The 55464-nt window shown below is 67.4% G+C and carries 63 protein-coding genes and 1 pseudogene (1 of these 64 only partly in view); 25 read left to right on the forward strand and 39 right to left on the reverse strand.

Going from position 1 to position 55464, the window contains the following annotated elements; all coding sequences use genetic code 11:
- Positions 1-18: 18 nt before the first annotated feature.
- The 16 genes and pseudogenes from H4W81_RS35755 to H4W81_RS35815 all read right to left on the reverse strand — a co-directional run bounded on the left by H4W81_RS35755 (position 19) and on the right by H4W81_RS35815 (position 11691).
- On the reverse strand, positions 19-846 hold the full coding sequence (locus H4W81_RS35755; RefSeq protein WP_225958953.1) for a protein phosphatase 2C domain-containing protein: 828 nt from the start codon (positions 844-846) through the stop codon (positions 19-21).
- Positions 839-1681 carry a sigma factor-like helix-turn-helix DNA-binding protein gene (locus H4W81_RS35760; RefSeq protein WP_192778833.1) on the reverse strand — a complete coding sequence of 281 codons (843 nt, stop codon included), beginning with the start codon at positions 1679-1681 and terminating at the stop codon, positions 839-841. The genes H4W81_RS35755 and H4W81_RS35760 overlap by 8 nt, the downstream gene beginning before the upstream one ends.
- 406 nt (positions 1682-2087) lie before the next feature.
- The gene (locus H4W81_RS35765) at positions 2088-2495 is read right to left on the reverse strand and encodes an ATP-binding protein (RefSeq protein ID WP_192778834.1); all 408 of its coding nucleotides are present in this window, start codon (positions 2493-2495) and stop codon (positions 2088-2090) included.
- 90 nt (positions 2496-2585) lie between these two features.
- Complete coding sequence (locus tag H4W81_RS35770) at positions 2586-3425, reverse strand: helix-turn-helix domain-containing protein (protein ID WP_192778835.1); 840 nt, start codon at positions 3423-3425, stop codon at positions 2586-2588.
- A 179-nt stretch (positions 3426-3604) separates the two neighbouring features.
- On the reverse strand, positions 3605-4822 hold the full coding sequence (locus tag H4W81_RS35775; protein ID WP_192778836.1) for a DUF4238 domain-containing protein: 1218 nt from the start codon (positions 4820-4822) through the stop codon (positions 3605-3607).
- Positions 4812-5048 carry a hypothetical protein gene (locus tag H4W81_RS35780; protein WP_192778837.1) on the reverse strand — a complete coding sequence of 79 codons (237 nt, stop codon included), beginning with the start codon at positions 5046-5048 and terminating at the stop codon, positions 4812-4814. The genes H4W81_RS35775 and H4W81_RS35780 overlap by 11 nt, the downstream gene beginning before the upstream one ends.
- A gap of 561 nt (positions 5049-5609) precedes the next feature.
- Positions 5610-6965: a leucine-rich repeat domain-containing protein gene (locus H4W81_RS35785; RefSeq protein WP_192778838.1), complete on the reverse strand. Its 1356-nt coding sequence runs from the start codon at positions 6963-6965 to the stop codon at positions 5610-5612.
- 80 nt (positions 6966-7045) lie between these two features.
- A complete protein-coding gene (locus H4W81_RS48945; protein ID WP_264083211.1) occupies positions 7046-7174 on the reverse strand; it encodes a hypothetical protein in 129 nt (42 codons plus the stop codon).
- Between the two features lie 34 nt (positions 7175-7208).
- Entirely contained in the window at positions 7209-7433 is a 225-nt protein-coding gene (locus H4W81_RS47955) for a tyrosine-type recombinase/integrase (protein WP_225958954.1), read from the reverse strand.
- Positions 7434-7533: 100 nt separating this feature from the next.
- Positions 7534-8151 (reverse strand): N-terminal phage integrase SAM-like domain-containing protein, encoded by a 618-nt coding sequence (locus tag H4W81_RS49600; RefSeq protein ID WP_318782213.1) that lies wholly within the window; start codon positions 8149-8151, stop codon positions 7534-7536.
- Positions 8148-8372 (reverse strand): helix-turn-helix domain-containing protein, encoded by a 225-nt coding sequence (locus H4W81_RS35795; protein WP_192778839.1) that lies wholly within the window; start codon positions 8370-8372, stop codon positions 8148-8150. The genes H4W81_RS49600 and H4W81_RS35795 overlap by 4 nt, the downstream gene beginning before the upstream one ends.
- Positions 8369-8731, reverse strand: coding sequence for a replication initiator (locus H4W81_RS49605; RefSeq protein ID WP_192778840.1), 363 nt, complete (start codon positions 8729-8731; stop codon positions 8369-8371). Before H4W81_RS49605 ends, H4W81_RS35795 begins: the two co-directional genes overlap by 4 nt.
- Before the next feature lie 64 nt (positions 8732-8795).
- Positions 8796-9143 (reverse strand): annotated as a pseudogene (locus H4W81_RS49610) (replication initiator); the annotation flags it as partial.
- 360 nt (positions 9144-9503) lie between these two features.
- Complete coding sequence (locus H4W81_RS35805; protein WP_192778841.1) at positions 9504-10016, reverse strand: DUF6461 domain-containing protein; 513 nt, start codon at positions 10014-10016, stop codon at positions 9504-9506.
- A 363-nt stretch (positions 10017-10379) separates the two neighbouring features.
- The gene (locus H4W81_RS35810; protein WP_192778842.1) at positions 10380-10808 is read right to left on the reverse strand and encodes a hypothetical protein; all 429 of its coding nucleotides are present in this window, start codon (positions 10806-10808) and stop codon (positions 10380-10382) included.
- A gap of 193 nt (positions 10809-11001) precedes the next feature.
- Positions 11002-11691: a TetR/AcrR family transcriptional regulator C-terminal domain-containing protein gene (locus tag H4W81_RS35815; protein ID WP_192778843.1), complete on the reverse strand. Its 690-nt coding sequence runs from the start codon at positions 11689-11691 to the stop codon at positions 11002-11004.
- Between the two features lie 131 nt (positions 11692-11822).
- Between H4W81_RS35815 and H4W81_RS35820 the strand changes: the two genes are divergently transcribed.
- On the forward strand, positions 11823-12539 hold the full coding sequence (locus H4W81_RS35820; RefSeq protein ID WP_192778844.1) for a DUF4386 domain-containing protein: 717 nt from the start codon (positions 11823-11825) through the stop codon (positions 12537-12539).
- Between the two features lie 149 nt (positions 12540-12688).
- On the opposite strand, the gene H4W81_RS35825 is transcribed toward H4W81_RS35820, so the two are convergent.
- The 4 genes from H4W81_RS35825 to H4W81_RS35835 form a co-directional block, all read right to left on the reverse strand.
- Positions 12689-13012: a hypothetical protein gene (locus tag H4W81_RS35825; protein WP_225958955.1), complete on the reverse strand. Its 324-nt coding sequence runs from the start codon at positions 13010-13012 to the stop codon at positions 12689-12691.
- Positions 13013-13087: 75 nt separating this feature from the next.
- Positions 13088-13300: a hypothetical protein gene (locus H4W81_RS47970; RefSeq protein ID WP_225958956.1), complete on the reverse strand. Its 213-nt coding sequence runs from the start codon at positions 13298-13300 to the stop codon at positions 13088-13090.
- A gap of 44 nt (positions 13301-13344) precedes the next feature.
- Complete coding sequence (locus tag H4W81_RS35830; protein WP_192778845.1) at positions 13345-13977, reverse strand: cysteine hydrolase family protein; 633 nt, start codon at positions 13975-13977, stop codon at positions 13345-13347.
- A gap of 150 nt (positions 13978-14127) precedes the next feature.
- On the reverse strand, positions 14128-15372 hold the full coding sequence (locus H4W81_RS35835) for an MFS transporter (RefSeq protein WP_192778846.1): 1245 nt from the start codon (positions 15370-15372) through the stop codon (positions 14128-14130).
- A gap of 135 nt (positions 15373-15507) precedes the next feature.
- Here H4W81_RS35835 and H4W81_RS35840 point away from each other — a divergent pair, with 135 nt between their 5' ends.
- Positions 15508-16443, forward strand: coding sequence for a LysR family transcriptional regulator (locus H4W81_RS35840; RefSeq protein WP_192778847.1), 936 nt, complete (start codon positions 15508-15510; stop codon positions 16441-16443).
- 325 nt (positions 16444-16768) lie between these two features.
- Here the strand turns inward: H4W81_RS35840 and H4W81_RS35845 are convergent, their stop codons facing one another.
- A complete protein-coding gene (locus H4W81_RS35845) occupies positions 16769-17647 on the reverse strand; it encodes a LysR family transcriptional regulator (protein WP_192778848.1) in 879 nt (292 codons plus the stop codon).
- Between the two features lie 83 nt (positions 17648-17730).
- Between H4W81_RS35845 and H4W81_RS35850 the strand changes: the two genes are divergently transcribed.
- The 4 genes from H4W81_RS35850 to H4W81_RS35865 all read left to right on the forward strand — a co-directional run bounded on the left by H4W81_RS35850 (position 17731) and on the right by H4W81_RS35865 (position 20536).
- Positions 17731-18102 (forward strand): DoxX family protein, encoded by a 372-nt coding sequence (locus tag H4W81_RS35850; RefSeq protein ID WP_192778849.1) that lies wholly within the window; start codon positions 17731-17733, stop codon positions 18100-18102.
- A gap of 211 nt (positions 18103-18313) precedes the next feature.
- On the forward strand, positions 18314-18892 hold the full coding sequence (locus H4W81_RS48950; protein WP_192778850.1) for a hypothetical protein: 579 nt from the start codon (positions 18314-18316) through the stop codon (positions 18890-18892).
- A gap of 251 nt (positions 18893-19143) precedes the next feature.
- Positions 19144-19509 carry a DUF2809 domain-containing protein gene (locus H4W81_RS35860; RefSeq protein ID WP_225958957.1) on the forward strand — a complete coding sequence of 122 codons (366 nt, stop codon included), beginning with the start codon at positions 19144-19146 and terminating at the stop codon, positions 19507-19509.
- 424 nt (positions 19510-19933) lie between these two features.
- A complete protein-coding gene (locus H4W81_RS35865; protein ID WP_192781246.1) occupies positions 19934-20536 on the forward strand; it encodes a GNAT family N-acetyltransferase in 603 nt (200 codons plus the stop codon).
- A 236-nt stretch (positions 20537-20772) separates the two neighbouring features.
- Here H4W81_RS35865 and H4W81_RS35870 read toward each other — a convergent pair whose 3' ends face one another.
- The 5 genes from H4W81_RS35870 to H4W81_RS35890 form a co-directional block, all read right to left on the reverse strand.
- Positions 20773-21063, reverse strand: a complete 291-nt coding sequence (locus H4W81_RS35870; protein ID WP_192778852.1) for a hypothetical protein — start codon at positions 21061-21063, stop codon at positions 20773-20775.
- Between the two features lie 24 nt (positions 21064-21087).
- Positions 21088-22191: a methyltransferase domain-containing protein gene (locus tag H4W81_RS35875; protein ID WP_192778853.1), complete on the reverse strand. Its 1104-nt coding sequence runs from the start codon at positions 22189-22191 to the stop codon at positions 21088-21090.
- 357 nt (positions 22192-22548) lie between these two features.
- The gene (locus H4W81_RS48955; protein WP_264083212.1) at positions 22549-22671 is read right to left on the reverse strand and encodes a helix-turn-helix transcriptional regulator; all 123 of its coding nucleotides are present in this window, start codon (positions 22669-22671) and stop codon (positions 22549-22551) included.
- 1023 nt (positions 22672-23694) lie between these two features.
- The gene (locus tag H4W81_RS35885) at positions 23695-23934 is read right to left on the reverse strand and encodes a hypothetical protein (RefSeq protein WP_192778854.1); all 240 of its coding nucleotides are present in this window, start codon (positions 23932-23934) and stop codon (positions 23695-23697) included.
- Between the two features lie 58 nt (positions 23935-23992).
- The gene (locus H4W81_RS35890) at positions 23993-24538 is read right to left on the reverse strand and encodes a hypothetical protein (RefSeq protein WP_192778855.1); all 546 of its coding nucleotides are present in this window, start codon (positions 24536-24538) and stop codon (positions 23993-23995) included.
- Positions 24539-24907: 369 nt separating this feature from the next.
- Between H4W81_RS35890 and H4W81_RS35895 the strand changes: the two genes are divergently transcribed.
- From H4W81_RS35895 to H4W81_RS35920, 6 genes are all read left to right on the forward strand, one after another.
- A complete protein-coding gene (locus H4W81_RS35895) occupies positions 24908-25642 on the forward strand; it encodes a dienelactone hydrolase family protein (RefSeq protein ID WP_192778856.1) in 735 nt (244 codons plus the stop codon).
- Between the two features lie 219 nt (positions 25643-25861).
- Positions 25862-27076, forward strand: a complete 1215-nt coding sequence (locus H4W81_RS35900) for a cytochrome P450 (protein ID WP_192778857.1) — start codon at positions 25862-25864, stop codon at positions 27074-27076.
- Positions 27077-27202: 126 nt separating this feature from the next.
- Positions 27203-30151, forward strand: coding sequence for a sensor histidine kinase (locus tag H4W81_RS35905; protein WP_225958958.1), 2949 nt, complete (start codon positions 27203-27205; stop codon positions 30149-30151).
- Positions 30152-30153: 2 nt separating this feature from the next.
- A complete protein-coding gene (locus H4W81_RS35910) occupies positions 30154-30585 on the forward strand; it encodes a roadblock/LC7 domain-containing protein (RefSeq protein WP_192778858.1) in 432 nt (143 codons plus the stop codon).
- Positions 30582-30980: a DUF742 domain-containing protein gene (locus tag H4W81_RS35915; protein ID WP_192778859.1), complete on the forward strand. Its 399-nt coding sequence runs from the start codon at positions 30582-30584 to the stop codon at positions 30978-30980. Before H4W81_RS35910 ends, H4W81_RS35915 begins: the two co-directional genes overlap by 4 nt.
- Complete coding sequence (locus H4W81_RS35920) at positions 30961-31560, forward strand: GTP-binding protein (protein WP_192778860.1); 600 nt, start codon at positions 30961-30963, stop codon at positions 31558-31560. The genes H4W81_RS35915 and H4W81_RS35920 overlap by 20 nt, the downstream gene beginning before the upstream one ends.
- Positions 31561-31704: 144 nt before the next feature.
- Here H4W81_RS35920 and H4W81_RS35925 read toward each other — a convergent pair whose 3' ends face one another.
- Positions 31705-32274 (reverse strand): hypothetical protein, encoded by a 570-nt coding sequence (locus H4W81_RS35925; protein ID WP_192778861.1) that lies wholly within the window; start codon positions 32272-32274, stop codon positions 31705-31707.
- Between the two features lie 677 nt (positions 32275-32951).
- The gene (locus tag H4W81_RS35930) at positions 32952-33683 is read right to left on the reverse strand and encodes a hypothetical protein (RefSeq protein WP_192778862.1); all 732 of its coding nucleotides are present in this window, start codon (positions 33681-33683) and stop codon (positions 32952-32954) included.
- 924 nt (positions 33684-34607) lie between these two features.
- On the opposite strand from H4W81_RS35930, the gene fusA reads away from it, so the two are divergent.
- Both fusA and H4W81_RS35940 read left to right on the forward strand, forming a co-directional pair.
- Complete coding sequence (gene fusA, locus H4W81_RS35935) at positions 34608-36641, forward strand: elongation factor G (protein ID WP_192778863.1); 2034 nt, start codon at positions 34608-34610, stop codon at positions 36639-36641.
- Between the two features lie 144 nt (positions 36642-36785).
- Positions 36786-37190 (forward strand): hypothetical protein, encoded by a 405-nt coding sequence (locus H4W81_RS35940; RefSeq protein WP_225958959.1) that lies wholly within the window; start codon positions 36786-36788, stop codon positions 37188-37190.
- Here H4W81_RS35940 and H4W81_RS35945 read toward each other — a convergent pair.
- Positions 37170-38360 carry an ISAs1 family transposase gene (locus H4W81_RS35945; protein ID WP_192778864.1) on the reverse strand — a complete coding sequence of 397 codons (1191 nt, stop codon included), beginning with the start codon at positions 38358-38360 and terminating at the stop codon, positions 37170-37172. The two genes, H4W81_RS35940 and H4W81_RS35945, sit on opposite strands and share 21 nt — an antisense overlap.
- Positions 38361-38837: 477 nt before the next feature.
- Positions 38838-39194 (reverse strand): hypothetical protein, encoded by a 357-nt coding sequence (locus H4W81_RS35950; RefSeq protein ID WP_192778865.1) that lies wholly within the window; start codon positions 39192-39194, stop codon positions 38838-38840.
- Between the two features lie 577 nt (positions 39195-39771).
- Between H4W81_RS35950 and H4W81_RS35955 the strand changes: the two genes are divergently transcribed.
- The 3 genes from H4W81_RS35955 (at position 39772) to H4W81_RS35965 (ending at position 42090) form a co-directional block, all read left to right on the forward strand.
- Positions 39772-40065, forward strand: coding sequence for a putative quinol monooxygenase (locus H4W81_RS35955; RefSeq protein WP_192778866.1), 294 nt, complete (start codon positions 39772-39774; stop codon positions 40063-40065).
- A gap of 750 nt (positions 40066-40815) precedes the next feature.
- The gene (locus H4W81_RS35960) at positions 40816-40974 is read left to right on the forward strand and encodes a hypothetical protein (RefSeq protein WP_192778867.1); all 159 of its coding nucleotides are present in this window, start codon (positions 40816-40818) and stop codon (positions 40972-40974) included.
- A 597-nt stretch (positions 40975-41571) separates the two neighbouring features.
- Entirely contained in the window at positions 41572-42090 is a 519-nt protein-coding gene (locus tag H4W81_RS35965) for a hypothetical protein (protein ID WP_192778868.1), read from the forward strand.
- A 559-nt stretch (positions 42091-42649) separates the two neighbouring features.
- Here H4W81_RS35965 and H4W81_RS49615 read toward each other — a convergent pair.
- Both H4W81_RS49615 and H4W81_RS35975 read right to left on the reverse strand, forming a co-directional pair.
- On the reverse strand, positions 42650-43120 hold the full coding sequence (locus tag H4W81_RS49615) for a YcxB family protein (protein ID WP_192778869.1): 471 nt from the start codon (positions 43118-43120) through the stop codon (positions 42650-42652).
- A gap of 35 nt (positions 43121-43155) precedes the next feature.
- A complete protein-coding gene (locus H4W81_RS35975; RefSeq protein WP_318782217.1) occupies positions 43156-44133 on the reverse strand; it encodes a DUF3800 domain-containing protein in 978 nt (325 codons plus the stop codon).
- Positions 44134-44355: 222 nt separating this feature from the next.
- Here H4W81_RS35975 and H4W81_RS35980 point away from each other — a divergent pair, with 222 nt between their 5' ends.
- On the forward strand, positions 44356-44658 hold the full coding sequence (locus H4W81_RS35980; RefSeq protein WP_192778871.1) for a hypothetical protein: 303 nt from the start codon (positions 44356-44358) through the stop codon (positions 44656-44658).
- Positions 44634-45410, forward strand: coding sequence for an MBL fold metallo-hydrolase (locus H4W81_RS35985; protein WP_192778872.1), 777 nt, complete (start codon positions 44634-44636; stop codon positions 45408-45410). The genes H4W81_RS35980 and H4W81_RS35985 overlap by 25 nt, the downstream gene beginning before the upstream one ends.
- A gap of 235 nt (positions 45411-45645) precedes the next feature.
- Here H4W81_RS35985 and H4W81_RS35990 read toward each other — a convergent pair whose 3' ends face one another.
- From H4W81_RS35990 to H4W81_RS36000, 3 genes are read right to left on the reverse strand one after another with little or no spacing between them, the layout of a single operon-like run.
- A complete protein-coding gene (locus tag H4W81_RS35990; protein ID WP_192778873.1) occupies positions 45646-46020 on the reverse strand; it encodes a Rieske (2Fe-2S) protein in 375 nt (124 codons plus the stop codon).
- A 10-nt stretch (positions 46021-46030) separates the two neighbouring features.
- Entirely contained in the window at positions 46031-47269 is a 1239-nt protein-coding gene (locus H4W81_RS35995) for a sensor histidine kinase (RefSeq protein ID WP_192778874.1), read from the reverse strand.
- Complete coding sequence (locus H4W81_RS36000; protein ID WP_192778875.1) at positions 47266-47937, reverse strand: response regulator transcription factor; 672 nt, start codon at positions 47935-47937, stop codon at positions 47266-47268. The genes H4W81_RS35995 and H4W81_RS36000 overlap by 4 nt, the downstream gene beginning before the upstream one ends.
- 169 nt (positions 47938-48106) lie before the next feature.
- Here H4W81_RS36000 and H4W81_RS36005 point away from each other — a divergent pair, with 169 nt between their 5' ends.
- On the forward strand, positions 48107-48601 hold the full coding sequence (locus H4W81_RS36005) for a hypothetical protein (protein WP_192778876.1): 495 nt from the start codon (positions 48107-48109) through the stop codon (positions 48599-48601).
- A 33-nt stretch (positions 48602-48634) separates the two neighbouring features.
- Here the strand turns inward: H4W81_RS36005 and H4W81_RS36010 are convergent, their stop codons facing one another.
- Complete coding sequence (locus H4W81_RS36010; RefSeq protein ID WP_192778877.1) at positions 48635-49687, reverse strand: Rv3169 family protein; 1053 nt, start codon at positions 49685-49687, stop codon at positions 48635-48637.
- Positions 49688-49756: 69 nt separating this feature from the next.
- On the reverse strand, positions 49757-50257 hold the full coding sequence (locus tag H4W81_RS36015) for a YtxH domain-containing protein (protein WP_192778878.1): 501 nt from the start codon (positions 50255-50257) through the stop codon (positions 49757-49759).
- A gap of 159 nt (positions 50258-50416) precedes the next feature.
- Here H4W81_RS36015 and H4W81_RS36020 point away from each other — a divergent pair, with 159 nt between their 5' ends.
- Positions 50417-50953 (forward strand): peptidylprolyl isomerase, encoded by a 537-nt coding sequence (locus tag H4W81_RS36020; protein ID WP_425574698.1) that lies wholly within the window; start codon positions 50417-50419, stop codon positions 50951-50953.
- Positions 50954-51063: 110 nt separating this feature from the next.
- Complete coding sequence (locus tag H4W81_RS36025) at positions 51064-51915, forward strand: rhomboid family intramembrane serine protease (protein ID WP_192778880.1); 852 nt, start codon at positions 51064-51066, stop codon at positions 51913-51915.
- 34 nt (positions 51916-51949) lie between these two features.
- Here H4W81_RS36025 and H4W81_RS36030 read toward each other — a convergent pair whose 3' ends face one another.
- Complete coding sequence (locus H4W81_RS36030) at positions 51950-52195, reverse strand: cell division protein CrgA (RefSeq protein ID WP_192778881.1); 246 nt, start codon at positions 52193-52195, stop codon at positions 51950-51952.
- A gap of 131 nt (positions 52196-52326) precedes the next feature.
- Here H4W81_RS36030 and H4W81_RS36035 point away from each other — a divergent pair, with 131 nt between their 5' ends.
- From H4W81_RS36035 to H4W81_RS36045, 3 genes are read left to right on the forward strand one after another with little or no spacing between them, the layout of a single operon-like run.
- Complete coding sequence (locus H4W81_RS36035) at positions 52327-52947, forward strand: class E sortase (RefSeq protein ID WP_192778882.1); 621 nt, start codon at positions 52327-52329, stop codon at positions 52945-52947.
- Between the two features lies 1 nt (position 52948).
- Positions 52949-53107 (forward strand): hypothetical protein, encoded by a 159-nt coding sequence (locus H4W81_RS36040; RefSeq protein WP_192778883.1) that lies wholly within the window; start codon positions 52949-52951, stop codon positions 53105-53107.
- Positions 53104-53670: an anthranilate synthase component II gene (locus H4W81_RS36045; RefSeq protein WP_192778884.1), complete on the forward strand. Its 567-nt coding sequence runs from the start codon at positions 53104-53106 to the stop codon at positions 53668-53670. The genes H4W81_RS36040 and H4W81_RS36045 overlap by 4 nt, the downstream gene beginning before the upstream one ends.
- 384 nt (positions 53671-54054) lie before the next feature.
- Here the strand turns inward: H4W81_RS36045 and pknB are convergent, their stop codons facing one another.
- On the reverse strand, positions 54055-55464 hold the 3' portion of the coding sequence (gene pknB / locus H4W81_RS36050) for a Stk1 family PASTA domain-containing Ser/Thr kinase (RefSeq protein ID WP_192778885.1). The gene runs 438 nt beyond the window's last position; only the last 1410 of its 1848 coding nucleotides appear in the window; its start codon lies beyond the right edge, outside the window; the stop codon is at positions 54055-54057.

Consider the following 55464-nt stretch of genomic DNA (forward strand, 5'->3'; position numbering starts at 1 on the left):
GGGGGGTGGACGATTTACTTAGGCGAATGTCCAGTAAGCCGCGGTGGCGTCATCGAAGATCTTGCCGCGCCTCCAGCGGCTGCCATCTAGGTCGGACCGTTCGGCGGCGCGGACCTGGCGGATGAGCTCGTCGGGACCATCGTGTTCGAGAAGGTCGAGGCACTGTCGCCACGTGGCCAGGTGAAAGCGATCGACCAGCCGCGAGGCGCCGTCGCTCAAGATGGCAGCGGCCTGGATCTGGTCGACGGGCGCGGAGCCGGTCAACGCCTGCTCAGCCGCGTGCGGGTTGGTGGCGGCGACCCAGAAACCGCCATCGATGTTGCGGTGTCCGCGCATGGTGCTCATGTAGACGCTGAGTGCGTCGCTGTGCTGCGGTGTGCCGCCGATCGCCTCGTTCATCGGCCCGCGGTACTGCTTGCCAACGATGGACTCGCGCTCATCGCAGATCACCATGGGTTCGGCGCCGACGATGTCGAGGACGAGAACAGAGTCGGCCAGGATCAGCCAGTCCAGGGTGTCTCCGGTACGGCGCAGCATCACCACGGTCGCCGAGGGCGTGCCGGGATGATCGAGGTCGCATGTGTCGTGCTGCGCGGCGGTTTCCTTGATTCCGACAGCCAGGATCTCGGTCAGCGGACCAGTGTTCTGCGTGATCCCCGCGACCAGGGCGGAACCCAGCGTGTGGGAGAACCAAGCCACGCCGTGCGCGCACCCGGATTCCAGGTCGGACGGGGTGCCGGCGCCGTCCAGGAGGACGACAGCGTTCGGGGTGGCGCCGATGAAATCCTCATTGGGACGGTCCGGATAAGCGGGTTCGGTCGCGAGGGTTAGGCGCACGTCAGTCATCCTCGTGTCGGTAGAGGGGGCTGGCCAGGGCGGTGCGAACGGGCTCGTCTGTCTCGGGGTCGTACTCGACGCTGACGACGGTGGAGAACCGCTTGTCGCCGACCTGGCCCCAGAAGGTGGCGATCTCGGAGGTCAAGAGATCGACGACGCCGAGCGAGCCGTTGGTCCTGATGCCCGCGATGGCGAGGAAGGTCCCGTTGCCGTCAGGGCGGGGGAGTCGTCCGAAGTACGCCGAGTCGGTGGGCTGCTCGGGGTCGAACTGGGTGCCGGTGCGGTAGATGGCGCCGGTCCTCGTGTCCCGGAGCAGCCAGCCGAGGTCGTCACGCTCCCAGCGGATGACGGGGTCGGTGTCGTAAGCCGTGTGCATCGCCTCGGACATGCGGGGGCCGCAGACGACGATCAGGTTCGGCCGGTTGAGATCGATGATGCCGTCAATGGTGACCTTGTCGGTCTCGACTGCCAAGCCGAACGACTTGGCCAGGTCTTCCAGACGCTGACCCGACCGCATGTCGTCAAGGGCCAGGACGGGCCGCTTCTTCTCCGGGTCAAGCCGGAGCGGGGTGACCACGGTGACCGTACCGGTGCCAAGGAACCCGCCCTCAGGCGCGGGGCCAGTGTGCTTGATCTGGTGGATACGCCCGCGCGAGAGGCCGGCTTGCTGCGCGATCTGCGCGTAGGAGATGCCTTGCGCGTGAAGCTCCTGGATCACCCGGCGGCGCAGCCTGGCCAGCTCGGTCACTTCCTGCTGCGCCGCGCTCAGTCGCTCGGTGGCCTGGCGGATCAGAAGGTACGGGTCCTCAATCGCGGCGATCCGCTCAAGGTCACTCGGTGGCACGGTGGTTCCCTTTCCATGGTGCTCCGCCGAGTCTAGGCCCCTAGACGAAATGCCGTCTATCCCCCTCGACAAGACGGATTTGAGCGTTTCGCCGGTAATTCGACTTACTGCCCGGATCGCTGACCGCCGTTTGGGGACGCCCCGCGTCAACGTGCCCGACCGGTCAAGAGGGCTATCCACAGCCTGTGGGTTTCCGCCCAGACGGCCCGCCTGGACTCTGCGGCCCGTTCTCCTTGGGCGGTTCTGCGGAGATAGTACAGACCGCCCGAGCCGCACAGTTCGTACACGGGCCGCCTACAGTCACAGGTCCACTCGACCACGCGAACCCGCCCGTCTCGCCGGGGAGTCTGCCAGTCGATCTCTCGGTACTCGGGCCGCAGGGGCGCCGGGTGTGGAGCGAAGCACATCAGGACCGCACCATGGCGAAGGGCACCGCTTCCAGGACGGCCCACACGGTTCGTCCGTTCTCGTCGCCGACCACGCCCCACTTCGTGGACAGGCCCGAGACCAGCGCCAGGCCCCGCCCGCCCATCTCGGTCGGAGACAGCGGGAGCAGCCGAGGGGAGCGCAGGCCGCCCTCATCCTGTACGGCCAGACCCAAGGTCGAGCCGATGACTTCGAGGGAGACGATGAAGCGGCCCCCAGGGCGACCGCTGTTGGTGTGCCGTACGGCGTTGGTCGCCAGCTCGCTCACGATGAGGACGGCGTCATCGAGGTCTGGCCAGGTCGGGAGGAAGGCGGTGACGAAGCGGCGAGCTTCGAGCACCGAGATGGCCGAGCCGAGGAACACTCGGGTCACGCGCCAGGAGGACATGGACGGCTCCGATGTCTAGGGGGCTATACATCCTGCCGTCAGCGTATGAGCCACCATGCGAGGACTCAAGTTATTCCACTTATAAATAAGTCACTTCGGCTGAGTGTCGAGTTGCCGGAACTCCGCGGCGACGCGACCAAGCAGCGACCGGAGCTCCTCCCCGTAGACCGCGACCCCAGCAAACGCCTCGAAGGTCTCAACATGAACGCGCACGTCCTCGACGTCGGTCAAGGTGTGCTCAGCGGTCAGGCTCTCCACCATGCTGGCCGAGCCATCGAAGATCGTGAACCCGTGGAGAGGGAAGCGCGGCACCTGCACCGACCAAGGAACGACACCGACCCGCACGTGCGGCAGCGTGGACGCTTGACCCAGTCGATCAAGCTGCGCCTGCATCAGGGAGGCCGGCCCTGGCCAAGTCCTCACAGCCCCCTCCGTGAGAACGAACGAGAACTCCCGCCCTGGCTGGAAGAGGATGCTTTGCATCTCGACGCGCACAGCCGCGGCCCGGGACACGGCCTCTTCATCGACGTCCCTCCCAATCGAGAGAGCCAACCGCGCATACTCGGCCGTCTGGAGCAGGGCCGGAATCATTGCCGATTGGAACGAGGCCACCCGATGCGCCGCTCGCATGCGGGCTGCGTTCGCCGACTCTCGACCCGCCAAGCCACCCTTCAGCCGCGAGACCTCCTCCCGCAGGCGTGCGAGCAGAGCATCCAACGCGGCTCGCGTCTCCCTGGAAAGCTCCAGAGCTTCTACGAGACGCTCAACCGTCTCAGGCAGCGGAAGCAGCTGGCCCGTTTCGATCTGCGAGATCGTCGGCTGAGTCACGCCAGCCCGCGAAGCCAGATCCTTGCCGGTGAGCCCGGCATCCTTGCGTAGTCGTCGGAGCAACTCACCCAGTGCCCGCAGGCGGTCTCGACGATCGTCCACATCCAGCGTTCTACCACCCGCAAGACGATCGGTTCAGACGCTGATCCAGATCACTGCCGAATTGTTCTCATGGGGTATCAAGGCAGCGGCGCACGCGCCGCCGCGCGACCCTGCGCTCGGCCGCACGCTGCGCGTGCGGCCTGGGGGCCGTTCTCGCGCACGGCCGTGCTCGGGCCGCACTACTTACGCCGCTTCTTGCGGGCACGCGTAGGTTTTCGCTCGTGTCCCGGCTTAATCGCCACCCGTTCTCCCGGCGACATACTTTCAAGGCGGGGCACCCGTCGCGCACGCCACCCCCACCACCACCGGGCGACAGGCCACTCCGGTGCAAGAGTCTCGTCTCGCCACCGAGTCGGCTTGAAGGAGCGGTAAAGTTCTCCCTCCGCTCCCTCAATCTGAGGCAGGGGCCCTTCACGCATGAACGGCCTCTCTGGCGCAGGCGGGACTCGCAAACCTTGGGTGATCTTACGAGACGGCCGCTCAAAAGCCCATCTTGATGCACCCGCGATGATCTCACGATTAACCTCAGCCGTTTCAACATAGTCGAGGACAGGCGGACCATAAGGACGCAGATCTGGATGGAACAGAACCAGTAGATCTGACGGACTGAGGGGATACATCACAACGCCTGCTGACTCCACCCCTGCACGTTCACCGCGCGGCGAACCCGGTCCGCCGAGGATGATGACTGGCTCATCGCAAGTGACAAGAATGGGGGGCGTTTCATAGACTGCCCAACTTCGCTGAAACAAGCGTTCGCCGATGACCTCTGCCATCTGACCAGAGCTTGCGATGACCGATGCGATCGGCTTTTCGGCCCGCACATGGCCTGCCTGTAGATCGTCGAGGAACTCCCGATGTATCGCCACGGTTTCAGGTGTCGGATCAACTCCATGATCAAGGAGCCTGGCCCGAATCCCGTCATCGGTAACCCGGGAGTACTGCAGTCGGTAAAGGTCGGTGAGCAGCTCTTGCTGCTCGGCCCGGAAAGCCTTCCCACGGGTAATACTGAGAGCTAGGTGCCACACAAAGAATGCAAACCGTTCGGGATCAAGAGTCCGAGCATCTCGATACTTAATAAGATCGTCGATGGCATTCTTTGCGTTGTCTTCTACTTGGCTCAGTATTGTCTCGAACAGCAGTGGCGGCACCTCATCAGCATTGACATCAGGGTGCTCAATGCGATAAAAGTCTGTTTCTCGAGCGGCCCCCTCAGGCGAACTGAGGTAACTGCGAGGATCATCCACCACAGTCACGCGCACCTTAGAATCTTCAGCCCATCGGCGAAGGTATGAAGCCGGAACGAGATGATGCTTCCTCGGCGGTGATCCTTCAGCGTTCCGGCGTGCCTGCTCAACAAGGCGTCGAATCTCCAGAGGATACTTCTTACGCTTCATCGTAAGCCCCAGTGATACTCTCGTACGCCTTTTCTTCAGACTTCACTTCAAGATAGGCTTTGCCATCAATATCCTCGAATATTTCCGAGGGATTGTCGGGGACAAGAACGTTCCAATGCGACTTCCCTGTGGATGAAATAAGCATTTCATCCACGATGCGGTCAGTTCTACGGACAAGCCGACGGACGACCTTGAAAAAGTCCTTCACATCACACTTGTTGAGCATGGGGCCGGGCTGCCAGCATCCCCGGCGTCGTGCCCGATCGCCTACGGCTTGGCGCACCAAGCTGTACCCATGCGGGGAGGCGCGGCGCAATGCCGGAAACCGTCCCAACGAGGGTACCGCCGTGCCCGTCGCGTGCCCGATGGGGCTGGAAACAAGGGGGAACAGCGGTGCATCACGGGGAATGCGATCAGTGCTGTGAGCTGCGTCTTCGCTGGTTGGATGAGATCGGCGTGCGTCTTTGCAAGCAGGAAGTCAGGAGTTCGAATCTCCTAGGCTCCACCAGGTAGAACACCCCGCCACTGATCTTGTGACGGGGTGCTCGGGCCATTACCGGGCCATTAGAGCCTGCTGACAAAGGGATTTGGCCGCTGAGCCGGTGACCACGGGTGCCCTGGCCGAGTTAATCTTCGGGTGATGCGCCCACAGACAGGAGCCCGTGGTTATCTGCCTGCACGCCCGTGTCCCGGACGCCATTGACAGATTGCGCCTCACCGGGGGTGCCGATGTCGTGGTTGGCACCCGTCATATCCCTCGGATCTGACCGAGGCCGAATGGGTGCCCTCAGCCGGCGAGCAGGCCCCGGGCCTCCAGGTCGGCGATGACGGTGGACGTCAGCGCGGGGCATTGATTCACCCTTACCTCCTTGAGGGACGGCAGGTCGATGAGCGTCCCCAGGTCCGCTAGGGCACCACAGCGGTGGAGGCCCAGGATGCGCAGGCCGGGCAGGTTTCCGGGGTCGCCGAGGGCCCGCAGATGATCGTCGAAGGCTACGTGGAGCTCCTCGAGTCGCCACAGCCCGGCGAATGGGGTCAGATCGGTGAGCTGGTCGAGACCCTGCAGGGTGAGCTTGCGCAGGGCGGGCATGCGGGCCAGGGCGGAGAAGTCGCGCAGGTCCTGGGCGTAGGTCAGGCTGATCTCGGCGAGCGAGGGATGGTCTTCCAGCCCGTCCAGCGAGGTCAGTTTCTGCCAATTGTCGATGTTGAGCTCGGTGAGGGCGGGCAGGCGGGACAGGGGGCGCAGGTCCGGGATGCGCGCGTTCGGCAGGCCGAGGTTGGTGAGGTGGGGGTGGTGGCCGAGGCCGTCGAGGCTGTTGAGGTTCGTGCAGCCGCTGAGCCACAGCCGGCGCAGCCTGGGCATGGCGTCGATGCCGTCGAGGCTGGTCAGGCGGGCACAGTGCATGGTGAGCTCGGTGACGGAGCTTAAGTCGCGCAGCCCGGCGATGGATCGGATCTTGGTGCCGGAGAGGACCAGCTTGGTCAGGCGACGCAGCCCCGACAGGGGTAGGACGTCCTCGATCGCCCGGCAGTGGTCGAGGTCGAGGTGTTCCAGGTGGGGGAAGGCGTCGCCGACCCCTTCGACGCTGGTCACGCCGCTGCTGCGCAGGTCGAGATGGCGCAGGGTGCGCAGGGTGAGCAGCGGGGTGATGTCGGTGAGCGCCCGGCTGCTGCGGAGGATGAGTGTTTTCAGTACGGGGAGACCCGACAGCGGGGTGAGGTCGGTGACGGCCGCGCAGCCGTCCAGCTCGAGTCGGAACAACCCGGTCAGCGCGGCGAGGTCGGACAGGTCCGTCAGGTGCTTGCAGTGGTCCAGGCGCAGTGTTCGCAGCATGGTCAGGTGCCGCACTCCGGTAATCGTCTCGCGGCGGCGCAGCTCCAGCGTGGTACGCCCCTCGCGGGTGAACGCGGGCCCCAGCAGCAGTTCGGCGAAACCGTCCGGGTCAGGCGCCTCTGGCCAGAGCTTGAGCAGCTTGTCGGTGGACGGCTCGGCGATCTCCGCGAATTCGGCGGCCATCGTGAGGGCGTCTTCGCGGCCGTCGAGGATGAGCTCGCGGGCCGTTTTCCAGGCGTGCGCGGGAGAAACCGAGTCGAGCTTGGCCCGGTAGCCCGGCAAGTCCGGCCGTGCTGGGGAGAAGGTCATGCCATGGCAGCGTAGGGGGGCGTACCGACAGAAGCGATCATTCTCCCGCCGGACGTGACGGCTCCGGCCGGAGAATGAGGTCACGAGCGGGCGAGCCAGTCCTCGAAGCCCACCTTGTCCAGGTCCTCGTCGGCGGGCACCAGGCTGCCCTCGTCGAGCTCGGCGCCGAAGTAGGGCGCGTTTGACTCGGCCAGGGCATCCGTGGTCACCGGCTCAGCGACCAAACCCTTTGTCAGCAGGCTCTTAGCCATCCTGGCCCAGCCTCTTTCTTTCGGCCTCCACACGAGCGCTGAGCGCATCCGCGATCCGCTGGTCAGCGTCCTTGGTCGCGTGCTGGTAGATGAGCGCCGCCCGATCGCTGTCGTGCCCCATCCGTGCTTTGAGATCGGCCAGGCTCGCCCCTGACTGCGCAGCGAGCGTGTTGCCCGTGTGGCGAAGATCGTGGAAATGCAGGCCGGCGAGCCCCATCTCCTTGCGCGCCTCACCTCACTTCGCGGCACGCCGGAAGTTGCTGCCCCGCAGGAACCCGCCCAGCTTGCCGAGGAACACGAACGCGTCCTCTTCTGGCTCAACATAGGACGCGAGATGTTCGGTGAGCGCCGGAACGATCACCGCAGGGATGCCGACCGTACGGCGACTTCTCCTGTCCCGCGCCCTTGATGCGGCATGGGTTGCGTTTGATGAGCTGGTCATCGACGGCTGTGGTGAAGATGGCTTTGAGGAGCCGATATGCCTTGGCCACCGTGACCTCGCTGACCCCGCCGTCGAGCAGCTTCTTTCGCCAGCGGCGGACGTGTGGCTCCTTAATCTCGTTCATCGCCTTCTCTCCGAAGGTCGGAACGAGATGCGTGCGCCGCAGGTAGCCGTACAGCTCGATCGTGCGAGGGCGGAGGTTCGGCCGCTCGTCGATCCAGTCTTGTGCGTACTTGCCGAAATTGATCTTGCCTGCGTCCGGGTCGATCCAGTCACCGTCGAGGATTTCGGCCTCGATCTTGGTAAGCCAGACTTCGGCGTCGGTCTTGGTCGCGAACGTCTCGGGCGCCGGGCGGTCGACCCCGTCAGGACCGGCGTAGCGCGCTTGATATCGGCCGGAGGGAAGTTGCCGAACGCGTCCGAAGCGCCTCTTTGTGGGCTTTCTCTTCCGCGTCGCTCGGCGAGAAGATTCGTCGCCAGGGGTGATGGTCACGCTGCCCTCCCGCGTCGCGTCGTGATCGGATGGACGACGCCCGCGGCGATGAACGCTTCAAGGGCAGCTTCGGGGATACGGACCTTCCGGCCGACATGGACGAAGGTGATGCGGCGCTCCTCGATCAGGCGGCGAGGGAAACGGACACTGGTGTTGAGCCGTTCGGCCGCCTCCTCGACGGTGAGCAATCTGCCCTGGGTGAGATCTCGGTGAGCGGTCATGCGGCCACCTCATCTCTCATCACCGAGAGGTCTGGGGGTGGTGGTTCGCCTGTCGCTCTGGCTTCAAGGGCCAGGAGGCTGGCGCGGAACTGCTGACGTCGGGCAATGCCACGGAGGAGCTGCTCGGCGCGAGTCGTGCGGGTCGGGTCGCTACTGGAGACGGGGCGCCAGATGTAGCGGTGGCGGTCGTTGCCGGCCGGATCGTCGAGGCCGAGCAGTTCGAGGGCCCAGGCGCGGCGATCCTGCTTGTGCTCTCGGAGGGTCTTGTTGGACCACTTGCGGGAGACCAGGACGCGCCGGCCCGCGTAGCCGAGGTGTTCGTAGCGGTGTGCCTTGCCGCGACAGTGGCCGGGAGTCATCCCCCGCTTGGCGTCCTTGGGCTGAACGCCGTAGCGGAGCCAGTTTGGGGCAGGTGGGCGAGCACGGCTCGTAGCGCAGGGCGTCGACCATGCGGGTGACGTGGTCGCGGCGTGCCTGGTCGCCTTCGTCGTCAGGGTCGAGCGGGTCGCCGAGTGACTTGGTGAGGTACTTGGTCAGGTAGCCGAGGGCCTTGTTTGCGGCGGGGCTTCCGGCGAGGACGCCTTGCACGTCAGCCTGCTCTCCGAAGCGCACGACATGCTGGGGCTCCTCCAGGTCGTCGAGCGCCTGGTCCCAGGTAGGCAGGATCTCCCCCGTCGCCGGGTCGAGGTAGCCGTCCTCATCGCTCCAGACGGGAAGGTGCTCGCGGTCGTACTTCACTTCGTCGGCCGGTGGCCACCAGACCTGGTGCACCGCCTCGATCTCGCGGGCTTTGGCCGCTGCGCGCGGCTCGAATGCGTCCTCTCGGTTCCCGCGCCGCCTGAGCGGTACAGGCGATCTTCCTGGTGCAGGATCTCAAAGAGGTCACGGGTAGGCAAGGCTGAGCCGTCACACCCGCGTAGGTGCGAAGACACCGTTTCCCATCGGGCCGACAGTAGGAAGTAGTTGCAGTTCTAGTTGCAATCCTGTCCCGTACATAGCCGTCTCATGGAGACCGACGCGGCCAGGTGGTCGAGGTGGAACCGATTGGGACGCGCAAGATCCGAGCTGCTAATGCGGTTTGGGTTGCGTCGTTGGCTTGCTGCGTTTGCGATGGGCCGACAGCAAGGTGCCTCAGTACTCGAGAACGCCATGGGCGGCCACCACGTCACTTGACGCGTTCGGCCGCACCTCGGTGATGCGCTCGGCCAGCAGCAGCGCAGCGGCGAGCCCGCCCTCAGACTCGTCGCCGGCCAGCCCGAGCTCGATCCGGTCGGCCAGGTAGTCCTCCGGGATGCCGTCCTCGTCGCCGCCGAACAGCGGATCGAAGGTTAGGATGTTGCGGCCGTCGGCGTAATGGTCGAAGGACGCGACCCTGTTCACGTTGACGAAGACACTCGCCGTGACCGTCCCAGCCGACAAGGGCCGCAGCACCTCGGGCAGGGTGCCGGCGAAGCCGTTCGACTCGCTCAGAATGGTCCCGCCCTCGGCCGACCGGGCGCAGATGAGCCCTTCCTCGAAATCGCCTTCCTCGTCATCCCCGTCGAACACGTCAATGCCAAGGCGGGCCAGCGCCTCGCGCGGGGTGAGACCGCGGACGAAGGTTGCACAGAACGCGTCGTCATCGAGCCAGTCGTAGCTGCCCATGGCTGTGGATCCTGTTCTCTCGGGACAGATCATGGAGATGATGGCATGCGAGTCCGACGAAAAGTTGGCTCGACCTTGAGAGGCGGTACCGGGCTCCCTGCTCAGCGACATGCAGGTCCGTAACGTGTGGGTCGTGCGGGAGATGCTCTGGAGATCTACATCGACAGATACCCGTACGGATTATCAGGCAGGTTCGAGGTGGTCGACGAGGCGGCGGAAGATGATCGCGAACAGCCGCGGAGTCGCAGAAGAACAGGCCGGCGCGAGCGCGGCGGGATCATGCGTAACCGTGCGGCCTCGGCTCGCCGCTCAGCCAGGTCCGCGCGGACGAGCTCTTCATACATGTGATGCATGGAAGGCTCCTCAGGGTTCTTCGGGGAATGCATGGTAGGAGATGAAGATCGGGCGGGTATCCGGCGGAGCCTCGCTCGATTCGACACGCGATTTGGTCAGCTCGCGCCACGGCTCCAACACGGCATTGAGCTGGTCGGCGAGCTGCGCGAGCTCATCCTTGGTGAGCCGTAGGTGGCGGCTGCTTCCGAAGGACGCGTTCTGCCAGTCCTCGGGAAGCGTCATGTGAGTGCGTTCGAAGTCGCGCAGCCGCTCGAACTGGTCGATCACCCACTGTGAAGTCCACGCCTGCACCACGGCTCTGGCTTCCGGGGTTTGAAGGTCCACCACTGCTAACCCGCCCATAGCTGATCGCACCCAGCGTTCCCGGCTGTCCCGGGCGAGCTCCGGCACGTCCTCGATCAAGTCATGTTTCTGCATTTGCCGCAGGTGATAGCTCACCTGGCCGGGGTCGGCATTCATCCGTCTGGCCCGCCGCTCCCGAAGGTGTCCCCAGCCGCCAGGTAGGAGAGCTCGGGGGTTGAGACGGCAAAATCGGAAACGCCACTGGCGACGGGCTCAGCCGCAGCCGCGTTGACCGATTGCGGGTGGTCCTGGCGGGGCGGCTGCCCCGCGCGCCGGCGGGCGCATTGTGCTAGCACCGGATGCGTCCGAGCCCGTCAAGGAGCAGGTCGAGGGTGAACTCGAACTCGACCTGGCTGTCGCACCAGCCCAGCGTCGGGTCGGCGACGTCGTGGGTCTCGGCCGCCGCCATTGCCATCAGGTGGGGCAGCGCCTCGGCCATCGCGGCAAACTCCGCCTCGGCGACCTCGACGTCCATGCTCCCGCCCGCCGAGGCGGGGCTGAAGACCTCGGAAGCGAATCCGAGCGCCAGGCTGCCGAACGCGTGCAGCGCCCGGTGCGCAAGCCGGTAGGAGAACCCGCCGCTGATGAGCGTGGCCACGATCCCGTCGTAGTAGGCGTACACGCCGGCCGGGATGGTCGTGCGTGTGCCAAGGAGCCCGGGCGCCCACGGATGCCGGAGCATGACCTCACGCGCCGCAAGGAACCGCTGCCGCAGTCGGGTACGCCAGTCCTGGTCGGCCCCGGCGGTCTCGATGTGGCTGACCGCGGCGTCGATCTCACCGACGACGGTTTCGGCGAGGCCGTCGAGCAGGCCTTCCTTGCCGGGCAGGTGGTAGTACAGCGACATGGCCTCGATGCCGAGATCGGCGGCGAGGCGGCGCATCGTCAGCGCCTTGATCCCCTCCGCATCCGCCAGGGCGACCGCCGCCGCCAGCACCCGCTCGCGACTGAGTGGCTCCCGAAAGGTCTTCTCACCCATCCGTCTCCCGACCCTTGCCAGCACCTTACGTCGTATGGTTACCTTACAGCATAAGGCAGATCATCGGCGCCAGCCCGTCGGCCCCCCGAGCGACGTCGTCGGCCACTGACGCGCCAGAGGAAGGGGCCACGATGCACCCACTGATCCGCAGCGCCCGCACGACCGGGCTGCTCTACCTCGGCCTCGCCATCAGCGGCGTGCTCGGCTCCCTGCTCATCCGGCCGCGACTGTTCGTCGCCGACGACCCCACCGCGACGCTTGCCCGCCTGGTCGAGCACGAGTCGCTGGCGCGCACCGGCATCGCCGTCGAGCTGCTCGTCGTCCTGACCCAGGCGCTCACCGCCGTGTGGTTCTACCGCCTGTTCCGCACCGCGGACCCTGTCGCCGCCGGCAGCATCGCCGCCTTCGGCCTCGTCAACGCGGTCGCGATCCTCGCCAGCGCAGCGCTTCTCGCCAGCGCGGTCACGGTCGCGACCGATCCCATCGGCGACGCGGCAGCCACCGTCCAGCTCCTGTACGTCCTCAGCGGCGACCTGTGGGGAGTGGGCGCACTGTTCTTCGGCCTGTGGCTCATCCCGATGGGCTGGTGCGTGCTGCGCTCGCGGTGGATGCCCCGGCCGCTGGGCTGGCTCCTCGTCGCGGGCGGCGTCGGCTACCTGCTGAGCGTGTTCGTCAGGTACCTCGCTCCCCAGGCGGCGGTCGTCGCCGACGCCCTGGTACTTCCCTCGACCGTAGGCGAGTTCTGGCTGATCGGCTACCTGCTCGTGCGCGGCGTCAGCCCTCACGCGATCGACGAACTGCCACGCGATACGGCAGTCCCCCCGCTCCCCACGCGATCCCGCGCCTGAACACCCCGCCCTACCCGCCCGGGACGCCGACCCGACCGGCCCGACCAGTCATACTCCGCCAGCAACGCTGGATCGACCTTCCCCTGGCCGGCCACATACGGCCTCGGGGAACATCGGTACAGCGGTTAACGCTAAGCCGGTGATCTTGTTCAGTCCGGAACTCCGAGGCCGGTGACGCGGTTCTCGTACTCGCGCCGGGCTTTGCGCTGGGCAGGGACGGTAGGGACACCCTGGCCGCCGTCGAGCGGTTGGCAGCGGGCGAGTAGCTGGCGGTGGACCCCTGGCACGGCCGTGATGCGCAGGCTGTAGTCCTGGCCGCGCCGTACGGTCACCCCTTGGTCGAGCGCGGCCCGCTCGGCGGGCTCCAGGTCGGACGCGCGGAGGAAGTCCGCGACCTTGCCCGGCATGTCGAGGGCGACCGGCAGCTCCGGAGCGGGGGTGTCCTCCTGCGAGATGGCGTTGTGGTCGGGCATGAGGTCGGCGACCGCCGTGCGGATCGCGCCGCGGCTGTGGTCGCGGGCGAGGGCAGCGATCGAGCGGCCCTCCAGTTACGCGGTGCGGACGTCGCCGGTCTTCTCGGCCGCCACGGCGGGGCGGCGCCCGCCCTTGCTGCCCTTGGCCTCGGCGGCTCGCAGTCCGTCGTAGGTCAGCTCGCGCTGGAGGTCGCGCTGGAGTTCGCCGGCGGCGGCGAGGGTCTGCACCATGAACTTCACGGTGGACAGCAACTCCCCGGTGCGCGGGTGACGGGCGGTGAGGTCCATCGCGGAGAACGCGCCGTCGTGGATGCCCTGATCATCATTGACGGTTATGCCGTGCCGGTCTTTGCCCGATCGGGATGGCTCTCGTGCAGCAGCGACCGCAGTTCGGCGGTGTCGATGATGTGGGCCAGCCTCGGGAAAATGCTGGTCATCAGGTTCTGGTGGGCCTGCGGGTCCGGGTCGGTGACGCCGTCGGAGAGGACGTAGAGCTGGTAGTCGCGGTCGGCGGCGTCAGTGACGGTGGACAGTACGACACCGCTGGTGGTGATGCCGGCGATGACCAGGGTGGTGATTCCGCGATCCCGCAGTTGCCGGTCGAGGTCTGTCGTAGACAGCGCGCCGTAGCGGGTCTTGCGGACGGTGATGTCGCCGGGCTCGGGAGCGAGTTGATGGTGGAAGGCGGTGTCGGGTTCCTCGTGGTGCATGAGGTGCTGCCGGCCGATGAAGGAGAACGTCTTGTTGGCCGGCGGGATCGCCGCCCAGTCGGCTTCGGTGAATCCGACTCGCACGTAGGCGATGGTGGCGCCGTGGGCTCGCATGTCGGCGATGGCGCCGGCCACCCGTGACAGCAGCGCGTCCGGGTTGGCCAGGCCAGGGAGCGAGGCCAGGATTCCCTGCTGGTAATCCATGACGAGCAGCGCTGCCGTCCGGGGGTCCAGCGCCGGGGTCGTGAAGGTCATTTCTCTCCTTGAGTGATGAGGGCGCCCTGACACGCGAGATCACGTCCCGGGGCCTACATGTTGGGCGTGAGTCGCGAGGTGCCGCTGGGTACGGTGGAGGCCGTCTCCGAGCTGTGCGCGGAGGGGCGAACCGCTCCGAAGAGGGGGTCGTCAGGCGCGGCTCGGTTCTGAGTCCGGCTCGGCGAGGGGCGCTGCGGCGCGGCGGGGGAGCAGCAGCGGAGTCGCCAGCAGGAGCACGCCGGCCAGGCCGATGGCCGTTCGCGGGCCGAGCAGACCGCCGAGCACGCCCCATGCGGCCGTCAGAAGCGCGGTCGAGGCCTTGGTCGTCACCGACCAGGCCGACAGCGTGCGGGCGACCCGGTCGGGCGCGGTGCGCTCCAGGCGATAGGTGGCGCAGACGGGGTTGAAGACCCCGCAGCAGAAGATCAGCCCGAGCTCGACGCCCATCACCAGCAGCAGCCCACCGGTCCCCGGCCCCACGAGGGTCAGCCCGACGAGCCAGATCGCGCGCAGCGTCCCGGCCACGACCAGGACCCGGTGCTCCCCGAACCGGGTGACGAGCGGGCGGGCCAGCCGCGAACCGAACAACCCGCCGATCGCGGGTGCGGCGAAGGCGAGGCCGTACTGCCATGCTTCGAACCCGAGTTGGCCGAGCATCAGGACGGCCAGCAGCGCGTCGGTGGCCATCACCAGGCCGTTGAACACGGCGGTGTTGAAGAACAGCGGACGCAGCGTCGCGTCGGCGAGGATGTACCGCCAGCCGTCGAGCAGGTCCCCGGCCCGCATACGCGCGGCCTGTCGGCGCACGGGCCGCGGCTCGTGGCCGCCCGTCGCGCGGATGCCCAGGGCCGAGAGCAGGTAGCTGAACGCGTCGGCCACCACCGTCGCCACCGGACCGAGAAGCCCGATTGCGGCACCGCCCAGCGGCGGTCCGATGACCGTGGTCGTCCAGGCCGTCGACTCGAAGCGGGCGTTGGCGACGAGCAGATGCTCGGCCGGCAGTAGCGTCTTCAGGTAGGCGCCGGAGGCGGCGCGGAAGGAGATGTCGGCGGCCGCGACGACGACCGAGACCAGCAGAAGCTGGACGAAGGAGAGCACGCCGAGCGCGAACGCGGCGGGGATCGTCAGCAGCGCCGCGAACCGCACCAGGTCCATTCCGATCAGCACCGGCCGCTTGCGGCGGAACTCCACCCACGGGCCCAGCGGCACCGCCACGGCCGCGCCCACCAAAGCCCCCACCGAGGACAACGCCGCGACCTCGGCGGGCCCGGCGTGCAACACCTGGATCGCGATCAGCGGGAACGCGCCGAAGGCGAGCCACGTGCCGAGCGCGCTGGTCCCGTACGCCCCCCAGAGCCACCCGAACTGCCGCCCCAACCGGTGCCCGCTCCGCATGCCCGCCGCTCCTCGCCACTCACTCACACAACCAATCCGCGATCGGGAGCATCAAAGCGCGGGCCGTACCAGGGGATCAAACAACTGTAGAGCCTTTGATCACAACAAACAGTTGTACCCGTAAGGTGTGTCCACATGGACCTCAACACCGTCCGAACCTTCGTCGCCGCCGCCGACGCGGGGCAGTTCCAGGAGGCAGCCGCCGAGCTGGCGGTCACCCAGCAGGCCGTCTCCAAGCGCATCGCCGCGCTGGAGCGCAACCTCGGAGTGCGGCTGTTCGCCCGCACCCCGCGCGGCGCCGAGCTCACCATCGACGGGCAGGCGTTCCTGCCCCACGCCCGCGAACTGCTCCGGGTCGCCGAGCGCGCGGCCGCGTCCGTCCGCACCGGCAGCCGTCCGCTGCGCGTCGACGTGATCGCCTCGCGCAGCGCGCAGTCGGGCCTGATGCGCGGCTTCCACCGCGCGCACCCCGAGATCGAGCTCGACGTGGTGATGCTGTTCGACATCGAGGCGGCCGTGGCCGCCATCCGGTCCGGTGCGATCGACGTGTCCTTCCGCGCCGTCGGCATGCCGGGCCGACCCCTTCCCGAGGACATCGAGTCCGTCCGGGTGCTCGACGAGGCGCTCCAGCTCCTCATCGGGCCCGCCCACGAGCTGGCGTCCGCCCGGTCGGTGACGCTGACCCAGCTCGCCGGGCACCGGATCTGGATGCCCGGCATCGTCCCCGGTACCGAGTGGGCCGCCTACTACGACGACCTCGTCGCCGAGTTCGGCCTCACCATCGAGGCGACCGGCCCCAACTTCGGCTCCGACGCGCTCCTCGACACCATCGCCGACACCTCGGCCCTGGCCACCTTCATGGGCGAGCAGACCCGCCTGGTCTGGCCCGCCGACCACGGCCTGCGCCGCATCCCGGTGATCGGCCCCACGCCGGTCTACCCGCACTCGCTCCTGTGGCACCGCGACAACCCCCACCCAGCGCTGGCCACCCTCCGCGCCCACCTCGCCGCCACGGCGGCCGGCCACGGCGCCGCCGGGACCTGGGCGCCGGACTGGGCAATCCCGCGCTGAACGCCGCCTCGCGGGCCGGACCGCTAACCGGGATTCAGGAGGCAGGCGCGGCCATCGGCACACTCCCGGCCCTGCCCTCCGTATGCCTCACATGAGGCATGAGCAGGCACGCTAGGGCGCTCAGCCAGGGCAAACAGCCGTCGTCACCGAATCGTCGTCAAGATCGACTTTCTAGCGCCAAAATCCGGTCCGATCCTCCCCGGAGGCCTATCCGTTGAATTTTCCGCCGTTACTACCGAGACCCCGCATGGCTCACGCAGGTAGCTGCCACACCCAGGCGGGGCCCGTCCCCTGAGGCGGCCCATGGCCGCGCGGGCGAGGTCCGTCAGGGTCGGGCGAGACCGGAAACGAGCTCGTCGCGGAGGCGGCCGACAGCCTCCCTGTCGTCGTGGCCGCGCCAGGCCAGTGCGACGCGGTGGCGGGGGGCAGCCTGGAGAGGGCGCCAGACCAGCTCAGGATGGGTGGCCTTGGCCGCCGGAACCAGCGAGACCAGATCAGGCTCGGCGGTGAGCAGCAGGACGATGGCGCTGAGCCGCCGGCTGTGGCATACCTGGACCTCGGGCCGCCACCCGGCCGCAGCGCAGGCGTCCAGCACGTGGTCGTGGTAGCCGGGGGCTTCTTCGCGGTCGAACCAGAGCAGGCGCTTGCCGGCGAGATCGTCGGCCGTGAGCTGATCCGGCAGACGATGCCGTCTGCCGGTGATCACGCCGAGGGGTTCGTCGACCAGACGTAGCAGGTGCAGGTCCGTGTGGCCCACGGGCTCGAGCATGAGGCCGAGATCGAGCTCGTCCCGGCCCAGCAGATCCGCTTGCTCCGCGGAGGTGGCGTCGTGGAAGGCGATGCTCACACCCGCGGCACCGGCGGCGAGCCGTATCCGACCGAGCAGACCGGGGCCGATCCCCGTGGACAACCCGATCCTGAGCGCGGGCAGGGAGCCGGAGGCGAGGTCCCGGATGTCACGCAGGCTTCGCTCGGAAAGGGCGAGCAGGTCGCGGGCCGCGTCGAGCGCTGCCGCCCCTGCGGGGGTCAGCCGCACACCACGTGGGGTGCGCTCCAGGAGGGTGGCACCGACCGCCTTCTCCAGGGCCTTGATCTGCTGGCTCAGCGACGGCTGGGCGATGTGCAACCGGCGGGCCGCCCGGCCGAAGTGGAGTTCTTCGGCCACTGCTTGGAAATATCGCAGCCGGCGCAGGTCCCATCCCATTCCGGCCATGATAGGTCCAGCCTATCGGGCGGGTGGAAAGTGGTCTTGGACAGTCCTGCGGGCGATGAGCTGCACTAAGGGACATGTCTCTTGTTCTGTGGGTGTTCCAGGCGCTACTGGCCGTGTTGTTCCTTGTCGCCGGCGGGCTCAAGATCGTCGCGCCGCTGGAGGCCATCAGCGGGCTGATGCCGTGGGTGGAGGACTTCCCCCGGCTCCAGGTGGCGGGCATCGGGATCATCGAGGTGTGCGGTGCGGCGGGCCTGGTCCTTCCCGGGATGACCCGGATCGCGCCCGTACTGACACCGCTGGCGGCGATCGGCTTCGTGATCCTCATGGCCGGTGCCACGGTCACGCATCTGGGAAGAGGCGAGGCACACCTGATCGGGGGAAACCTCGCCGTGATCGTCATTGCCGCGATCGTCGCGTGGGGGCGTCTCCGCTCGTGGCCGCTCTGAATCTCCGAGCCCCGTGCACGATCCTGGCGAGCGCTGATCCCGCTGGCCGAGCAGGATCGCCGCCTCTGGAAGGGGTCTCGGTAGTAACGGCGGAAAATTCAACGGATATGCCGCTGGCCTGCTCCGATGTGAGGGCGCCGCAGGACCGGTGTGCCGGTTGGTAGATGCGGTGGGCCGAGCCGAAGGTGCCGCTGACCTTGCCCGGGTCTCCATGCCGACGCAGGTCAGCGGCATATTCGTTGGAAATTTCTTCATTACTACCGGGCCCCCTACTGCGGAACGCCCTGCCGCCAGGCCGCCCACCGAGCCCGCCGCCGCGCAGGCGAAGGCCACCGCGCACACGGCGTGGCTGCGCGGCCGCCTGGCCGCCGACGCGAGCCGCGCCCACCAGCTCGCCGCCGAGCTGGCCGCCGCGCTCGCCACCATCCCCACCGCCGTCGACGGCGAGGGCCAGGCCGCCGAGACCGAACCGCCGACCGGCTGGGAGAACGAGCTCGGCGAGCTGGCCCACCGCCTGACCAGGCTGGCCACCTCCATCAGCGCCGCCGCCCGCGAGCACCAGGCCGTCGCCGCCGACTGGCGGCACGCCGCCCGCACCGCCGGGATACGTCGTTCGCCGGCGACCACCGCGGTGGGCGACGAAACCCCGACCGGCGCCGCCAGCACGAGCGACGCCGAAGCTCCCGGCGACCTGGTCGAGGAGCTGCCCCCGGGACTGAGACGAGACCGACGTGTGCCTCTGGCGCACCGATGGCCAGTGGCACCTGTACCAGGGGTTCAGCGCACATAAGGTGAAAACCCACATTCGGTGGATCATGAACAGGTGTTGGAGTGCTCTTCCTCGCACCACGCGGGGCACTGTTTCATCTGGTCGGGCCTCATTCCGGATGGATCATCACTACGTTCCAGCGTGCTGGCATACCGTCGCCATGGCACTCCACCGCAGTCGCTGACCGGCCGCAATCAGCATGCCGCCATAAGGGACGAGCTCTATGATCAGGTTCGTCCTGATCGTTGAGATTCGGAGAAGATGTCAACCTCATGCGCCGTGCCATGGTCCTTCTGGGTGGCGTCGCCCTCGCCGTCGGCGCGTTCGCCCTCTTCTACCGGGGCCCGGGACAACCGTTCATCCGCGGTTACGTGAGCGACGTCGGCGCCACCATGCTGGTCTACGCGTTCTTGGGGCTGCTGTGGCGCACCACCGCCGCACCCCGCACCCTGGCCACGGCCGCGATCGCCGCCGCCGTCGAGTTTTACCAAATAGTCGGCATGACCCCGCCGGGCATCGGCGGTGTCCTGGTCGGCGCGTTCCCCGACCCATGGGACCTGGTCGCCTATGCCATCGGTGTGGTCGCGGCCCTGGCCTGGGAACGCCGATTGGTCCGATCCGGTGATCAGACCGGCTGACTCTCGGACTCCACCCCACCGGCACGCTGACGGTACGGATGCCCCACAGCGGCGAGGTCATCGTGTTCGTCCTGCGCGGCGGCCAGCCGTTGCAAAGCAGGACGGGGTCCGGCCAGCGGCGCCACTGATCGGCCTTCGGTACTGGTGGGGCTCGCGTATTCAACTGTCGCCGGTTCTCGGAGGAAGCCAGGGCGATGCTGACTGTATGTAGCTGAAGCAGCTCGGTGACCCATTGCCTTGCCCAGGCCACCGTGGGTGGTGCCGCCGAGTGTGCTCGGCGGCGTAGTCGACGACCGTTCCGGACAACGAGTCGGGCCCGGTGCACGCGTGCAACCGGCTACACCGCTGAGGAGGAAACCCCCGTCGCCCCTGGTCAAAACGCGTTGGCGAGGGATTCACCCGGTGGCAGGATGGCTCGGTGAACATGGCACAGAACCAGAGAGCCCCTGTCGTGCGTCCCATCACCGACGCCGACATTCCCACCGCGGTCGATACCCTCGCCCGCGCCTTCGCCGACTACCCCTACACGCGGCACGTGATCGCAGCGGACGATCACGAGGAGCGGATCCGGCGGTCCCAGGAGCTGTGCCTGACCCGCATCGGCATGGTGTACGGCCGAGTCTGGGTCGCCGACGAAGGCCGCGCCGTGGCTGTCTGGGCCATTCCCGGCCAGGATCCCTCGCCCGCCTTCGCCGAACTCGGGCCGCTCCTCGGCGAACTCAGCGGCGACCGCGCCGCCGCGTCCGCGGCCGCGGACGCGGCCATTGCCCCGTACCGGCCCCAGGAGCCGGGATGGTTCCTGGAAACCGTGGGAACCGCCCCCGAGGCCCAGGGGCAGGGACTCGGCAGTGCGGTGCTGATTCCCGGCATCCAGGAGGCCGAGCGCGCTGGGTGTCCGGCGTTCCTGGAGACCTCCAGCGAGGCGAACGTGCGGTTCTACGAGCGCCTCGGCTTCAAGGTTGCAGCCGATGTCCAGCTCCCCGACAACGGCCCCCGGACGTGGTGCATGCGCAGGGACCCGCGCTGAGAGCCTGACATCTCACCCCCGATGGGGAGCCGTGCTCAGACCACCCCGTCGTCCTCGTCCAACTCCGGCGCATCCGGGCGCCGGCGCCCACCGCGGCGAGCGACGAAAGCCCTGGCGCGGAGTGTCGGGCAAGGACAGTCCAGGCAGACCAACCCTGCACACCTCCCGATCCGAATGTCCAGGCATGGTTGACGATCCCGTGCCATTAGCGTGCCATTAAGGGCGGTCAACCGCGGTCAGTCACGGTCACTCGCGGGCTGTCCGCCGTCCACATCGAGGCCGTTGTGCCTGAAGATCAGGCCATTTTGCAAGCAGGATGTCAGGAGTTCGAATCTCCTAGGGTCCACCTCCTCATACGCCCCGCCACCGATCATGGTGCAAGGCGTTCGTGTCATTAGCCTGCGTCGTTCTGCTTCTTGGCGCTTGTTCCTCGCCTTCTTCTGTTCGGCCTTCACTCGCGTGTTGAGCGCGTCGGCGATCTTCTGGTCGGCGTCGCGGGTCGCGTGCTGGTAGATCGGGAGCGACAAGGAGCGCCAAGAAGTTCGCCGGCCTCAGCGGTCGAGCCGGTAGAGGCGGAAGAAGTCGTTCTCGACGGGCAGCACGGTGCACCGTCCGAAGCCCGCCTCCGAGGCGAACCCACTGACAGCGCCGGCCCGTAGCACGGTGCCGACGGCCGCCGAGGGCTTCTCGACGAGTTGGGTGGGCAGGCAGTGCGTGACGCTCCAGCCGTACATCATCCGCTCCACCTCGTCCCCTGGCGCGGTGAAGCGTTCGGCCACCCGCTCGTCGGCGACGAGGACCGCGCCGTCCTCGGCCAGGGCGTCGCGTATCGCCCGTAGCGTCTCCACCGGCCTGGACAGATCGTGCAATACCTCCATGAGGAGCACGAGGTCGTACGGTCCTGTGTCGCGCAGGGACGTCGCGTCGGCGCACACCAGCCGGACACGGTTACCGAGACCGGCCTGCTCGGCGTGGGCGCGCGCGTCGGCGATCGAGGAGTCGTCCGCGTCCAGGCCGTCCACCACCGCGTTGGGGAAGGCACGAGCGACCGCGATGGCCGACCAGCCCTGCCCGCAGCCGACGTCGGCGATGCGCGGGTGAGGCGCCGCCTCCAGCCGGGCAAGGACGTCGGGCATGGCGGCGATCCAGCTGCCCGCCAGCTCGTGGGTGAAGGCGGGCCGGTTGATGTGCCCCTGGCCGTGGCGGAAGGCCCTCCCGTACTCCTCGTACGGGACGCCTGCGCCGGTGCGGTAGGCCTGCGCGACCTGGGAGATGACGCCACCGATCCCGGCGAGCATGTGCGCGAACGGCGCGGCGTGCGCGGGATCGTCGGCGTCGACCAGCACCCGGGCGTGCGCGGGGTCGAGGCGGTAGCGGCGCTCCTCGCCTGGGACGTCCGGATCGGTCTCCACCAGTCCGGCGACGGCCTGCTGCTCCAGCCACTCGGCGGCGTAGCGGGGCGCTATACCGGCCCGCTCGCTCAACTGCGCCGCCGTCAACGGGCCATGCTCCTGGAGGGCACGATAGAGGCCGAGTTCGCCGCCCAGGTAGACAGAGAACAGCTCGAGGGCGCCCAGGGTGCTCTCGAACAGGCGCTCGGCGAGCCGGTCGGTGCGGTCGGCATCGGTGTCGGTGGCGGTGTTCAAGGCGTTCATGATGACTCTTTCCGGGTGAAGAACCTGGCCGTCGCCAGGGTCTCCCCGCGGGTGCCGTGGCGGTATGGGAAAGGACGCGTATCCCGGTACGCGTCCGGGGCCGAGCCTGACCGGGCCTCTTCGGGCGTCCGGCGCGTAAGGCCACTACAACCTACGGTAACGGGGAGCGCGGCGGATCGACACCCTTCTACCTGGGCGAATGCCCGGAGGACAGGCTCCACCGCCGGTCGAGGGCCCGTCGAGGATCAAGACTCGCCCGTCGCCACGCCAGTGGTCGAGGCGAAGCCGCGAGTGTCCGTCGAGGACGATCTCAACCACCTCGAGCCCACACCACCACGACATAAAACGCCGCAGCTGCTACGGCACGGACAACGCGGGGGCGAGCGTGGCGTAGCGGAGGCGCGCGGCGTCCTGGCTCGGTGGCGCGCCGAACTGGCGGCGGTACTCGCGGCTGAACTGTGACGGGCTGTCGTACCCCACCCGGTGGCCGACCCCGGTGACGAGCGGCGCGATCCCTCACGCAGCTAACCAGCAGCGCCAGCTCAGAGGTAGTTCCCCGCCCCGGCTGCCCGATTCTTCGGCGGCACCCGGAACCCGTCAAGGGCGCCTACGGCGTCGCTACGCGATGGCGCACGCACCACCCTTGACAGAACCATGGGCGCGAGTCGCCGATCCTTGGCAACTATCGGGAGCGGGGAGAGGAATGGGCGAGGCGATCGTGAACCAAGCGCTGTCGTTCCACCGAAAGACCGCGAGCAGTCATAGCCCTGTCCAGAAGATCAGCATCGAACCCCTGCGCCGCCATGTGGTCGAGGAGAGGTTCGTATCGATCGGACCGATCACGCAAGAGCTCTGTGGCCAACCGTAGTTCCAGGCGAACCACAGGAACACGATACGAGCCACACGTGATCAAGACGAAGTGCTGCCACGGGCCACGGCCAACGCACTCCATCCCATCGGAGTCGGTCTCCTGCTCAACCGTGCTGATCTCTAAATGGACCCCGTTCACCTCGTACCTAGCGAAATACTGCGAACTCTCGGGGAGCCAAGATGGCGCATACAGACAGGGAAAGGACGAGAGAGCGGCAGCGACCGTGTCCACGTCCTCCCGTCGAGCCACCAAGAGGTCAACGTCTCCGACAGGAAGATGAACACCTTGCAGCAGAGCGGCACTTGTGCCACCCACGCGGTACATCGGGTCGGACCCGACAGCCCTCAGGGCGGTGAGAGTCGTCTCTAACGCCGACGTTACGTCCTCCAGCCGCAGAGATGCCTCACCGTCTCCCATGACGATCAGCGTACCGATCACGAGCCTCCAAGGTCACGACTCTGGTTGTCGGGTCATTCGCGGGCGTGATCATCCACGAAGCGCGATGTGCCGATCAAATGCATCGCAGCAGACATCGAAGCCGCTGTGCCGAGGGCACTCGACCTCACCGGCTCGCGGGCAGTAGTAGACGTCCGGACAGCCGCAGTCAAAGAATTCGGGCAAGGGGATGGTGCTCAAGCGTTTTGATCTTCGATGGTCCAGGACGTGCCGCCGCGTGTTGCCCGAAGGAAACCGCCCTTGGCGCCGAGGAAGACGAACGCATCCGCTCCAGGCCCGACGTAGGTAGCCAGATGCTCCACTGGGGCAGGGTGATCGCTGCCGGGATGGAAGCCGTACGGCGGCCCGCCCCGCTGCATGCCGACGCCGTCGAGTTCAAGGCGGCGGCTGCGCGAGCCGCACGGGCAGGAGGTCACAGTCGGCCAGACTGACTACCCACAGTCAGCAACTAGGGACAGGAAAACAACACTCGTGTCAGAAGTATGAGGTGAAGCTGGCCACCCTGTTATCACCCAGCGCCGAGGAGAACAGATAATCAGACCCCTCAATGATGTGCCTGTGGAGAAGAGCGCTCAGCGTTAGTTCTGTGACGTCCCAATCGAGGCCGCCGGCCCAGTTGATGACAACCGTCCATTTGTCTGGGTCCTCGGAGTCGGTGGAAGCCCAATAACCGACGTCGCCGTTGTCGGTCTGGAAACAAGGGAAGAGGGTGCCAGGGTCGATCCACTCCTCTTCGTTCCACTCTTCCTCGTCCCGGTAGATCTCGGTCAACTCCTCGAGAACATCCCGAAGATCCTTCTCTGCGCTGACAAGGCTTCCGCCACGGGATCCGAGCGGGTGGAGCAGCCAGAAGAAGTCCGAGAACTTGCCCGGTGGAATCGCGTCGCAAAGGCGCATGTAGTCACTCGGCAGCCGGTGGCCAAGTGCCTGCTCGACCACCTTCCAGTCCAAGCTCCAGAACACAGGACTGAAGCCGCAGAAATCAATGACCTCCTGAACGTACTCTCCCGGGTTGGGCACTATGACCTCCTGAAGTTCGACGCCTTTGGCATGCCAAGAATGGCAGGTCAGAGCATGCCTCCAGCGGGGAACTCGTCTCCGGGATGATCGCGCCGACCAGGCTGGTAGTCAGTGAGCTGAGGTGGGCCCCGATCTTCCCGCCCGCCACCTCCCAGGCAGAGCCCAGCACATCAGGCACAGAGAACCAAGGCGGTTCGTCCAGTGGGCGCTCTGCCTTGGTTCTCTGGTCTTGATCCGCTGCATTGCGTGTGGGACGAGGCAGACGGGAAGATCGTGTGCGGAGGAGCGTGTGTGCCCGCACGACCATGGCTCACGATGGGCGGGCCGTTGCAGCACGATTCTGCTTTATCGGTCGCCTGAGGAGTGCTGATGAGACAACACGTGCGCATTCCGCTGCCAGACGGCAGCTCGCTGGCGGCGACGGTGGCACTGCCGGAGGGGACTGCACCCGTGGCCGGATGGCCAGGGGTGGTGGTGGTACACGAAATCTACGGCGTCGAACCGGACATGCTGGATGTGGTGGACCTGTTCGCCGAACGTGGATACGCGGCGGTCTTGCCTGATCTGTACCGCCACGGCACCAGGATCGGGTGTCTGGCGCGGGCTATGAACCAGCTCGCGACCGGTAGGCCGGGTCGACCGGCCGTCGACATCGACGCGACCCGGCGATGGCTGGCCAGCCGCTCAGACGTCGACGGCGGTCGGCTCGGTGTGATCGGATTCTGCATGGGCGGTGGGTTCGCCCTCGCGTACGCGGCGAGCGCGCCGCCCGGCGTGCGAGCCGCATCGGTGAATTACGGCGTGGTTCCCACGGATCAGGAAGAGTTGCGGTCAGTGTGTCCGGTCGTGGGCTCCTACGGCGGCCGCGACCGGGGCTTTCGGTCGCACGGCATGCGGCTGCAGGAACATATGCGGGCGCTCGGCATCGAGCACGACGTGGAGATCTATCCGGCTGCCGGGCATTCCTTCATGACCGACGGCCACCACCCCATCGCGAAACTCGCGCTGTTCCCGCTGCGTCACGGCCTCGTCCGCCCGGCAGCGGACGAGGCATGGCAGCGCACATTCGTCTTCTTCGACAAACACGTCGTGAACCACGAGTAGCGCTGGCCAACACGACGGACCGGATGCCGGCGTCATTACCGCCGACCCAATCTGATTCCGAAATCGACTAGCCCTCTGTCTGGCGTGCCCCGGCTGTGCCTCATGCGGTGGGAAACAAAGCGAGCGCTCAAGGGAGATGTGGCCACTGAGACATTGACCGGCCATGGGCTGCTTCGTACGTTCAGGAGGCTCGTCAGACGGCATCGCCAGGAGGCGATCATGACAGAACGGTCCAGCTCCACCTGGCCCTGGCCGGACCTTCGACCCGGTCCGTTCGGCACCCCCGCCCCTGACCTGGTCCGCAGGCTCGCCGAGGCTTCGATGGAGCCCACCACGATGCCGAGCGGAGACCGGGTACCCATGATCGTCAGGTACGAAGACGTCCGTGCCGTTCTCACCTCGCCCGCCAGCAGCCGTAACCTGCGGGCACCCGGCCTTCCCAGAATGGTCAGCGGTACCGCCCTCGAGGACGACGCCGCGGCGCTGATCAACCAGGACCCGCCGGAGCACACGCGTTATCGCCGCATCATGCAGGGCACCTTCACGCCCAGGCATATCGAGCGCTGGCGGCCTCGCGCGGCGGCGATAGCCAACGAACTGATCGACGCGGCCGGCCACGAGTTCGACATGGTCGCCGATTTCGCCCTGCCGCTGCCCGCGCGGGAGATCTGCGAGATGCTCGGCGTCCCGATGGACCGGTTCGAGCAGTTCCGCGGTTGGACGGAGATGTTCCTGTCCACCTCCGAGGCGAGCGCCGAGGCCAGGGGAGAGGGATTCGCCGCGTTCATGGCGTACGCCGGCGAGCTGATCGCGGAGCACCGGGTCAGGCCAGGCGGTGACCTCATCGACCTCCTCATCGAGGCGCGCGACGACGGGGACAGGCTGAGTGAGGCGGAGCTGACCCACATGGTCTTCACGCTCATCATGGCTGGGCACGAGACCACCGCATCGATCATCATCCGGGGCGCATTCCGCCTCCTGTGCCACCCTGAGCAGTACGCGCAGCTGGCTGCCCGACCCGAGCTCCTGGAATCGGCGGTGGAGGAGATCCTTCGCTGCGAAGGTCCAGGGGGGAACGGCCTGCTCCGGCTGGTCACCGAGGACATCGAGCTGTCCGGCGGCGTGATCCCGAAGGGCACCGTCGTGCTGCCCAATCCCACGGGCGCCAACCACGATCCGTCGGCGTTCGACGATCCACTGCGGTTCGACACCCAGAGGTTCGCCGGGACGGCGGCCAACCCGCACCTGGCGTTCGGCCACGGCCCCCACTACTGCCTGGGGGCGAATCTGGCCAGGATGGAACTGCAGGAAGCCTTCCGCGCCCTGGTGACGCGGCTGCCCACCCTCCGTGCCCAAGAGGACTTGGCGACGCTGCGGTGGACCAACGACGGACTGATCTATCGCCCCCTCCGGCTCCCGGTCAAGGGAGGCTGAGGTACGGATGATCACCTGACCGCAGATCTTCGAACGTGATCGGGGGTTTGAGGGTTCCGCCTGGCCCAGGAGGCTAAAGGGAGTCCGGTCAGTCCGGCTCCCTTGAATGGCCTCGCTCCACAGGTCATGACCGTGCACCACGGCTCAACTGGCCTCGCGAACGCTGAGCCGTACGTCGAGAGCCTCAGCGAGGCGTTCCAGCACCGGGATGGCTTCGCCCCGGTCGTTGTCGGCCCCATCCTCGCTTTGAGATCGGAGACGCTCGCACCTGCGCCCAGGGCGTTGCCCCTGTGCACCGGCACCAGCGCCAAGATCAAACTCATCAACCGCCAGATGTACGGCCGAGCCGGCTTCGCGCCACCCGCCAGAGGATCCTGTGCGCAGAGACCGCCAACCGTCACCACCGAACTCGTGCCAGAGCCGAAACCGTACAGTCCTACCCTCCGGCGCACTAACCGGTCGAAGAACTCCGCCACCGCCGCCCGCTCGACCGTGACGTGCGAAAAGCGCCCGGCCGCGCGGGGGCTTTCGACTCAACTGTCGTATGGCTACTATCAGGCACCAATCGCCTACTTTGGCGATTTTCGTCATGCACCGATCGTTGAGGAGAGTGTCCTGCACGTGGCTGGATTGGGCAGGGTCGGGCGACGACGAACGGGCACCGTGGGCGACGGGAACGGGTTATCGGGGCCGGCCGGCGGCGGGCCGCGGCGGCCGGCCGGTGGCCGCCGACTGCCATTGCGTACCGTGCTGATCATCATCGTGATCGTGCCGAGCATGACCTTTGCCCCACTGTTGAGTTCCGGCATGTTCCAACTGGCCAATCAGTGGCAGGCCGAGAAGGCCCAGATGGACCTGGCCACCAACACCGTCGGCAGGCCTGCGGCCAACCTGTTCTTCAGCTTTGACCAGGAGCGACGGCTCACCGCGGAGCTGCAGGCCAACCCCGACGGCGCAGCCCGCGGCAGGCTTGCCAAGCAGCGCGCGGAGACGGACAAGGCCGTGAGCGCCTTCCGTCCGCTGGCAGCCCTGGACACCACCGACGCACAGGAGGGTCTCGGCGACGCCATCGCCCGGACCGACCGCAGCCTCGGCCTCCTCGACCAGCAGCGCCAGGCGGTGGACGCCGGTTGGTCCAGCGAGCAGAAGGCGTTCGACTACTACAGCGGCGTCCTCGAGTCGGACCTCAGCGTGTTGGTCGCCCTCAGCCAGACCGAGCACGCCGAGGTGAGCAGTAAGGCGCAGACCCTGGTCGACCTCTTCTGGGTCATCGACATGATCGGCCGCGAAGACGCCATTCTGGCCCGGGGCTGGGAGAAGGGGCACCTGACGAGGGACGAGTACGGCCTCGTCACGGACGCCATCGGCACCAGGAAGCACCTCCTGCAGTCCCGGGTGATCCCCAGTCTCACCGGCAACGAGAGCCAGTACGGGAAGCTGACGACCAGTAAGGCGTGGCAGACCATGACCGCTCTGGAGGGGCGGCTGGTCACCTCCGAGGGCAACGCCGAGAGCGACCAGGTCACGCTCCCCGAGGCCCGCCCCGTATGGCGCTCTTCGGTGGACACGGTCACCGAGCAACTGCTGCAACTCCTCAGCCTCCGGCTCGAAAACGTCGCCAAGATCGGCTACGGCCACGCGAACACGATCTTCGTGATCTTCATCAGCATCACCACCGTGGGTCTGCTCGCCCTGGGTCTGGTGATCTTCACCAGCTGGCGCCTCACCGCCGTTCTTCGCCGACGCATCCTCCACCTGCGCCAGGAAGCCCTGGAACTCCAGGAGCGGCTGCCCAGTGTGGTCACCCGGCTGGAGCGCGGCGAGGACGTCGACGTGGACGCCGAAGTGCGCATGGTCGAGCCCACCCCCGACGAGCTCGGCGAGCTCGGGCAGGCCCTCAACCTGGCGCGACGCAGCGCTGTCCTCACCGCCGTACGGCAGGCCGAACAACACCGCGGCTTCCAGCGCATGCTCCAGCGCATCGCCCGCCGTACCCAGATCCTCATCGGCCTCCAGCTGAAGAAGCTGGACGAACTGGAACGCAAGCACGAGGACCCCGAGGTGCTGGAGGGCCTGTTCGACCTGGACCATCTCACCGCCCGGCTGCGCCGCTACGAGGAGAACCTGGTGATCCTCGGCGGCGGACAGCCGCAGCGCCGCTGGCGCAAGCCAGTGCGCCTGCTCGACGTCCTGCGCGCCGCGCAAGGCGAGGTCCAGGACTACCGGCGGATCGCGATCGAGGTCGATGGCGAACCCTGGGTGGCCGAGCGCGCGGTGGGGCCGCTGGTCCACGTCCTGGCGGAGCTGATGGAGAACGCCACCGCCTTCTCCAAGCCGCTCACCCCGGTCGAGGTGCGGGCCGCACCGGTCAGCCGGGGCATCGCCGTGGAGATCGAGGACCGCGGCCTGGGCATGGAACCCGAGCAGTACGCCGCCGCCAACGCCCTGATGAAGTCGCCGCCGCAGCTCGACGTGATGACCCACGCCGACGATGTGCGTTTCGGCCTGTACGTGGTCGCTCGGCTCTCCATGGGCCTGGGTCTCCAGGTGGAACTGCGGCCGTCCGCCTTCGGCGGCACCCGTGTCATCGTGCTGCTCCCGGAACCGCTGGTGGTGGAGCGCCCCCGCGCGGTACCCGCGCCGGCCGCGCTCCCCGAGGAGGTCTCCCAGGGCCCTGCCGATCCGCAGCCCCACCCCCGGGAAGGTACGGCCGGTCCCCGCCCGCCGTACGGGGAAGCGCAGTTGCCGACTCGCTCCAGAGGACGCGCGATGGCATACGTGACAGCACCCGCCGCCGGATCGCCGGATCGCGACGACGCACCCCCGTCGTCCGACCCCCAGCCGCTGCCCCAGCGGGTGCGCCAGGCCAACCTGGTCACCGAGCTCAAAGTTCCGGCGGACAGGGACGAACAGACGAACCAGGACATCTGGGCCGTACGGGACCAGCCCCGCCGATCCAGTGCCACGATCGGCGCGTTCCAGAGGCAGTCCCGCAGGCGCCGGACCGGCGACGATGCCTTCCATCCCCGGCCGAACGGATCCTCCGAGCCCAGTTCCCCTACGACGGAAGATTGAAGATGACGCAGCGAACCACCGCCACCGACGCGGGCCTGGACTGGCTCCTGGACGGCCTGGTCAATCAGGTCGCGGGCACCCGGCACGCCATCGTGCTGTCCGACGACGGGCTGGTGATCAGCCGGTCCCAGACCATCGAACGCTCGGACGCCGAACGCCTCGCCGCGATCGCCACCGGCCAGCAGAGCCTGGCTCGCGGCGTGGGGCAGCTCTTCAACGGCGGGCCGGTCCACCAGGTCATCATCGAGATGGCCGACCTGTGGTTGTTCGTCACAGCTGCGGGCCGCGGCACCCATCTGGCCGTGGTCGCGTCCCAGGAGGTCGACGCCGAACTGATGACCGTCGCGATGCACACCCTGGTCCAGCAGGTCGGCCAGAAGCTGGGAACCGACACACGCACCCCGCGGCCCGATGACGCGGGGAGACACGGATGAGGCACTGGACGGAGGGCTTCGACGACGATGACGCCGACGAGCCCCTTGTCCGTCCCTATACGATCACCGGCGGCCGAACCACGTCCGAGCGGGACGACCTGACGCTGATCACCCTGGTGACGACGATCTCCGAGGTCTCGCCGGAGACCGGACACGGCCTGCGCAGAATGCAGCCGGAGCACCGCACCATCCTCGCTCTGGGCAAGCGGCCCCTGGCGGTGGCCGAAGTCGCCTCCGCGCTGAACCTCCCGGTGTCAGTGACCAAGATCCTCATAGGCGATCTGATCGAGGCCGGTCAGTTGCGGGCCCGGCCACCACTGGCTTTCGCACAGGCAGGCGGTTTCCCCAGCATGACAATCCTTGAGGCGGTGAGGGATGGACTACGCAATCTCTGACCACGGGGACGCTGCTCCCCTGGCAGTGAAGATCCTTATCGCCGGTGGGTTCGGCGTCGGGAAGACCACCCTGGTCGGCGCGGTGAGCGAGGTCGCCCCACTACGTACCGAGGAGTACCTGACCCACGCCAGCGTCGGCGTCGACGATCTGGAAGGGGTGAGCGGCAAGTCCACCACGACCGTCGCGCTGGACTTCGGGCGCATCACCATCAACAGCGAACTCGTGCTCTACCTGTTCGGCACCCCCGGGCAGGAACGCTTCTGGTTCATGTGGAACGACCTTGTCAACGGAGCGATGGGCGCGGTCGTCCTGGTCGACACCCGCCGGCTGGATGTGAGCTTCGCGTCGATCGACTTCTTCGAGAGCCGCGGCATCCCCTTCGTCGTGGGCGTCAACTGCTTCCATGGCGTCAGGGACCGGACACAGGAGGAGATCCGCAGGGCACTCGATCTCGATCCGCAGGTTCCGCTGGTGCTCTGTGACGCCCGCGACCGTACGGCGGGCCGCGACGTGCTGCTGGCGCTCATCGACCACCTGATGGCTACGCAGTCCCGTACCGCACCACACCCCGTGGCCTGACCGGGCCACAGGCTCGGCTCGGGCTGTGACATCGGGGGGCACAGTTGCGCGCTTGGCGATCGAGCCCTGTCGTAAGACCCGGAGTCCGAACCCCGGCTTCGGCCGAGTCACGGCCAGATGGGTAGGGGAAAGGCGGGCCCGCGGTCATTGACGCCAGGATTTCGCGTATTTGCCGCGGTATTTGATGTCGTCCTCGGTCTCGATGAGCGCCGTTGCTCGTTGCGCGATCGTCTCATCGCACGTGGCCTCGTGAAGATTTCGCAATCCGACGATGATGTCGTTTCGGATGAGCGTGGTGTTCTTCTCCGACTCACATTCACTGAATCGGGCGGCGAGCGCGTCGACCAGGGCTGCTCGCTGGGTGGACCCGGCGAGCCCGATCTTCCACAGCGACTGCAGGCAGTGTCGCGCTGTCACGAAGCGCTTGTCTCTGGTCACCTCGATCAGCGCGGCGAGGTCCTTCAGAATGCGCCCCTCCGGGTCGCTGACCGCTAGATTGCACAGAATCTGCGCCGCGATCGCCCGGTTGTGATTGTCTTCGTGAACGAGGTTGTCGACCACCTCATCCCACACCTCATAAGCCCAGGGAACCGGATTGCCGGTCACCCTCATCATCTCTTCATACCCGGCGTTCTGTCGTTCGCGGTTCTTCGACCAGAGGTCACTGAATTCTTGCGGCGCTGAACTGCTGGTCACAGGCTTCGACTCCGACATCGCGTGTGATCATCCAGATGCGGTCGCCCGTATCTTAGCCCGGTATCCACCCAAGGCTCCGCACAGTAGAAGAACGCTTCGCTCTGACGCTCGACCGGGGCTTCGACGCAGATCGTCACGGGTCTCAGCCCCAATCCCAAGCTGCCGAATCGGGCAAATCCTCTACTTTGCCGAGGCCCTGAGGTCGAACCCATCAGGCAGGGCGATGCCCGAGCCGGGAATGCGCTTCGAATGTGCCACACAGATACCGTGCGGCGCGCCCGGCGCGATCACGCGGGTGGCCGGCCGGCTCGGCGTTCGCCGAGAGGCACTGCGCGGGTTGGGTACGCCGGGCCGAGATCGACGAGGGCTGGCGGCCCGGCACCTTCACCGGCGAGGCCCAGGAGATCACTGAACTGGAGCGCGAGGTGCGCCGGACCACCGAGATCCGACGCGCTTCGCCGCGGCGATGGCCGCCTTCTGGCTGCCAGACCCAGACCCTACAAGTGCATCAAAGTCCCTCACACCGCCCAACGTGAATGCCGTAAGCGATCAGGAGAAGGGCCGTGTTGCGGAGGTCGGCGGGGTTGGCCTGCAAGGAGAGGCAGGCACGGTCTTTTCCGATCATTTGGTGTGGATAACCTCGCGATCTTGAAGGTCGTGCCTGTTCGTTCATCCGGCCGACGTGGTGTTTCGTCTCAGTCCTCGTCTGCAGCCGGCGACCTTTGTCCTCTGCGTGCTCCGGGTTCCGGCTGCATCCTGCGTGCTCGGTCGCTCGGTGTCGTCAGCTTGACGCCACCCTTACCGGCAGTGCGGCCGTTACCCGCGGGGCCCTTACCCGATGACCCGTGCCCATGACCGCCCCACAGTCGGTGACCCCGGAACTCCGGGTGCTTGGTCTCCCAGTAGTGCCAGCCTTCCACCCTGGCGGGCACGTTGGCGATTCCCGTGTCGATGAGGACCTGGCGGCAGGTGCCGAGCACCGACCATTGCGACCAGCCGATGCGGTACCCGAAGACTCGGTACCACATGTTGCCGAACATTCCCTTGCTGACCTCGCGCGTGTACTCGTGTCCGGTGAAGACCATGTGCCGCTCTTCGAGGTGGGGTAGTCCCATCCTTCGCAGGCTGCGGACCAGGTCCCCAGTGGTGACCTCCCTCGTCCTTTCGCTCTCGGTCTCGATGAATGCGGTCACTTCGTGCTCCCGCGTGACCGACACCGTCATCTCGCCGCCGGGGCCGTCGGTGAAGCGGGTGCGAGGCACGAAGAAGTTCCTCGGCGAGAGCTGATGGATCTTGAAGAAGATGTTCGGCTTGCACTTCCTGTGGCCGTCGTCGTCGGCACTGGCGGCGTTCGCCGCCGGGGCCAGGGGGGTGAGCAGTGCCATCGAAAGGGAGCCGGCCATGGCGAACATCGTCGTTCTCTTCATCGAGTAACGCTCCTTCGGCCGGAGTGGAGTGGTTGTGGACTTTGTTCGAGGAATGGGCGTGAACATGTACCGTTCCTTTCGGAATGCGACCCATGGTCGCGACTGGCCCGCAGGCCGAATCTGGCCTGTGCCTGCCCACGGAGCGAGCCGATGGGACCGGTCCAATGCTTACAGCTGCCGCGAGCCACTCCACAACGCCACGCCGGAGTCGAATTACCCGTACTGGGAAAGAGCCGGTGAAAAAGTGTCAACATCAGGTCATCTATTTGATAAATGCACATGTATGGCGTGCCGGTTTCGGAGGACGGTCGGGGTGCGGAGCACTTACGGTTATCCGTCGACATGTCGACCCCAGTTGAGGTCGGGGATGTCCGAGTGGTCACCCGCCGACGGCTCGACCCGTACCTTGCCCGGTACCCGGTGGCTCACTGGTTGGGCGCGGGCCCGGTGAAGTCGCGTTCGAGCAGGTCGGAGACCTTCGAGCGCATCGTGGCGCGGGCCTTCTCGCGCAGCTGCAGCCCGACGATGCCGGACCGGCGCATCCGCCGGGCGACTCGCCTGTGGTTGCCCCGCTGACCGGTCGCGCGCAGTTCGACTGGGTTCCTGCGAGAAAAATCAGTTCTCCGTCGGCATCGGTTTCCATACACTCTCCACGAACAGCGCGTCGCCGCAACACCGCAGCGCGCGCTCTGACGAGGGAGGGAGTCGGCCGTGCGCTACCGCACCGCTGTGATTATCCCCCCGTCACGTCACGAGGTGATCCTGGTGTCTTCGTCGGCCCGGTATCAGCTGCGCGGCTGACACCGGACGTCCTCTGACGAACGCCCATTTGCCGGGTAAAGGCGTATCTCGCCGCAATTATCCGTGGCCGTTTCGTCAGGGAATCGCGCTGCCCTGTTCGGACCTCTTGAAGGGCCATAGGCCGTGCGCACGAACCTGCACAATCATCGCAATTTCGGTATTCTCGCCCACGTCGATGCGGGCAAGACCACCATCACCGAACGGATCCTGTACATCACCGGCGCCACCCACAAGCGGGGCGAGGTCCATAACGGGACGACCGTCACCGACTTCGATTCACAGGAGCGCGATCGTGGGATCACCATCTTCGCCGCAGCGGTGAGCTGTGCCTGGGACGGTCACCGGATCAACCTGATCGACACCCCAGGTCACGTCGACTTCTCGGACGAGGTGGAGCGCTCGCTACGGGTGCTCGACGGCGCCGTCGCGGTCTTCGACGGGGTCGCGGGAGTCGAGCCGCAGAGCGAGTCGGTGTGGCGGCGGGCCGATCGGTACGGCGTGCCGCGGATCGCCTTCGTCAACAAGCTCGACCGCGTCGGCGCCGACCTCGACGCCGCCGTCGAGTCGATCCGCGAACGGTTGCACGGGACCCCGCTGGTGGTCCAGCTGCCGATCGGGAGGGAGAACGCGTTCGTCGGCGTGGTGGATCTGCTGCGCATGCGGTCGCTGGTCTGGGCCGATGGCCGCGACACGGTCGAGGAGCGGCCGGTGCCCGATGAGCTGCGCGAAGAGGCGCGGCGGCGGCGTCGAGCGCTGGAGGAGGCGGTGGCCGAACGGCACCCGCTCGCGTTGGAGGAGTTCTGTGCGGAATCGACGATCTCCGCGCGGACTCTGTCCACCGCACTCCGCGATCTGACCCGCACCGGTGATGGAGTGGTCGTGCTGTGCGGCTCGGCCTATCGCAACCGCGGGATCGAGCCGCTGCTGGACGCTGTCGTGTCCTACCTGCCCTCGCCGCTGGACGTACCGGCAGTGCGCGGTACCCAGGACGGCGAGGCGCAGGAGCGCGCCGCCGACCCGGCGGCGCCGCTGGCCGCGCTGGTGTTCAAGGTGAGCGCGACCGCCACCGGACGGCTGGCCTACCTGCGGGTGTACTCGGGAACCATGCACAAGGGAGACACGGTGCTGGACGCAGGCGCCGGGCGCACCGAGCGGATCGGCCGGATCCTGCGCGTGCAGGCCGACCGGCACACCGAGGTGGACCGGGCGGTGGCCGGGGACATCGTCGCGGTGATCGGGCTGAAGGCGGCCGGTACCGGTGCGACCCTGTGCGCACCTGCGGCACCGCTGGTCCTCGAACCGCCGACGGTGACCGACCCGGTGGTCTCCGTGGCGATCGAGGCCCGCAGGAGCTCCGGAACCGACCGGCTGGCGGCGGCGCTGGCGAGGCTGGTGGAGGAGGACCCTTCGCTGGCCGTACGAACCGACCCTGAGACCGGTCAGACGGTGCTGTCGGGGATGGGCGAGCTGCACCTGGAGGTGGTGGTGGAGAAGATCCGCCGCGTCCACGGGCTGGATGTCAGCGTCGGGCGACCGCAGGTCGCCCTGCGGGAGACGGTGGTCAGCGGGGTGTCCGGGCTGCTGTACCGGCATGTCAAGCAGGACGGCGGAGCCGGCCAGTTCGCCCATGTCGTCCTCGACGTGGACCCGTCGGAGGCGGACTTCGCGTTCCGCTCGACCGTCGTCGGCGGCCGGGTCCCGCGGGAGTACGTCCGGGCGGTGGAGGCCGGTTGTCGTGACGCCCTGGCCGAGGGCCCCCTCGGCGGTCACCCGGTGACCGGCCTGCGGGTCACGCTGACCGACGGGGCCACCCACTCCAAGGACTCCTCTGAGCCGGCATTCCGTACGGCCGGCCGGCTCGCGCTGAGGGAAGCTCTGCGCGCGTGCGACATGGCGCTGCTGGAGCCGGTGGTCGAGGTGACGGTCACCGTACCCGACGACGCGGCCGGTGGGGTGCTCGGCGATCTGGCGGCACGGCGCGGCCGGATCTCGGACACGACCGCCAGGGCGGGCACGGTGGTGATCACGGCGGTCGTGCCGCTGGCCGAGGTGTTCGGCTACGCGACCCGGTTGCGCAGCCGGACTCAGGGCCGGGGCACCTTCACCACCCGCCCCGCCGGCTACGCCCCGGCGCCGACCGCGACGCCATCCCGGTAGCACGCAACGACGGCCCTGCCGCTCCTGGGCAGGGCCGTCCACCGCAGCAATGATCGGCTCGCCGTCGTCGACGGGCTGCTCGGCCTTCCATTTCCGGCGGAGGACACGCGGGAGGGGTACCACTCCAGCGGGTCGGGCCACCACGTGTACGTCCTGCAGGCCGGTCAGGATTTTTGGGACGATCGCCGTGAAGAGGTCGTCGAGGCGGCCGAGGAGGAGATCGACGCCGCCCTCCAGGCGTTGGTGGCCGCTTTGACGGCGCGCTGGGGTGAGCCGGAGCCTTATGCGGATGGCGAGGGACCGGCTTCGGAGCCGATGAACGAGCTCTGCCGGCTCAGCGGCGAGATGCTCGCCTGGCGGCGGTGGGTAGCCGGTCGGTGGGTCGGGCTCGCCGTCGGACAGGCCGATCGGGAGTTCCCGATCGTGTTGCTCGCCGCCGTTGGGCGGGGCGCCGATTCCTTGAATTTCACCGGCGGGACCGTTCGGCTGGGACGGCGTGCTCCGTGCCAAGGCAGGGCTGAAGCGTTCTCATGTGGCGAGACCGAGTAGCTGAAGCCCGTCGCCTGGGTGGCTGCGGTAGTGGTCAGTGGCGGCGCTGATGTTGGTCCAGCCGATCAGGCGGGCCAGGCCGATGGCCAGGTTGCGCAGGCTCGCCAGGATGCGTGGAGCGGCGCCTTTTCGCACTCTGCAGGCGTCTTCGTGGTAGGTGACGTCGCGGATGTGGTGCAGGGCCTCGATGCTCCAGTGGCCGCGGATGAGGGTGGCGAGGTGGGCGTGGAGGATCCGGCCCGGCGGGAGACTGGTGACGGCGTAGATCGTGACGATGGTGGTCTTGCCGCTCTTGTGGTCGGTGCGGCGGCGCTTGACCTGGATGGCCTGCAGGGCGTGCGGGAAGGGCAGGCCCGGGCGGGCGGTGCAGATCTTCATGCGGCGGATCTCGCGGCGGCCATGCCCGGTCTCGTCGGTGCGGTCATTGAGGATGGCCTCGCGCCAGGGCAGGGCCTTGAGTCGGCGGTGCAGGGTGGGCTGGTTGCCCTTGACGACGAGCAGGTAGTGGCCGCCGGCGGCGACGATCTGGCGGGCATGTTCGTGCTGGGTGTGCAGGGCGTCGGCGGTGATCACCACGCCGGACAGATTCAGGTCGGCCAGCAGCGGCGTGAACGCGGGGATCTCGTTGCTCTTGGCCTGGATCTGGGCTTGGGCCACGACGGTCTGGGTGTCGTGGCGGACGGCGGCCAGCAGGTGGGTTACGCCGTCACCGGTGCGGCTGCCGCGCAGCGTCTTGCCGTCCACGGCCAGGCCGAGTAGCGGTTGTCGGGTGCTGGGGGTGGGCGGTGCGGCGCAGGCGGCCAGCTTGGTCAGATAGGCGCAGGTCGCGGTGTCGAAGGCGTCGCCGTCCAGGCGGGCCAGCAGCCGTCCCAGGGTGCTGGCGGCCAGCCGCGTCGCGGCGGGCAGGCCGAGCTGGACGCGTAGTTCAGGGTCGCATCCGGTGATGAATCTGGTGATCTTCGCCAGGGAGGTGGCGCCGCCGAGTACGGCGAGCAAGGCTAAGGCCAGCAGCGGTCCGAGTTGGTAGCGGCGCCCGCGACGGTTACGTGGGTCGGGTACGGCATCCAGGACATCGGCCAACGCGGGCAGGTCGGTCAGGTCCATCATCGGGTCGGTGGTGGTGACGTGCTCCAGGTGGCGGGAGAGCACGTCGATCGGGGAAGATGGCACGCGAACGCGGCCCCTGTTCTTGATCGACTGGCTAGACACCGACGATCATCAGGGGTCGCGTTTGTCATCTCCGCACCGGGGCGCCCTCAACCACCTGCCCGTCTACAGGGCTACGACCGTCTCACCAGCCGAGAACGCTTCAGCCCTGCGTGCCAAGGGAGGATCTGCCGACGGCACCGACGAGATGAGTGGTCTCGTGCGATGCGCCGGCGCTGGGAGTAAAGAGCCTGCGGGCGTCATGTCCGGAAGTAACTTTTTGCGAGAACGTCAGCCACGAGACGCACCAGCGAAATTACACAGGTGACGGCATCCTCGCGAAAATTCCACGTCCAGACATATCAAGATGGCCCGCGCCCGCAGGCTTATCCCCTTACGCCTTTGTCACATCAACGAGCCCCGGCCATGGCGGGCCGTCGATGCCGGATGATGTCTTTACGCGGGCCGGCGGAACCGGCCCGCGTAAAAACCGATCAGTGCTTAGCTGTTGACGACGGGATGTCCGTGACGGTGGTGGTGGTGGCGGTCGTCGTCGTCGTCGTTGTTGTTATTGTTGTTGTTGTTGTTATTGTTGGTGTTGTTGATAACGATCCGGTGCTTGCCGTGGCGGCCGTGGTGACGGTGGCAGTGGCAGCGGTGGTGGAAACCGCGGAAGCAGCGGTGGTGGAAGCGGAAGCCGCAGCCGAAGCCGCCGTGGGCCTGGACGGACCCGACGGTGGTCGTCACCGTGCCGGCGGCCGCGGCGGTAGTGGTGGTCGCCGCGCCGAGGCCGACGAAGCCGGCGGTCAGCGCGGTGCCGAGTGCGAGCCCTGTGATGGCGCGCTTGAAACTGGTCATTGGGTCTCCCCCTGAAAGGAATGACTACCCGAGAATGGCGTTTCGGGATCGGTTTGTGAATCTCCGGAATAGTCGCGAACGATATTCCGTGCGTTGTCTAGATTGCCGGAGCGCAGGTCACACAAACAGTTGATCTCTCCATTTTGCTATACATTAACGTAGCTATTGCTTGAATTACACCTCTATGGATCCATATAGTCCGATTTGCCCCTTTATATCGGGTCCGCAGGGTGGAAGTGAATGTGCGCCGCAAAGCGTCATTAAGGCGGATATAGTGTGTTAAATCGGATATATCGCCCTAGCTTGGCCGCCTGGATCAGCCCGTCCGGCCCACCCCGGCGGCGTCCAGCGCTTGTCTGGATCACTGACGGCTCGCGATGGCAAGGGCTCACCTGACGGGAGTGCGGTGGCCGGCCGGCGGGGCGTGACTGGCTGGATCAGGGCTCGTTGGGGGTGGGCCGCACTCGAGCGAGCCGGCTGGGTGATCGGGGGCCGTGAAGCCGGCACCGATGAGTTTCCGGCTGCCCGGCGGTAAGAACATGCGACGAGCAGTTGGCCGGTAAGGAGGCAGGACATCGTGAGGTTGATCGTTGCTGGAAAGGTGTACGTCGACCCGAAGGACAGGGACCGTTTCGTCGAGGCGCACCGCGACATCGTCGAGCAGGCGCGCAAGTACCCCGGTTGTCTCGACCTGTCGATCTCGCCCGACCCCACCGAAGCGGGCCGGGTGAACATCTTCGAGTACTTCGAGTCCAAGGAGGCGCTGGACGCCTGGCGCGCGGTGGCGCCACCACCCTCGGCCTCCATCGACATCGAGGACGACCAGGTGTTCAAGCACGTGATAGCCAGCTCCGGCCCCCCGTTCGACTAGGGGGAAGCCGCCCGGAGGCCGCCCGACCAGGGAAGCGGCCCACAGTCGATGCAGAACCGCCGATGCCCCGCGTCCCAGGAAGGCTTGCGGGGCTCGGACGGGTTGCCCACAATGACATCGACCCGCAGGAAGGGGGCCGTGATGCCTTCCGCCGAGGACTCCGATGGCGGTTCTCGATGACCGAAGCGCGGCCACCCGACGGTCGGCCCCCGTTCATCGTGCAGAACGTGACCGCGAACGCGGGCTTCGCCTACGGCGTCATCTATGGCGATCTGCACATCTTCGGTGACGGCTCGCCGGTGTACGTCCTGGAGAACTGACGTCCGCCGAGGCCACCCGGGGCACCGTCCCGGCTGCGTAGCCAGCCGAGCAGGATGCTGAACGCTCGCTACGGCCTCGTCGCGGCCGGGCGGCCGAGCTCGAGCGGTTGAACCAGTGGCTGCACGACGATCCCCGGCTGACCGCGAAATGGCTCTACGGACCTGGAGGCCAGGGCAAGACCCGCCTGGCCCACCACTTCGCCGAGCGGGCAGGGTTCGCTGGCGCAGGGGGTGGTGCTCGGCGACATCGTCAATCATCGGCCGCCGGAAGCTCCTCCGGATCCGGGCGGCCCCACCGCCCCGGACAGCGCCTGATCTCTCAGCGAGACGACCGCCCCGCCATACGCATTGACGGCCTGGGAACAGGCGTCGATTCTCGATGAGTGATGGTCCCCTGTAGCTGCTATTGCTGATCTTCGCGTTGGCGGTTGTGCTCTTTTCCGCCATCTACCCGGCATTCGGGGACCGGTTCCCCGCGTTCGTACCGGCGGCTGTGGGCATCTCGGCAGTCCTCGCCGCCGTGATCGGCGCCATCAGGTACACGCAGCAGGGCTACGCCGTCCTCGGCCTGGGCGGCACCTTGGCCTGAGTCCTCGCCGCAGTCCACATCGCGGTCACGCTGGCGGTCTTCGTCGTCGGCACATCCATCGTCCGCAGATCGGCGAACACCGAGCTACCCGCGTTCCTCTCTGAACGCGACCTGCGCCTCCTGGCCGGCCGACCGAAGGCATGGAACCGAGGGCGCGTCCTCACCCTGCTGTCCGTGCTGCTCGTCGATGGAATCGGCCTCGCGGAAGCGCACGCCTGGCCCCTTTGATGCGGCCTGGCCGTCTGGCGGATCGACGCGACCGCTCCCTACCTGCCGCCTCGAACTCGTAGAGCGTGCGCCTGCCGGGGTCGGGCGGCCGTACGGCGAGGCCCTTGGAGGCCCGATTCAGGGGTTTCCCCAGTCGAGAACACTGCCGCCGCGGCGTGTCAAAGGGTCGCGGCAGGTCGGTGCCCAAAGTCGGATTCCTCGGCGTGGGCGGGGTTTGGGCCGCTTGCAAGGATCACGGCAAGCGGGATGAAAGGGACTAGCAAGCAGTGACATCTACAAATGACCCATAGCAAGACAAACAAGACAGGCAAGACCAGCAAGACACAGATCAGACATAAGCCGACAAACAGTACACAAGGAGACAGACCAATGATGATCCTCAAGACCGCTCTCACCGCCGCCGCTATCGCCGCCTCCGCTCTCGCAGCCCCGATGACGATGCCGGCCCAGGCTTCCACCGTCGGCACCGCGGCAGTCATCGCCCCGCAGGCCGACACGTCCAGCGTCCTGGACCACAAGAGGAAGAACAATAATAACAATAATAATAATAATAACGGCGGCCGCGCCAACAACAACAACAATAACAACAACAACAACGGCGGCGGCGCGAACAACAACAACAATAACAACAACAACAACGGCGGCGGCGCCAACAACAACAACAATAACAACAACAACAACAGCGGCGGCGCCAACAACAACAACAATAACAACAACAACGGCGGCGGCGCCAACAACAACAATAATAACAACAACAACGGCGGCGGCGCCAACAACAACAATAATAACAACAACAACAACGGCGGCGGCGCGAACAACAACAACAATAACAACAACAACAACGGCGGCGGCGCGAACAACAACAACAATAACAACAACAACAACTAGGATTCCGCACCGGCACCACTCGGTCGCTAGCCAGCAGGACCCAGACGACAACCTAATCCTCACCGCTTGCCCAGCGGAAAGCCCCGCATCCTGACCAGGATGCGGGGCTTCCTGCTGTCATCGACACCTCTGACCAGGCAGAACGCGCCGATTTCGATCAGTGGGCAGTCGAAATTCGGAGATGTTGGTATTCCATGCGCCCGACCGTGAATCCCCCGAAGAATGCCCCGGGAGTTTTCGCCCGCACCAAGGCGACGACCTCTGCTCACTTACTCCGAAGTCGGCACCGACCCGAAGCCCGTTCTCGAGGTCGCCAGAAAACCGCCGCTACGATCGGCCCATGCTCGTGGTGCTGGTGAACGGCCTGCCCGGAGCGGGGAAGACTACGAAAGTCGCGCGGTCTCCAGGCATCCGGTCCACGGCGACTCGCACGTCGACGATCAGCAGTGGCTGGAGTGGGAGCGCCGGGCCGAGCCGCTGGGCCTCGGCGTCACCTACCGGGTGAACACCGTCCAGGAGGTGGATGCCGCCGATCTCGCGCGACGAATCGGGCAAGGGCTCACGCGCGTTGCCGGGCGGCGATGAAGGCATCCAGCTCGGCCCGCTGGTCGCTGTCGAAGGCGCTCCTCGGGAGAAAACCCACGCACTGCTTCTTCACGTAGAACAGCCAGAATTCGGGGCCGACCACGATGTCCCCGAACATGGACCACCGCATCGTGGTGTTGGAATGCTCGGTCCGGTACTCGTACGCGTCGGTGGTCACCCGCAGGGTGGTGGGCACGCAGAGGTAGGCCAGCTGGCGCTTGGCGGATGCGCGGATCATCCAGGTCAGCAGCAGGGGGAACACGATCGCGCCGGTGAACAGGCCGATGCCCATGAAGACGGCGTCGACCAGGACGCAGACCAGCCCCGCCACCACCAGCACGGCCGGAAACGCGATGGTGACGCCTTTGAGCTGCCGTTTGACGGCCTGTCCGAGTGCTCGCGCCACCTCGTCCGGAGTAGGTTCGTATGTGACCGTGAAGTCCACTGCGCCGCCTTTTGACTGATGGGGATGACCATCATTCAGCGCTCCGCACGGCCTCGCAACACGCCGGCCCCAGCAGGGACCCAGATGGAGGACGCGTCCACGTAGGGACGTAGCAGCGCGGTGAGTTCCTCGTCACCGCGTCCGTTGAGCTCGTTCTCCGCTATCTGCCGGGCCGCCCCCGCCAGCAGGTCGGCGACCTGGATCCGCGCGTCCAGGCGCGAATCGACGAGCCTGATCCCGCTCAAGGTCCTGGGCGAGGCGGACAGAAGCCGGGCGATGCGCTCGTCGTTCAGCAGGGTCTGCTGGTCGTGGACGACGAAGACGGGCCTGACGCCCTCACCCCAGTAGGCGACGGCCCGGACGATGGCAGGGATCAGGGTGTCGAGAGCCGGAATCGTCGTCGGACCGTCGAGCAGGCGGGTCCGAAAGGGGGCCATCCGCGCTCTGGCCTGCCAGAGCAGGTCCATGATCTCGCCGGCTCGCCCGCCCGCGTCGGAGACCCGCAGAGTGTCGACGAGATCGAAGACGGCGTCGACGGACACGCCAGGGCCGCGGCCGTTCCTGGTGCGCATGAGGTCGTTGAACGACTCCAGGAAGGCGGTCCACCGCTCGCCGCCGAACCTGGAGCGGCCTTCGCGATAGAGATCGACCGCCATGGCCCGGCGCTGCTGAGGGCCGAGGTCGGGGAGCAGGTCGATGACCCTGCCGACGACGTGGAACGCCTTGTCGATGAGGAAGACGTGCGCGTTCCCGTCGAGCGGGCTCGAGGGGCCGAGCAGCCACATGAGGGCGGCGCGGTGCTTGCTCCGGCGAATGATGTCGGACTTGTATTCCAGGCTGGGGGAGGGCGCTCTCCTCCGTACCTCCCTGATGCACTCCGCGGCCAGGTTCTCCGTCAGTCTCAGGCTGGCGTGCGCGAAGACGGCGGTGTTCCCGCCGATGAGTTTCTCGCCCTCCGAACCGGATTCGTCGCAGGCGATCTCGAGGACGCGGCCGGCCGCTGCTCGAGTCACTGATCCAGTTCCCTTGGGGAGGGGCGTACTGGCTGACAAGTCTCGCAAAGCGCCCATGGGGCCTCAAGCGGATTCCCGCGGGGAATTGTCGCTCCGCCGTCCCCCTCACAGACTCTGGATGCCGTCCTATCGGCGGGGCGGGCCGCCGATCTGGCTGGCGGGAGCGAGCCCGTCGGCGCTGGAGCAGACGCGATCACGCCCGCGCTGTTCGTCACGGTTCTGGTGACCGACGACCCGGAGCGGGGCGAGCGCGAGCTCGACGCCTACTGCCTGGCCACGTACGGCCTGCCGTACCGGATCGTGCGGACGGTCCAGGTGCTGGTCGCGGGCCCGGTGGAGCGGGTGGCCGGCACGTTGGGCGGGTACGTCGAGGCGGGCGCGGAGCACCTGGTCTGCCGCGTCCCCGCCGTTTCGGCCGGCAGGGGCGACCTCGGCGCGCAACACGACCAGCTCGAGCTGATCGTGGCGGCACGGCGCCTGATATCCGCCAAAATAGGGGCATGGGCGAGCAGTGGCACGAGGTAGGCGACCGCGTCTTCGTCCGGCGACACGAGTCCTACGACCTGAACGTCGGGCTCGTCGTGGGTGACGGTCACTGCCTGGTCCTCGACACCAGGGAGACGCACCAGCGGGCCAGCCACCTGGTGGCGGCGATCAGGAAGATCACGCCTGACCCCTGGACGGTCGTCAACAGTCACGCTCACTTCGACCACTACTTCGGCAACGCGATGTTCGTCCCCGCCGAGATCTGGGCGCACGCGCGAGCCGCCGAGGAGATCGAGAGGGACGGCGAGGCGGTCCGCGACAGGGTGGCGGCGAGCAGGGAGCCCGAGGCCGCCGAGGTGGAGATCGTGGTGCCCGACCAGACGTTCACCGACAGGGCGACGCTCGACATCGGCGGCAGGCCCGTCCACCTGCGCTACTTCGGTAGGGGACACACCGACAACGACATCGTCGTGCACGTCCCCGACGCGGGAGTGATCTTCGCGGGCGACCTGGTGGAGGAGGGCGCGCCGCCCGCGTTCGACGACGGCTACCCGCTCGACTGGCCTGGCACGCTGACGGCCATGCTGGCCGAACTGCCCGAGCCGATGATCGTGCCGGGGCACGGCGCGGTGGTGGACCGCGCCTTCGTCGCAGCGCAGCTGGGCGAGCTGGCCACGACCGCCGACCTGGCGCGCAGGGCGCACGTCGAGGGACTGCGTGACCTGATCTCCCAGATCCCGTACCCGCAGGCGCTCGAGCGGGCCTTCCTCCAGCTCGACTCCGTCAGCTGACGCAGCACTCGTTGCCCTGCGGGTCGGCGGCCACACGGCGCCTGCCGAGGACTCTCAGTCTCCGCTGATCACCGAGGTCTCCGGCGTGGTCGAGCGGCCGGTGGAGGACGTCGAGCGAGGGCTCAGGAGGGCGCCCGGCGGAGAGCCGGCACACCAGGGCGGCTGGGCGATGCGAAGACCGCTGACGCGCAGGGGATGGCGGGCGCGTCCCGCGCGCGCCATCCCTGCTCGCCGCCTACGCCAGCCTGATCACGCCCTTGGCCACCTTGATCCTTCTCCGGGCGAGTGCCCGCTTGGCGGGCCCGTTGACCACCGCTCCCGTGGAGATGCTGAACTTACTGCCGTGGCAGGGACAGTTGATCGTCCCGCCGCTGACGCTCGCCACCGCGCACCCCTGATGCGTGCACACGGCGCTGAACGCCCTGAACGTGCCCTTGGTCGGCTGGGTCACCACGTACTTGCCCCGCAGGATCTTCCCGCCTCCCACGGGGATGCTCCTGGTCTTGCTCAGAACAGGTCCCGCCGCCGCCTCGGCGGGGCTCGTCCACAGGAACAGGGCCCCCGTTCCCGCGACGCCACCTCTGATGATCAGTGCCCGACGTGTGATCATGCTGGCCTCCTCACTGAGGCTTCACGTACGCGGGCGCCGTCCGGTTCATCGGAAACCTCGCGACGAGCCCTCCGTCTTGGACGGCCAGCGTCCCGCCGTGCAGGATCGCGATGTCCCTGGCGATCGGCAGGCCGAGGCCGGCGCCGCCGGCGTCCCTCGCCCTGGCCTCGTCCAGCCTGGTGAAGCGGTCGAAGACCGCCTCCCTGTGCTCCTCGGGGATCCCCGGCCCGTCGTCGAGCACCTCCAGGACGGCCTGGCCGTCCTTCTCGTACACGCGGACCTCGACGGTCGTCGCGGCGTGCCGTACGGCGTTGTCCACCAGGTTGACGACCAGGCGGGTGAGGTGGCCGCGCGAGCCACTGATCACCACGTCGGGGCTGATGTCGAGCAGCACCGACTTGCCGGGGCGCAGGGACTCCTCGGCGGCGATCTGGCCGAGGTCGAGCTCCTCGGCCCTGAGCGGCTCGCCCGCGTCGAGCCTGGCCAGCAGGAGCAGGTCGCCGGCGAGCGCCTGGAGGCGTTCGAGATCGGCGAGCGCCTCCGTGGTGTCGGAGGTGGGCGCGGCCAGTTCGAGGCGGGCCCTGAGCGTCGCGATCGGGCTGCGCAGCTCGTGCGCGGCGTCGGCGACGAACCGTTTGTGCCGCTCGACCGCCCTCTCCAGCCGGTCGAGCGTGCCGTTCACGGTGGTGGCCAGCCGGGCGATCTCGTCGCCCGAGTCGGGGACGGGCACCCGCTGGTGCAGGTCGCGGGCGGTGATGTCGGCCACCTTGGTCCTGATGGCCGCCACGGGGGCCAGCGCCCTGCCGACGGAGAACCACGTCATCCCGGCCACCACCGCGAGCAGGAGGGGCACGCCCGGCAGCAGGAGGCCGTTCAACGTGGCGAGCGCCTCCTCGGCCCCGGCCAGCGAGGCGCGACCCCACACGGTGATCGTGCCCGCCTTCGTGGAGACGTCCATGGTGGCCACCGCGAAGTCATCGGTCGCCTGCCAGGGGATCGCGGCGCGCGTGGTGGCCGCGTTGACGAGCTGCACGTCGGGGTCCGTGGTGAGCGTGGTGAGCGTGGCCTGCTGCGCGGGCACCGCCTCGACGGCCATCGGCACCGCCGAGACCACCTTCCTGGCCGCCTCGGCGTTCGCGCTGCGTTCCAGGCTGCCCTTGAGCGACGAGACCAGGACCGCCGCCGCGATGCCGAGCGCGACGGCCACGACGATCGTGGCCGCGATCGTGGCGCGAAGCCGTACGTTCATGCCGCCTCCAGCCGGTAGCCCGCGCCGCGTACGGTCACCAGCGTCGTCCTGCCGAACGGCAGGTCGATCTTGCGACGCAGCGCGCTGATGTACACCTCGACGATGTTGGGGTCGCCCTCGTAGGCGAAGTCCCACGCCTGGGCGAGCAGCTCGCTCTTGGAGACCACCTCGCCGGGCCTGCGGGCCAGGCCGTGGAGCACCGCGAACTCCTTCGGCGTCAGCGCGATCTCGGTCTCGCCCCTCCGGCAGCGCAGGCCCGCGGGGTCGATCGTCAGATCGCCGACCGTGAGCGACACGGGGCGCTCCTTGCCCCCTCGCCTGACCAGCGCGCGCAGCCTGGCCAGCAGCACGACGTAGGAGAACGGCTTGGCCAGGTAGTCGTCCGCGCCGTTGTCGAGCGCCTCGGCCTCGTCGTAGACGCCGTCCTTGGCGGTCAGCATCATGATCGGCGTCCAGTCGCCCGCCTCGCGGAGCTTCGAGCAGATGGCGTAGCCGTTCAGCCTGGGCAGCATGACATCGAGGACGATCACGTCGTAGTCGTTCTCCTTGGCCATCCACAGCCCGTCCCGGCCGTCGTAGGCGACGTCGACGGCGAAGCCCTCGCCGGTCAGGCCTCCCTTGACCAGGTCGGCCAGCCTCTTCTCGTCTTCGACCAGTAGCACTCGCACGTCATTCAGGGTGCCGCACGCCACCTAAAGCCAACCTGAAGATCGTTTCGGTCGCGTTCAGGGTGCCTTCAGGTTCGGCGGGTCAGGCTGCGGTCGTTCCTTCCGAACAGTTCCTTCCCGAACGCAGTTCCTTCCCGAACAGCGTTCCTACCGAACAAAGGAGACGACATTGTTCAAGCGTCGTATCGTCACCCTGGGTGCCGTGGCCGCGCTCCTGCTCGCAGGGGGCCTCGCCGGCTCGGCCAACGCCTCTGACGAGCCGCCCGCCAAGGGCACCTGCGTGACCAGTGACGGCAAGACGTTCGAGTTCACCGAGGCGGTGCCGGCGCTGAAGATCGAGGGTGGCGCGGTCGCGGTCAGGGTGGACGAGTCCCAGCCCGACGCCGGCAAGACCGGCGCCGCCCGGGCCGGCGCCGCCGAGATCGAGGTCGCCAAGATCGAGGGCACCAAGACCGACGTGGTCAAGGGCGACGGCAGCGAGCACGTGCAGCGGTGGAGCAAGGTGACCGAGACCGTGCCCGCCACGCCCGCTCAGCCCGCCTCGCCGAACGCCGAGGGCGGCGGCGCCGACGCCCCGACCGCCGTCACTGTGGCTCCCACGACCGACGGCCCGGCGCCCGAGGACCTCTCCAAGGCCATCACCATCACCTGCACCGCCAAGTAGCCGTACCGGCCACGGGGGTCCAGTACGGCCGGCTCAGGTGAAGGACGGGTGCGGGCCGAGCGCCCAGTACTCGAAGAGCCCGTGGCCGACCTGCCCGTCGTACTCGAAGCGCCCGACCGCGTCCACCATGCCCCACATGCGGTCGGCGTCCTCGGGCAACGTGTAGGTCACCCCCTCGACCACGGGCTCGCTGCCCTGGTACATCCCGTGCTTCCAGCCGGGCTCCAGGCCGTACCCGGTGCCGACCATCAGGTGGACGGGCAGGATCGGCGTGCAGCGCACCTCGATCTTGCCCATGGTGACGGTGGCCTCGACGACGTCGCGGGTGCCGGGGGCGTAGACGGGGTGGTACTCGGGGCGGCCGAGATACTCCTCCTCCCTGCCGTCCGACCACACCCTGACCGCCTCCTCCAGCACCCTGCGGCCCTTCTCGTCCTCCTGGACGATGCAGAGGATGGCGTGGTCCTCGAACTGCATGGGGGCGTAGAGCCAGTAGAAGGTGCCGGGGTTCTTCACCTGGATGCCGGGCGGTTCGGGCTCGCCGACCGGCCTGATGCCCCACGAGCGGTCCCTGGTTCCCATCCAGGTGTCGACGGGGATCGTCCGCGAGTCGATCTCGATGCTGCCCGACCAGTGGCCCGTCTGGGCCAGCCGTACCGAATCAAAGATGACCCGCTCCTGCCAGCGGATGAAGTGCCGGGGCTCGAGCGTCGCCGGGATCGCGCCCGTCCAGGTCAGGTCGAAGGACAGGCCATGCTCGTTCGGCTCGAGGACCACCCTGAGCCGCTTGAGCCCTTCGAGGACCTCGATCCTGAACGGGCCGACCCCGGTGTCCATGCGGTCGAGTCCGAGCTCGCGCGAAGCTCGGACGACGCGGTGCAGGTGGGCGTGCCGTACGACGGCGAAGGCGTCGGTGACGCCGAGATTGGGGTACTGCCCCATGCCGACGATGAGCATGAGCTCGTCGGAGCCGGGGTGGCAGTTGAAGTAGTAGCGATCGTAGAAGTTGCGATCGGACGTCGCGACGTGCCGCATGACCTCGGGGGCCTGGTGGATCGGGAGGTCGTCCAGCGGTGACAGGGTCATGCGCTGGTTGTAGCAAGCGCTTGGTTAAAGGTCAACGCGGCCGCGCCTCGGCGCGGCCGCGTTGAACCGTCAGGGCATCTTCTTGGCGGCCTGGTCGACCTTGTCGGCCGCCTTGTCCGCGTTCGACGAGACCTTCTCCGCTGTCTGGTCGACTCGTTCACTGGCCCAGCGAGAGGCGTCAGATGCGGAGTCCTTCATGTGGTCGGTCCACTGCTGGGCATTGCGCCGATAGAACATGTATCCGGCCGCGCCCAGCGCGAGACCGGTGACAAGGACGAGCGTCGGCCACCGGCGAGACCTCGCCGGTGTCGGGTCGATCCTGCTCGCCGCCTGGATCAGCAACGCGCTGACCGCCGGGGCGAGTTGGTCCTCGACCCGGTGCGCGGCACCCTCCAGTTTGGGAGCCGCCCAGTAACGGGCGTCCTCGATCCGGTGCGCGGCCGCCACCTTGGCCTGGTCCGCCACCGGCACGAGCCGATCTCCGGCTCGCGTAGCCTGGGCCTTCATCCGGCCCATCCACGTCGCGGGCATTTCGACCACGATGTGGCGCTTTCTGAGTGTCAGGGACACGTCAACCTCCCCAGTCGTTGGGGCCCCGCAGCGTGACCTTCCCGGTACAAGGCGGCTCAATCATGACGAGCCGTGGGAGGATGCATGAACGGCCCCATCGGCCGTGACATCCGAACCATCACAGAACCGACCCTGTGCACAGAGGGGGGCAGCTGTCTCGTGGCTGAGAAGCTGATCGCGAACATGCAGACCAATCACGGTCTGATCAAGATCGAACTCTTCCCGAACAAGGCGCCGAAGACGGTCCGTAACTTCGTGGAGCTCGCCGAGGGCTCCAAGGAGTGGACGCACCCGGGCACCGGCGCGAAGAGCACCGACCGTTACTACGACGGCACCATCTTCCATCGCGTCATCTCCGGATTCATGATCCAGGGTGGCGACCCGCTCGGCCAGGGCATCGGCGGCCCGGGTTACGAGTTCGACGACGAGATCCACCCGGAGCTCGTCTTCAACAAGCCCTACCTGCTGGCGATGGCCAACGCGGGCCTGCGCTTCGGCAAGGGCACCAACGGCTCGCAGTTCTTCATCACCGTAGGGCCGCAGCCGCACCTGAACCGCAAGCACACCATCTTCGGTGAGGTCGTCGAGGGCCAGGACGTCGTCGACGCGATCGCCAAGACGCCGACCGGTCGCAACGACCGCCCGGTCAAGGACGTCGTCATCGAGTCGCTGACGATCGACCGCGTCGAGGCCTGACGCGCTCGACCCGTGAGAAACGTGCCCGACACGAGGTTGCCCTCTCCGAGGGTCCTTCGGGCACGTTTCTCATGAGTAGGCTGGCGGTCAGTGGACGAGAAAGGCTCCTCATGACCAGCCAGCCGCCCAGCCCCCCTTCGCAGCCCGCGGAGCAGGTCCCGACGTGCTACCGCCATCCGGGCAGGGAGACGTGGGTCCGCTGCCAGCGTTGTGACCGGCCCATCTGCCCCGACTGCATGCGCGACGCCGCGGTGGGCTTCCAGTGCCCCGAGTGCGTGGCCGAGGGCAACAAGACGGTACGGCGGGCCCAGTCGGTCTTCGGCGGCGCCGTGGTCACCACGCCCTACGTCACGTGGGCCGTTCTGGGTGTCAACCTGGTGGCCTTCGCCCTACAGCTGCTCACGGGGCAGCAGGCCACCACGGAGCTCGGCATGTGGGTCGGCGGTGTGGCGATCAACGACGAGTACTACCGGATGATCACCGCCGCCTTCCTGCACGGCAGCGTCTTCCACATCCTGTTCAACAGCTACGCGCTCTACCTGGTGGGGCCGCAGCTCGAACGCGCCTTCGGGCACGTGAAGTTCACCGCCCTCTACCTGCTCAGCGCGCTGGGCGGCTCGGTGCTCGGCTACTGGTTCGACGACCCGCGCACGCTGACGGTGGGCGCGTCGGGCGCCATCTTCGGCCTGTTCGCCGCGATCTTCGTCGTGGGCCGGCGGCTCAGGTTCGACGTGCGCGGCGTGGCCGTCCTCATCGTCATCAACCTGGTGATCACGTTCGTCTTCCCCGGGATCAGCTGGACCGGTCACATCGGCGGTCTGATCACCGGTGCGGTGCTCGCCGCGGCGATGGCTTACGCCCCCAGAAGTCACCGCGTCCTGTTCCAGACACTGGCGCTCCTGGGGGTCTTTCTGGCGCTCGTCGCCCTGGTCGTGATCAGGACCGGAGTGTTGCTCTCCTGACTTTCCCCAGGCTGTGGAAAACCTGTGGAAAGAACTAACGCCAGCGGGTGGAAAGCACCACACCGAAGATGATGAAAACGAACCCGATGAGCAGGTTCCAGTTGGCGAGCGTCCCGAACAGGGGCGCTTGTGGGGCCACATAGTAGATCGCGATCCACAGGATCCCGATGATCCACGACACGACCATGGTCGGTGCCAGCCACCTCGGGCTGATCTTGACCTCTTGCGACTTCTGCGGCGGTGTGTAAACCGCCTTCTTGCGTGTCTTCGGCTTGGGCACTGGATAACTCCTGCTGGCGGCCTGGGCCATCCGGACAGTCCCCAGGCTCTATCGTGTGGCCCAGGATAGTCGCCACGCGCGGGACATGGCGATCCCCGACATCCCCGGGCTCGCTGAATACGCTGATCAGCGTGAGGGCACTGCTGAGGACGTCCGGTGAGCTGAGCATCACGGCGGGCCTGGTCCTGCTCCTGTTCTGCGCCTACCTGCTCTGGGGCACCGGCGCCTACACCCAGCGCCAGCAGCTCCTCCTCCAGGAACAGCTCGCCGAAGAGCGGGACGAGACGCAGGGGACGTTGGGCAAGATCGCGCTCGGAAAGGCCGTCGCGCTGCTGCGGATCCCCCGGCTGGGCAAGGACTGGCAGTACGCCGTGGTCGAGGGCGTCGACGCCGAGCACCTGAAGAAGGGCCCAGGCCACTACCCCGGCTCGGCCGCGGCGGGCAGGATCGGCAACTTCGTCCTGTCGGGTCACCGCACCACGTACGCGGCGCCGTTCAACCGCATCGACGAGCTCAGGCGCGGCGACGAGATCATCGTGGACGCGCGGGAGGCGCGCTACGTCTACCGCGTCACCTCGCAGGACATCGTGCAGCCCGAGGAGGTCGACGTCCTCGCCGCGGTGCCCGGCAAGCCCGACATCAGCCCCATCAGAGCGATGATCACGCTCATCAGCTGCCACCCCGAGTACTCGGCCGCCCAGCGGCTCATCGTGTACGGCGTGCTCAAGTCCACCGAGCTGAGGAAGGTCTGACGTGTACGGCTGGATCTGGCGTCATCTGCCCGGCTCGATCGGAGCGCGGCTCCTCACCTCCCTCGTCCTGGTCGCCGTGGCGGGAGCCGTACTCTGGTATGTCGTATTTCCGCTACTCGAACCTGCGGTGACGTTGGATGAGGTGACCGTCCGCAAATGATCCTGGTGGTGGACAACCACGACAGCTTCGTCCACAACATCGTGCAGTACCTGCGCGAGCTGGGCGCCACGTGTGACGTCCTGCCGCGTGACGTGGTCGCCGTGGAGGACGCCGACCGCTACGACGGCGTGCTGGTGAGCCCCGGGCCCGGGACGCCCGAGGCGGCGGGCGTCAGCGTGCCCCTGGTGCGGTACGCGGCCGAGCGGGACATCCCGCTGCTCGGTGTGTGCCTCGGGCACCAGGCGATCGCCGTGGCGTACGGTGCGACGGTCTCCAGGGCGCCCGAGCTCATGCACGGGCGGACGAGCGCGGTCACGCACGACGGCAGAGGGGTCTTCGAGGGGCTGCCGTCGCCTGTGACGATGACGCGCTACCACTCGCTCGCGGTACGGCCTGAGACGGTCCCTGAGGAGCTCGAGGTGAGCGCCCGGACGGAGGAGGGGGTCATCATGGGCCTCAGGCACCGCTTCGCGCCTGTCGAGGGCGTCCAGTTCCATCCCGAGTCGGTGCTGTCGGAGCACGGGCACTGGCTCCTGGGGAACTGGCTCAAGTCGATCGTGTAACGCTACGGGGCCGCCGAACGACTACTCAATGAACGTCCCCGCCATTGCCCCCGAGTGGCGGGGACGTTTCCATGCGACTTGCGGTGTTTCCACGCGACTTCCGGTGTGGACGTCCCCGGCGCTCGATCTGCCCCCGAGTGGCGGGGACGTTTCCATGCGACTTGCGGTGTTTCCACGCGACTTCCGGTGTGGACGTCCCCGGCGCTCGATCTGCCCCCGAGTGGCGGGGACGTTTCCATGCGACTTGCGGTGTTTCCACGCGACTTCCGGTGTGGACGTCCCCGGCGCTCGATCTGCCCCCGAGTGGCGGGGACGTTTCCATGCGACCAGGTACACACGGCAGCGGCCCTCTCCCAGAGGGAGAGGGCCGCTGTCAGGTCGGGGTCACGGGCCGAGGTCTGGCGGCTCGCCGTCGCCCGGGTCTTCCGTCGTGTCGTCGGTCGGGATGTCCGTGGGCTCGTCGGTCGGCGTGAACGTCGGCTCCTCCGTCGGCTGGACGTCAGGCCCGGTGGAGACCACGATCGTGACCGTCGTCTTCTGGTTCTGGTTCGTCCCCGCCTCGGGGCTCTGCGTGATGACCGTGCCAGGCGGCTGGTCAGCAGCCTGCGGGACGACCTTCACCCTGAAGCCCTCGGCCTTGAGCGTCCGCTCGGCGTCCTCCTGTGTCTGGCCCACCACGCTGGGCACCGGCACCTGCGCCTTGGGCACGTAGAGCTTGACCGAGGTGCCTTCCTCGACCGACTCGCCCGACTTGGGCTTGGTGTCGAAGACCTTGTTCTGCTCCCTGGAGGAGACCGCCGGGGTGATCACACCCTCCAGCTTCACCGCATCCAACGCGGCTCTGGCCTCCTCGGGCGTCATGCCGATCAGCCCGTCGGGCACCTGGACCTTCTTCACGCCCTTGGAGACCTTGAGCGTCACCGTGGCGCCCTCGTCGACCTTGGTGCCAGCCTGCGGGTCGGTGCTGATGACCACACCCTTCTCGACCTCGGTGCTGTGCTCCTCCACGACCGCCGGCTTCAGCTTGAGGCTGGCGAGCTTGGCCTCGGCGTCCTCCTGGGTCTGCGTCGCCAGCGGCGGCACCGTGACCTGTGTCGCGGTCGGCGTGCCCTCGGAGGCGAGGAACTTGTAGCCCACGAAGACGAACGCGCCGATGATCAGCAGCGGGATCAGGACCCACGCCGCCGTCTTCACCGCCGTGTTGCCGCCACCGCCACCGCCGCCGCCCGCGCGGCGCCTGCCGCCACGGGTGGGCGGGTCGCCCTCGCCGTACTCGTAGGGCGGGATCGCGCCCGTGCGCTGGGTGGCGGGGCCGGCGCCCTGGGTGGCGGCCATGGTGCGGGTGCCCGAGCCGTAGCCGTTGGACAGCGTCATCGTCTGCGCCTCGACCGGCATGCCGGTCATCGCACGCTGTATGTCGGCGCGCATCTCACCCGCGCCCTGGTAGCGGTGCGCCGGGTCCTTGGCCATCGCCTTCAGCACGATGGCGTCGGCCCACTTGGGGATCTCGGGGTCGATCTGCGACGGCGGGATGGGCTCCTCGCGCACGTGCTGGTAGGCGATCGCGACAGGGGAGTCGCCGGTGAACGGCGGCTGCCCCGTCAGCAGCTCGTACAGCACGCAGCCGGTGGAGTAGATGTCGCTGCGGGCGTCGACCCGCTCGCCCCGGGCCTGCTCGGGGGAGAGGTACTGCGCTGTCCCTATCACCTGCGCCGTCTGCGTCATCGTGGCCGCGGAGTCGGCCATCGCGCGCGCGATGCCGAAGTCCATGACCTTGACGTCACCGTTGCGGGT

Origin of the sequence: Nonomuraea africana, from assembly GCF_014873535.1 — a bacterium.
Taxonomy (GTDB): Bacteria; Actinomycetota; Actinomycetes; order Streptosporangiales; family Streptosporangiaceae; genus Nonomuraea; species Nonomuraea africana.

Coding starts and splice junctions, on each gene's coding strand:
- H4W81_RS35755 (WP_225958953.1), bottom strand. CDS start 846: ATGACTGACGTGCGCCTAACCCTCGCGACCGAACCCGCTTATCCGGAC.
- H4W81_RS35765 (WP_192778834.1), bottom strand. CDS start 2,495: ATGTCCTCCTGGCGCGTGACCCGAGTGTTCCTCGGCTCGGCCATCTCG.
- H4W81_RS35775 (WP_192778836.1), bottom strand. CDS start 4,822: ATGAAGCGTAAGAAGTATCCTCTGGAGATTCGACGCCTTGTTGAGCAG.
- H4W81_RS35780 (WP_192778837.1), bottom strand. CDS start 5,048: ATGCTCAACAAGTGTGATGTGAAGGACTTTTTCAAGGTCGTCCGTCGG.
- H4W81_RS35785 (WP_192778838.1), bottom strand. CDS start 6,965: ATGACCTTCTCCCCAGCACGGCCGGACTTGCCGGGCTACCGGGCCAAG.
- H4W81_RS47955 (WP_225958954.1), bottom strand. CDS start 7,433: ATGGGGCTCGCCGGCCTGCATTTCCACGATCTTCGCCACACGGGCAAC.
- H4W81_RS35795 (WP_192778839.1), bottom strand. CDS start 8,372: ATGACCGCTCACCGAGATCTCACCCAGGGCAGATTGCTCACCGTCGAG.
- H4W81_RS49605 (WP_192778840.1), bottom strand. CDS start 8,731: ATGACTCCCGGCCACTGTCGCGGCAAGGCACACCGCTACGAACACCTC.
- H4W81_RS35805 (WP_192778841.1), bottom strand. CDS start 10,016: ATGGGCAGCTACGACTGGCTCGATGACGACGCGTTCTGTGCAACCTTC.
- H4W81_RS35815 (WP_192778843.1), bottom strand. CDS start 11,691: ATGGGTGAGAAGACCTTTCGGGAGCCACTCAGTCGCGAGCGGGTGCTG.
- H4W81_RS35820 (WP_192778844.1), top strand. CDS start 11,823: ATGCACCCACTGATCCGCAGCGCCCGCACGACCGGGCTGCTCTACCTC.
- H4W81_RS35825 (WP_225958955.1), bottom strand. CDS start 13,012: ATGCCCGACCACAACGCCATCTCGCAGGAGGACACCCCCGCTCCGGAG.
- H4W81_RS47970 (WP_225958956.1), bottom strand. CDS start 13,300: ATGGACCTCACCGCCCGTCACCCGCGCACCGGGGAGTTGCTGTCCACC.
- H4W81_RS35830 (WP_192778845.1), bottom strand. CDS start 13,977: ATGACCTTCACGACCCCGGCGCTGGACCCCCGGACGGCAGCGCTGCTC.
- H4W81_RS35835 (WP_192778846.1), bottom strand. CDS start 15,372: ATGCGGAGCGGGCACCGGTTGGGGCGGCAGTTCGGGTGGCTCTGGGGG.
- H4W81_RS35840 (WP_192778847.1), top strand. CDS start 15,508: ATGGACCTCAACACCGTCCGAACCTTCGTCGCCGCCGCCGACGCGGGG.
- H4W81_RS35845 (WP_192778848.1), bottom strand. CDS start 17,647: ATGGGATGGGACCTGCGCCGGCTGCGATATTTCCAAGCAGTGGCCGAA.
- H4W81_RS35850 (WP_192778849.1), top strand. CDS start 17,731: ATGTCTCTTGTTCTGTGGGTGTTCCAGGCGCTACTGGCCGTGTTGTTC.
- H4W81_RS48950 (WP_192778850.1), top strand. CDS start 18,314: ATGCCGACGCAGGTCAGCGGCATATTCGTTGGAAATTTCTTCATTACT.
- H4W81_RS35860 (WP_225958957.1), top strand. CDS start 19,144: ATGCGCCGTGCCATGGTCCTTCTGGGTGGCGTCGCCCTCGCCGTCGGC.
- H4W81_RS35865 (WP_192781246.1), top strand. CDS start 19,934: ATGGCACAGAACCAGAGAGCCCCTGTCGTGCGTCCCATCACCGACGCC.
- H4W81_RS35875 (WP_192778853.1), bottom strand. CDS start 22,191: ATGAACGCCTTGAACACCGCCACCGACACCGATGCCGACCGCACCGAC.
- H4W81_RS35895 (WP_192778856.1), top strand. CDS start 24,908: ATGAGACAACACGTGCGCATTCCGCTGCCAGACGGCAGCTCGCTGGCG.
- H4W81_RS35900 (WP_192778857.1), top strand. CDS start 25,862: ATGACAGAACGGTCCAGCTCCACCTGGCCCTGGCCGGACCTTCGACCC.
- H4W81_RS35905 (WP_225958958.1), top strand. CDS start 27,203: ATGACCGTGCACCACGGCTCAACTGGCCTCGCGAACGCTGAGCCGTAC.
- H4W81_RS35910 (WP_192778858.1), top strand. CDS start 30,154: ATGACGCAGCGAACCACCGCCACCGACGCGGGCCTGGACTGGCTCCTG.
- H4W81_RS35915 (WP_192778859.1), top strand. CDS start 30,582: ATGAGGCACTGGACGGAGGGCTTCGACGACGATGACGCCGACGAGCCC.
- H4W81_RS35920 (WP_192778860.1), top strand. CDS start 30,961: ATGGACTACGCAATCTCTGACCACGGGGACGCTGCTCCCCTGGCAGTG.
- H4W81_RS35925 (WP_192778861.1), bottom strand. CDS start 32,274: ATGTCGGAGTCGAAGCCTGTGACCAGCAGTTCAGCGCCGCAAGAATTC.
- H4W81_RS35930 (WP_192778862.1), bottom strand. CDS start 33,683: ATGAAGAGAACGACGATGTTCGCCATGGCCGGCTCCCTTTCGATGGCA.
- H4W81_RS35950 (WP_192778865.1), bottom strand. CDS start 39,194: ATGACCAGTTTCAAGCGCGCCATCACAGGGCTCGCACTCGGCACCGCG.
- H4W81_RS35965 (WP_192778868.1), top strand. CDS start 41,572: ATGATGATCCTCAAGACCGCTCTCACCGCCGCCGCTATCGCCGCCTCC.
- H4W81_RS35985 (WP_192778872.1), top strand. CDS start 44,634: ATGGGCGAGCAGTGGCACGAGGTAGGCGACCGCGTCTTCGTCCGGCGA.
- H4W81_RS35990 (WP_192778873.1), bottom strand. CDS start 46,020: ATGATCACACGTCGGGCACTGATCATCAGAGGTGGCGTCGCGGGAACG.
- H4W81_RS35995 (WP_192778874.1), bottom strand. CDS start 47,269: ATGAACGTACGGCTTCGCGCCACGATCGCGGCCACGATCGTCGTGGCC.
- H4W81_RS36010 (WP_192778877.1), bottom strand. CDS start 49,687: ATGACCCTGTCACCGCTGGACGACCTCCCGATCCACCAGGCCCCCGAG.
- H4W81_RS36025 (WP_192778880.1), top strand. CDS start 51,064: ATGACCAGCCAGCCGCCCAGCCCCCCTTCGCAGCCCGCGGAGCAGGTC.
- H4W81_RS36045 (WP_192778884.1), top strand. CDS start 53,104: ATGATCCTGGTGGTGGACAACCACGACAGCTTCGTCCACAACATCGTG.